At 69.3% G+C, this 57671-nt stretch carries 43 protein-coding genes, 1 tRNA gene, 2 rRNA genes and 2 pseudogenes (1 of these 48 running past the window's edge); 30 read left to right on the forward strand and 18 right to left on the reverse strand.

Features of this window, described 5'->3' with window-relative positions; genetic code table 11:
- From ACIPEK_RS19230 to ACIPEK_RS19240, 3 genes are all read left to right on the forward strand, one after another.
- Positions 1-73, forward strand: a 23S ribosomal RNA gene (locus tag ACIPEK_RS19230); the annotation flags it as partial.
- 79 nt (positions 74-152) lie between these two features.
- Positions 153-269 (forward strand): 5S ribosomal RNA (gene rrf / locus ACIPEK_RS19235).
- A 222-nt stretch (positions 270-491) separates the two neighbouring features.
- Positions 492-564, forward strand: a tRNA-Thr gene (locus ACIPEK_RS19240).
- Between the two features lie 110 nt (positions 565-674).
- On the opposite strand, the pseudogene ACIPEK_RS19245 reads toward ACIPEK_RS19240, so the two are convergent.
- Positions 675-1114: pseudogene (locus ACIPEK_RS19245) on the reverse strand (aldo/keto reductase); the annotation flags it as partial.
- Positions 1115-1169: 55 nt separating this feature from the next.
- Complete coding sequence (locus tag ACIPEK_RS19250) at positions 1170-3785, reverse strand: SpoIIE family protein phosphatase (protein ID WP_401997364.1); 2616 nt, start codon at positions 3783-3785, stop codon at positions 1170-1172.
- 414 nt (positions 3786-4199) lie between these two features.
- Here ACIPEK_RS19250 and ACIPEK_RS19255 point away from each other — a divergent pair, with 414 nt between their 5' ends.
- From ACIPEK_RS19255 to ACIPEK_RS19290, 8 genes are all read left to right on the forward strand, one after another.
- Complete coding sequence (locus ACIPEK_RS19255; protein ID WP_401997367.1) at positions 4200-9629, forward strand: HAMP domain-containing protein; 5430 nt, start codon at positions 4200-4202, stop codon at positions 9627-9629.
- A gap of 244 nt (positions 9630-9873) precedes the next feature.
- Positions 9874-10551: a response regulator gene (locus ACIPEK_RS19260; protein WP_327272561.1), complete on the forward strand. Its 678-nt coding sequence runs from the start codon at positions 9874-9876 to the stop codon at positions 10549-10551.
- A 248-nt stretch (positions 10552-10799) separates the two neighbouring features.
- Positions 10800-13565 carry a DNA translocase FtsK gene (locus ACIPEK_RS19265; protein WP_401997370.1) on the forward strand — a complete coding sequence of 922 codons (2766 nt, stop codon included), beginning with the start codon at positions 10800-10802 and terminating at the stop codon, positions 13563-13565.
- Between the two features lie 204 nt (positions 13566-13769).
- Complete coding sequence (locus ACIPEK_RS19270) at positions 13770-14570, forward strand: helix-turn-helix domain-containing protein (protein WP_383073560.1); 801 nt, start codon at positions 13770-13772, stop codon at positions 14568-14570.
- Positions 14571-14717: 147 nt separating this feature from the next.
- Complete coding sequence (gene rimO / locus ACIPEK_RS19275) at positions 14718-16193, forward strand: 30S ribosomal protein S12 methylthiotransferase RimO (protein ID WP_114247011.1); 1476 nt, start codon at positions 14718-14720, stop codon at positions 16191-16193.
- Positions 16190-16981 carry a CDP-diacylglycerol--glycerol-3-phosphate 3-phosphatidyltransferase gene (gene pgsA / locus ACIPEK_RS19280; RefSeq protein WP_401997375.1) on the forward strand — a complete coding sequence of 264 codons (792 nt, stop codon included), beginning with the start codon at positions 16190-16192 and terminating at the stop codon, positions 16979-16981. The genes rimO and pgsA overlap by 4 nt, the downstream gene beginning before the upstream one ends.
- Complete coding sequence (locus ACIPEK_RS19285; protein WP_401997378.1) at positions 16978-17487, forward strand: CinA family protein; 510 nt, start codon at positions 16978-16980, stop codon at positions 17485-17487. Before pgsA ends, ACIPEK_RS19285 begins: the two co-directional genes overlap by 4 nt.
- A 109-nt stretch (positions 17488-17596) precedes the next feature.
- On the forward strand, positions 17597-17980 hold the full coding sequence (locus tag ACIPEK_RS19290) for a helix-turn-helix transcriptional regulator (RefSeq protein WP_361450755.1): 384 nt from the start codon (positions 17597-17599) through the stop codon (positions 17978-17980).
- A 695-nt stretch (positions 17981-18675) separates the two neighbouring features.
- Here ACIPEK_RS19290 and ACIPEK_RS19295 read toward each other — a convergent pair.
- From ACIPEK_RS19295 to ACIPEK_RS19305, 3 genes are all read right to left on the reverse strand, one after another.
- Positions 18676-19440 (reverse strand): SDR family NAD(P)-dependent oxidoreductase, encoded by a 765-nt coding sequence (locus ACIPEK_RS19295; RefSeq protein WP_401997381.1) that lies wholly within the window; start codon positions 19438-19440, stop codon positions 18676-18678.
- Positions 19441-19476: 36 nt separating this feature from the next.
- Positions 19477-20277, reverse strand: a complete 801-nt coding sequence (locus ACIPEK_RS19300) for a DNA-formamidopyrimidine glycosylase family protein (protein ID WP_401997384.1) — start codon at positions 20275-20277, stop codon at positions 19477-19479.
- 102 nt (positions 20278-20379) lie between these two features.
- Positions 20380-25062, reverse strand: coding sequence for a DEAD/DEAH box helicase (locus ACIPEK_RS19305; RefSeq protein ID WP_401997386.1), 4683 nt, complete (start codon positions 25060-25062; stop codon positions 20380-20382).
- Positions 25063-25143: 81 nt separating this feature from the next.
- Between ACIPEK_RS19305 and ACIPEK_RS19310 the strand changes: the two genes are divergently transcribed.
- Genes ACIPEK_RS19310 through ACIPEK_RS19320 form a run of 3 tightly spaced genes read left to right on the forward strand, consistent with a single transcriptional unit; the run spans position 25144 to position 27132 of the window.
- The gene (locus ACIPEK_RS19310; protein ID WP_401997389.1) at positions 25144-26016 is read left to right on the forward strand and encodes an AraC family transcriptional regulator; all 873 of its coding nucleotides are present in this window, start codon (positions 25144-25146) and stop codon (positions 26014-26016) included.
- A 10-nt stretch (positions 26017-26026) separates the two neighbouring features.
- Positions 26027-26830, forward strand: a complete 804-nt coding sequence (locus ACIPEK_RS19315; protein WP_401997392.1) for an AzlC family ABC transporter permease — start codon at positions 26027-26029, stop codon at positions 26828-26830.
- Complete coding sequence (locus ACIPEK_RS19320; RefSeq protein ID WP_401997394.1) at positions 26827-27132, forward strand: AzlD domain-containing protein; 306 nt, start codon at positions 26827-26829, stop codon at positions 27130-27132. The genes ACIPEK_RS19315 and ACIPEK_RS19320 overlap by 4 nt, the downstream gene beginning before the upstream one ends.
- Before the next feature lie 330 nt (positions 27133-27462).
- Here the strand turns inward: ACIPEK_RS19320 and ACIPEK_RS19325 are convergent, their stop codons facing one another.
- Complete coding sequence (locus tag ACIPEK_RS19325) at positions 27463-28377, reverse strand: hypothetical protein (protein ID WP_401997397.1); 915 nt, start codon at positions 28375-28377, stop codon at positions 27463-27465.
- A gap of 79 nt (positions 28378-28456) precedes the next feature.
- On the opposite strand from ACIPEK_RS19325, the gene ACIPEK_RS19330 reads away from it, so the two are divergent.
- Together ACIPEK_RS19330 and ACIPEK_RS19335 are read left to right on the forward strand one after the other, a co-directional pair.
- The gene (locus ACIPEK_RS19330; protein WP_401997400.1) at positions 28457-28651 is read left to right on the forward strand and encodes a DUF3046 domain-containing protein; all 195 of its coding nucleotides are present in this window, start codon (positions 28457-28459) and stop codon (positions 28649-28651) included.
- 172 nt (positions 28652-28823) lie between these two features.
- A complete protein-coding gene (locus ACIPEK_RS19335; protein ID WP_401997799.1) occupies positions 28824-29990 on the forward strand; it encodes an AI-2E family transporter in 1167 nt (388 codons plus the stop codon).
- A 24-nt stretch (positions 29991-30014) separates the two neighbouring features.
- On the opposite strand, the pseudogene ACIPEK_RS19340 reads toward ACIPEK_RS19335, so the two are convergent.
- Positions 30015-30899 (reverse strand): annotated as a pseudogene (locus ACIPEK_RS19340) (SDR family oxidoreductase).
- A gap of 291 nt (positions 30900-31190) precedes the next feature.
- Between ACIPEK_RS19340 and recA the strand changes: the two are divergent.
- The gene (gene recA, locus ACIPEK_RS19345) at positions 31191-32318 is read left to right on the forward strand and encodes a recombinase RecA (protein WP_383073584.1); all 1128 of its coding nucleotides are present in this window, start codon (positions 31191-31193) and stop codon (positions 32316-32318) included.
- Positions 32319-32321: 3 nt separating this feature from the next.
- Positions 32322-33047 carry a recombination regulator RecX gene (recX, locus tag ACIPEK_RS19350; RefSeq protein WP_401997403.1) on the forward strand — a complete coding sequence of 242 codons (726 nt, stop codon included), beginning with the start codon at positions 32322-32324 and terminating at the stop codon, positions 33045-33047.
- A 32-nt stretch (positions 33048-33079) separates the two neighbouring features.
- On the opposite strand, the gene ACIPEK_RS19355 is transcribed toward recX, so the two are convergent.
- A complete protein-coding gene (locus tag ACIPEK_RS19355; protein ID WP_401997406.1) occupies positions 33080-33718 on the reverse strand; it encodes a hypothetical protein in 639 nt (212 codons plus the stop codon).
- Between the two features lie 204 nt (positions 33719-33922).
- Here ACIPEK_RS19355 and ACIPEK_RS19360 point away from each other — a divergent pair, with 204 nt between their 5' ends.
- Together ACIPEK_RS19360 and ACIPEK_RS19365 are read left to right on the forward strand one after the other, a co-directional pair.
- Entirely contained in the window at positions 33923-34150 is a 228-nt protein-coding gene (locus ACIPEK_RS19360; RefSeq protein ID WP_401997409.1) for a hypothetical protein, read from the forward strand.
- Positions 34147-36699, forward strand: a complete 2553-nt coding sequence (locus tag ACIPEK_RS19365) for an FtsX-like permease family protein (protein WP_401997412.1) — start codon at positions 34147-34149, stop codon at positions 36697-36699. The genes ACIPEK_RS19360 and ACIPEK_RS19365 overlap by 4 nt, the downstream gene beginning before the upstream one ends.
- Positions 36700-36915: 216 nt before the next feature.
- Here ACIPEK_RS19365 and ACIPEK_RS19370 read toward each other — a convergent pair whose 3' ends face one another.
- From ACIPEK_RS19370 to ACIPEK_RS19405, 8 genes are all read right to left on the reverse strand, one after another.
- Positions 36916-37323: a rhodanese-like domain-containing protein gene (locus tag ACIPEK_RS19370; protein ID WP_401997415.1), complete on the reverse strand. Its 408-nt coding sequence runs from the start codon at positions 37321-37323 to the stop codon at positions 36916-36918.
- On the reverse strand, positions 37320-37841 hold the full coding sequence (locus tag ACIPEK_RS19375; protein ID WP_401997417.1) for a cysteine dioxygenase: 522 nt from the start codon (positions 37839-37841) through the stop codon (positions 37320-37322). The genes ACIPEK_RS19370 and ACIPEK_RS19375 overlap by 4 nt, the downstream gene beginning before the upstream one ends.
- A gap of 103 nt (positions 37842-37944) precedes the next feature.
- Positions 37945-37992 (reverse strand): hypothetical protein, encoded by a 48-nt coding sequence (locus ACIPEK_RS19380; RefSeq protein ID WP_359100516.1) that lies wholly within the window; start codon positions 37990-37992, stop codon positions 37945-37947.
- A gap of 71 nt (positions 37993-38063) precedes the next feature.
- Positions 38064-39677, reverse strand: a complete 1614-nt coding sequence (locus tag ACIPEK_RS19385) for an FAD-dependent monooxygenase (protein ID WP_401997420.1) — start codon at positions 39675-39677, stop codon at positions 38064-38066.
- A gap of 227 nt (positions 39678-39904) precedes the next feature.
- Positions 39905-40816, reverse strand: coding sequence for an amino acid ABC transporter permease (locus ACIPEK_RS19390; protein WP_401997423.1), 912 nt, complete (start codon positions 40814-40816; stop codon positions 39905-39907).
- Positions 40813-41478, reverse strand: coding sequence for an amino acid ABC transporter permease (locus ACIPEK_RS19395; protein WP_350981729.1), 666 nt, complete (start codon positions 41476-41478; stop codon positions 40813-40815). The genes ACIPEK_RS19390 and ACIPEK_RS19395 overlap by 4 nt, the downstream gene beginning before the upstream one ends.
- 75 nt (positions 41479-41553) lie before the next feature.
- Positions 41554-42399, reverse strand: coding sequence for a glutamate ABC transporter substrate-binding protein (locus tag ACIPEK_RS19400; RefSeq protein WP_401997426.1), 846 nt, complete (start codon positions 42397-42399; stop codon positions 41554-41556).
- Between the two features lie 69 nt (positions 42400-42468).
- A complete protein-coding gene (locus ACIPEK_RS19405; RefSeq protein WP_384760786.1) occupies positions 42469-43254 on the reverse strand; it encodes an amino acid ABC transporter ATP-binding protein in 786 nt (261 codons plus the stop codon).
- Between the two features lie 353 nt (positions 43255-43607).
- Between ACIPEK_RS19405 and ACIPEK_RS19410 the strand changes: the two genes are divergently transcribed.
- Together ACIPEK_RS19410 and ACIPEK_RS19415 are read left to right on the forward strand one after the other, a co-directional pair.
- Positions 43608-44300 (forward strand): response regulator transcription factor, encoded by a 693-nt coding sequence (locus ACIPEK_RS19410; RefSeq protein ID WP_189279749.1) that lies wholly within the window; start codon positions 43608-43610, stop codon positions 44298-44300.
- A gap of 15 nt (positions 44301-44315) precedes the next feature.
- Positions 44316-45710, forward strand: a complete 1395-nt coding sequence (locus ACIPEK_RS19415) for a sensor histidine kinase (protein ID WP_401997430.1) — start codon at positions 44316-44318, stop codon at positions 45708-45710.
- A 57-nt stretch (positions 45711-45767) separates the two neighbouring features.
- Here the strand turns inward: ACIPEK_RS19415 and ACIPEK_RS19420 are convergent, their stop codons facing one another.
- Positions 45768-46766, reverse strand: coding sequence for a TAXI family TRAP transporter solute-binding subunit (locus ACIPEK_RS19420; RefSeq protein ID WP_401997433.1), 999 nt, complete (start codon positions 46764-46766; stop codon positions 45768-45770).
- Positions 46767-46947: 181 nt separating this feature from the next.
- Here ACIPEK_RS19420 and miaB point away from each other — a divergent pair, with 181 nt between their 5' ends.
- Complete coding sequence (miaB, locus tag ACIPEK_RS19425) at positions 46948-48441, forward strand: tRNA (N6-isopentenyl adenosine(37)-C2)-methylthiotransferase MiaB (protein ID WP_401997803.1); 1494 nt, start codon at positions 46948-46950, stop codon at positions 48439-48441.
- A 68-nt stretch (positions 48442-48509) separates the two neighbouring features.
- A complete protein-coding gene (locus tag ACIPEK_RS19430) occupies positions 48510-49223 on the forward strand; it encodes a class III extradiol dioxygenase subunit B-like domain-containing protein (protein WP_401997436.1) in 714 nt (237 codons plus the stop codon).
- 95 nt (positions 49224-49318) lie between these two features.
- Here ACIPEK_RS19430 and ACIPEK_RS19435 read toward each other — a convergent pair whose 3' ends face one another.
- Complete coding sequence (locus tag ACIPEK_RS19435) at positions 49319-49615, reverse strand: antitoxin (RefSeq protein WP_401997439.1); 297 nt, start codon at positions 49613-49615, stop codon at positions 49319-49321.
- 296 nt (positions 49616-49911) lie between these two features.
- On the opposite strand from ACIPEK_RS19435, the gene miaA reads away from it, so the two are divergent.
- The 6 genes from miaA to hflX form a co-directional block, all read left to right on the forward strand.
- Positions 49912-50850, forward strand: a complete 939-nt coding sequence (miaA, locus tag ACIPEK_RS19440; protein WP_401997441.1) for a tRNA (adenosine(37)-N6)-dimethylallyltransferase MiaA — start codon at positions 49912-49914, stop codon at positions 50848-50850.
- Between the two features lie 107 nt (positions 50851-50957).
- A complete protein-coding gene (locus ACIPEK_RS19445; RefSeq protein WP_401997806.1) occupies positions 50958-51395 on the forward strand; it encodes a hypothetical protein in 438 nt (145 codons plus the stop codon).
- 126 nt (positions 51396-51521) lie between these two features.
- Positions 51522-52394 (forward strand): diaminopimelate epimerase, encoded by an 873-nt coding sequence (dapF, locus tag ACIPEK_RS19450; protein ID WP_401997444.1) that lies wholly within the window; start codon positions 51522-51524, stop codon positions 52392-52394.
- A gap of 140 nt (positions 52395-52534) precedes the next feature.
- Complete coding sequence (locus ACIPEK_RS19455) at positions 52535-54679, forward strand: RelA/SpoT family protein (RefSeq protein ID WP_401997447.1); 2145 nt, start codon at positions 52535-52537, stop codon at positions 54677-54679.
- Positions 54680-54775: 96 nt separating this feature from the next.
- The gene (locus ACIPEK_RS19460) at positions 54776-56230 is read left to right on the forward strand and encodes a M1 family metallopeptidase (RefSeq protein WP_401997450.1); all 1455 of its coding nucleotides are present in this window, start codon (positions 54776-54778) and stop codon (positions 56228-56230) included.
- A gap of 141 nt (positions 56231-56371) precedes the next feature.
- A protein-coding gene (gene hflX, locus ACIPEK_RS19465) for a GTPase HflX (RefSeq protein WP_401997453.1) crosses the window boundary here: on the forward strand, positions 56372-57671 show its 5' portion. The gene runs 221 nt beyond the window's last position; only the first 1300 of its 1521 coding nucleotides appear in the window; its start codon is at positions 56372-56374; its stop codon lies beyond the right edge, outside the window.

Here is a 57671-nt window from a genome sequence, read left to right on the forward strand (position 1 = left end):
GTTGATAGGCCAGATGTGGAAGCCCGGTAACGGGTGGAGCTGACTGGTACTAATAGGCCGAGGGCTTGTCCTCAGTTGCTCGCGTCCACTGTGTTAGTTCTGAAATAACGAACGGCCGTGTTGTGTTCCGGTGTTGGTTAATTTCATAGTGTTTCGGTGGTCATTGCGTTAGGGAAACGCCCGGTTACATTCCGAACCCGGAAGCTAAGCCTTTCAGCGCCGATGGTACTGCAGGGGGGACCCTGTGGGAGAGTAGGACGCCGCCGAACTCCTTTTACGGGAAAGCCCCGTGCCCTTGTGGCACGGGGCTTTTCTGCGTTCACCCGCGCGTTCGGATGGCCGGCTCGGACGAGGCGGGCGTGGCCCACGCCTGCCTCGTGGTGAGAGGGGCGGCAGGGTCCGATGAGGGTCCGTCAGAATCTTGTGTGGTCAGTGGTTCTGAGTACCCCTGAGTTCAGGGTATGCTTTACCTCGTTGCCACAGCGCAGCAGGCCCCAATAGCTCAGTCGGTAGAGCGTCTCCATGGTAAGGAGAAGGTCTGCGGTTCGATTCCGCATTGGGGCTCAGGCAAGATGAAAGGCCCCCGCCAAGTGGCGGGGGCCTTTCGCATGTTCCGATGCTTCCGCGCTCACTGCCCGTCGGCGTGGTGCGAATCGAGTCGGGCGAATTCGTCCGGCCAGTACGTGAGGGCCTGATGCGGCGTTCAGGCCAGCCGGACCTGCGCCACAGTCGCGCCATGTGCCCGGGCGATGGCGAGCAGCTCCTCGTCGGTGGCGTCCGTGGTGTTTGCGCCCTCCTTGCGTCCCTCGCCGACGACGGAGAAGAAGGGGGACGAACGCGGTGCCCTGCTCTCCACGGAGCCGCAGAGCATCGTCCGTGCCCGCGTAGCGGGAGTCGAGGCCGTAGCGGTTCTGTATGCACACCACCGGATGGCCCGGGCGTGGCAGATGAGGCCGGCGTCGCGGAACTCGGACAGGGCACCGAAGTGTTGCGGGGTGAGCGCCTGGTTGATCAGTTCCTCGGCGAACCGCAGCGACGAGAAGTAGAACGCGGCGGTGTCGATGTGGTTCACGCCGAGCTCGATCGCACGCCGGAGCGCGCTGATGGACTGTTCGTCTCCGAAGTCATGGGCCAGAGTGTTTCGGAGCCTTCGGCCCGATGAAGTGCGGTCAGGTGGTGGGCGGTTCAGGGACGCGCATGGCGAGGATGGCCATGTCGTCGGAGGCCGGCTCGGCTGCGAAGCGTTCGACCGCCCGCAGGATGCGTGCTGCCACCGCGCCGGCCGTGAGCCCGGTACAGGTGGCCAGGACGTCCGCCAGGCCGTCGTCGCCGAGCATGCGGGTGCCCTCACGGCGTTCCGTGACGCCGTCGGTCACGCACAGCAGGACATCGCCCGGAGCGAGGGTCACCGTCTGCTCGTACAGTTCGAGGTCCTCGATGACGCCCAGCAGGGGCTGGGGTTCGGCCGCAGACTCCACCGAGCCGTCCTGGCGCAGGCGCAACGGCAGTGGGTGCCCCGCGCAGACCACCTTCAGGAGCGCGCTGCCGTCCTCCTGGGGCCACAGCTCTCCGTACAGGAGGGTCAGGAAGCGGCTGCGGGCGCCTTCGTCCAGAATGGCGGCGTTGAGGCGCTCCAGAACGGCCGGGCCGCCGAAGCCTTCGCGGGCGAGGAGGCGCAGGGCGTGGCGGGCGAGGCCCGTGACGGCCGCGGCCTCCGGGCCCGTACCGCAGACGTCACCGATGGCGAAGCCGTAGGCGCCGTCGCGGATCGGGAAGACGTCGTAGAAGTCGCCGCCGACCTCGTTGCCTTCGCCCGCCGCGCGGTAGATGACCTCGATCTCGACATTGGGTACCTCGGGCAGCCCTGGCGGCAGCAGGCTGCGCTGCAAGGACTGGCTGATCGCCATGCGCTCCGAGTAGAGGCGGGCGTTGTCGAGGGCGAGGGCGGCGCGGCGGGAGAGGTCCTCGGCCAGTTCCAGGATCTCCTGGCGGAAGTGGTCGTCGGAGGGCTTCCCGAGCGTGAGCATGCCGATGACGCGGTTTCGGGCGACGAGTGGCAGGACCACCGTCTCCCCGCCGACCGCGGCCGCGGTGGCGAGCGTCGTACGGATGCCGGAGCCGAGCCCGCCGGGTTCGCCGAGGCCGAGCGTACGCATCGAGGTGCGCAGAGCTGCCTGGTGGGCGGCCTCCGACGGGGCCGCCCAGGCACGCGCACCTGGGGTCGGCACGGGGTCCGGAGGAGCGATCTTGGAGAGCAGGGCCTTGAGGCCGTCGATGAGCTCCTCGTCCTCGTGCAGCACATAGGAGAGATACGGTTCCGAGGACTGGTCCGCGATCGTGTAGACGGCGCACCATGTGGCCAGGGTGGGGACCGTCATCTGGGCCATCAGCGCCAGGGTCTGGTCCCGGTCGAGGGTGCCCGCGAGCAGGTCGGAGGCCTCGACGAGGAAGGAGAGGGAACCGCGGCGCAGGCGTTCCAGCTCGCCCAGACGGGCCGATTCGACGGCCAGCGCAATACGGTCCGCGGCGAATTGGAGGCGTAGAGCCTCCTCGTTGGAGTAGCGGCCCGCTGCTTCCGCGGCGACACCCAGCGAGCCCGTGAGGCGACCCTCGACCTTCAGCGGGACGGTGACGACGGAGCGCATCCCCGTGCCGCCGAGCAGGGGGGCGGCGCCAGGCACGTTGTCGAGGTCTTCGTGGACGGCGGGCATCCGGGCGGAGCCGTAACGTCCGGTACCGGCCTCCACCGGAACCCGGGCGAAACGCTGGCGGGCGGAGGGCAGACCGGTCGTGGCCCGTACCTCCAGTTCCGTTTCGTCGTCCGTCGCCAGCAGCAGGAAGGCCGAATCGGCGTCGAGCATGTCGCGTGCCCGCTCGACCGTGCGCTGGAGCAGGCTGTCGAGGTCGTCGGGGGCGGGGGAGCCGATGAAGATCTCGAACGGGTCCGTCTTGTGGCGCTCGGCGTTCGCGTCGGAGACCGGTGTGCGTACCGGGGACTGGAGCACGGCACGTTCGTAGTCGCGGACCAGCAGACAGACCGTGGACGGTTCGCCGTGGGTGTCGCGGACCCGGAGATGCGAGGCGTAGACGGGGATGGTGCGGCCGTCGGCGCCCCGGATTCCGTAACTGCCCTCCCAGCGCGAGAGCTGCAGCGCGTCCACGATGCCGGTGTTGGTGCCGGGTGTCTGCGGCCAGGCGGTGAAGTCGGTGAGTTGCTTTCCGGTGACCTGGTCCGCGGCGTATCCGAAGAGGAACGCGGCGTCCTCGTTCCAGGCGGCGATGGAACCGGTGCTGTCGATCTGGACGACGGCCACCCGCACGCGCTCGTCGGCGACGGGGAGCAGGCCGACCGGGAGCAGGGGGCCGGCGGAGCGGATTCCCACAGGGCGCTCGGGAAGATCGAGCTGGAACCAGACATGCTTATGGGTGGGCGAATACTCGACGCCCCACCGGGAAGCGAGCGCCGCGCAGAGCAGCAGTCCGCGGCCGTTCTCACGGTCAGGGCTGCCGAAGTCCAGACCTGTGCTCTGGAGGGGGATCTCGCGTTCCGGGTAGTGGTCGGAGACCTCGATCCGGACGCCGTCCTCCGTGCGCAGGCAGAGCACGTCCGCCGCGGTGCCTGCGTGCACCACCGCGTTGGTCACGAGCTCGCTGGTGAGGACGACGGCGTCGTCGACGACATCCGTGTATCCCCACCCCTGGAGGGTGTCACGGACAAAGGCGCGGGCGGTCGCGACGGAGCGCCCGACCGGGTCGAAGGTGGCAGCCGCGCGCGCGGTGATCACAGCACTCCCCATATGGTGTCTCGTCGCTTCCCCGAGTCCTGTGCCCGTTTCTCGCCGCTTCGATTCGCCTGCCAGGCTAGACGCTCGGTCTCGGTGCCGGGTACACGAGGGCCGACTTCGGGCAGGAACGACCAGGAACAGCCATGTGACCGGACAAGTTTGGGCTTCCCAACAGGGTGATGTGGGACAACCGTTGGAGGCTGCACCCCGATTGATTCGGGCCTGGTACGTTTCAACGATTTGACGTCCGCATGGTCACCCGTCGACGGTGGGCTGTGGCGGTGAGCCAATGAGGAACTGGGCAAGCTCCCAGATAAGGCCCGAGCGATACGGTCAACCCCTGCGGGAGGGATCACGGTGGAGTCTGGCGTGGCGGCGCGGGGAACAGGCACGCGCACAAAAGGCGGACAGTCCGTGAAAAAGCAGCGCAATGGAACCATCGACGTCGACGCGGCAGCGCTCAACAGACTGTTGGCAGGCCTGGTGGCGATGCGCGATGGGAACTTCCGCAGGCGCCTGACCGTCTCGGGCGACGGCGTGATGGCGGAGATCGCGGCAGTCTTCAATGAAGTCGCCGACCGGAATCTCCATCTCACCGGCGAGCTGGCCCGGGTGCGGAGGGTGGTCGGACGCGAGGGGAAACTCACCGAGCGGCTGGAAACGGGCGCCTGCGAGGGCTCCTGGGCCGCCGCGATCGACGCCTCCAACGAGCTGGTCGACGATCTGGCACGCCCGGTCTCGGAGGTCGGGCGGGTGCTGTCGGCGGTGGCCGACGGTGATCTCGAGCAGCGGATGGAGCTGCGGTCGCACACGGCCGATGAGACCGTACGGCCGCTGCGCGGCGAGTTCCTGAAGGTCGCCCGTACAGTCAACAACCTTGTCGACCAGCTGTCGGCGTTCACCGAACAGGTGACGCGGGTCGCGGTCGAGGTGGGTACCGAGGGCAAGCTGGGCGGGCAGGCCCAGGTGCGCGGGATGTCCGGGTCGTGGAAGGACCTCACGGACTCCGTGAACACCATGGCGTACCGGCTGACCGCGCAGGTGCGGGACATCGCCCTGGTGACGACGGCGGTTGCCAAGGGCGATCTGTCGCGGAAGGTCACCGTCCATGTGGCCGGCGAGATGCTTCAGCTCAAGAACACCGTCAACACGATGGTCGACCAGCTGTCGTCGTTCTCCTCCGAGGTGACCCGGGTCGCCCGCGAGGTGGGCACGGAGGGCGAGCTGGGCGGGCAGGCGACCGTGCCCGGTGTGGCCGGGGTGTGGAAGGACCTCACCGACTCCGTCAACACGATGGCCGGGAACCTGACCTCCCAGGTGCGGGGGATTGCCGAGGTGACGACCGCGGTCGCCAGTGGTGACCTGTCCCAGAAGGTCACTGTGAGCGCCCGCGGCGAGGTCGCACAGCTCGCCGAGACCATCAACCAGATGACCGAGACACTGCGGACCTTCGCCGACGAAGTGACTCGAGTGGCCAGCGAGGTCGGTGGCGAGGGGCTGCTCGGCGGTCAGGCGCAGGTTCCGGGTGCGGCGGGGACCTGGAAGGACCTCACCGACTCGGTGAACACGGTCTTCCGGAACCTGACGACTCAGGTGCGCGACATCGCGCAGGTGACCACGGCCGTGGCGAGCGGCGACATGACGCAGAAGGTCACCGTCGATGTGGCCGGCGAGATGCTGGAGCTGAAGAACACCGTCAACACGATGGTGGACCAGCTCCAGTCCTTCGGTTCGGAAGTGACCCGGGTGGCCCGGGAGGTCGGTGTCGAGGGCCGGCTGGGCGGTCAGGCCGAGGTTCCGGGGGCGGCGGGGACCTGGAAGGACCTCACGGACTCGGTGAACACGGCGTTCCGGAACCTTACGGGGCAGGTGCGCGACATCGCGCAGGTGACGACCGCGGTCGCCAACGGTGACCTCTCGCAGAAGGTCACCGTCGATGTCGCGGGCGAGATGCTGGAGCTGAAGAACACCGTCAACACGATGGTGGCGCAGCTGTCGTCCTTCGCCGACCAGGTCACGCGGATGGCGCGTGACGTGGGTACGGAGGGCCGCCTCGGTGGCCAGGCGCGGGTCGACGGCGTTTCCGGTACGTGGAAGGAGCTCACCGACTCCGTCAACTTCATGGCGGGGAATCTGACCTCCCAGGTGCGCCAGATCGCGCAGGTGACCACGGCGGTGGCACGGGGCGACCTGTCGCAGAAGATCGATGTTGACGCGCGCGGCGAGATCCTGGAGCTGAAGAACACCATCAACACGATGGTGGACCAGCTCTCCGCCTTCGCCGAGCAGGTGACCCGGGTCGCCCGCGAGGTGGGCACCGACGGACGGCTCGGCGGGCAGGCGCAGGTGCCCGGCGTGGCCGGTGTGTGGCGTGATCTGACCGATTCGGTCAACGGCATGGCGGGAAACCTCACCGCTCAGGTCCGTAACATCGCCCAGGTCGCCACTGCGGTGGCGCGCGGTGACCTGTCGCAGAAGATCGATGTTGACGCGCGCGGCGAGATCCTGGAACTGAAGAACACCCTCAACACGATGGTGGACCAGCTCTCGAACTTCGCCGAGCAGGTGACGCGGGTCGCCCGTGAAGTGGGTACGGAAGGCATCCTCGGCGGCCAGGCCGAGGTACAGGGGGTGTCCGGTACGTGGAAGGACCTCACCCAGTCCGTCAACGGCATGGCCAACAACCTGACCTTGCAGGTCCGTAACATCGCCGAGGTCACCACAGCGGTCGCCAAGGGCGATCTCTCCAAGAAGATCACGGTCGACGCCAAGGGCGAGATCCTCGAACTGGTGACGACCGTCAACACCATGGTCGACCAGCTGCTCAACTTCGCCGACGAGGTGACGCGGGTCGCCCGCGAGGTGGGTACCGAGGGCATCCTGGGCGGTCAGGCCCGGGTGCGTGGTGCGACCGGTATCTGGAAGGACCTCAGCGACAACGTCAACCTGATGGCCAACAACCTGACCAGTCAGGTGCGGAACATCTCCCGGGTCTCGTCCGCGGTCGCCAACGGCGACCTGACCAAGAAGGTCACCGTCGAGGCGCGCGGCGAGGTCGCCGAACTCGCCGACACCGTCAACACGATGGTGACGACGCTGTCCTCGTTCGCCGACGAGGTGACGCGGGTCGCCCGCGAGGTGGGTACCGAGGGCGAGCTGGGCGGTCAGGCGCGGGTGCCGGGCGTCTCCGGTACGTGGAAGGACCTCACCGAGTCGGTGAACTCGATGGCGTCCAACCTGACCGGTCAGGTGCGCCAGATCGCCACGGTCACCACCGCCATCGCCAAGGGCGATCTGACCAAGAAGATCGACATCGACGCGCGCGGTGAGATCCAGGAGCTGAAGAACACCATCAACACGATGGTCGACCAGCTGTCCTCGTTCGCCGAGCAGGTGACCCGGGTCGCCCGCGAGGTGGGCACGGAGGGGCAGCTGGGCGGCCAGGCCCGGGTCCGGGACGTCGACGGCACCTGGCGCGACCTCACCGAGTCCGTGAACGAGATGGCCGGCAACCTCACCCGTCAGGTGCGGGCCATCGCGGCCGTCGCCACCGCGGTGACCCGCGGCGATCTCAACCTCAAGATCGATGTGGATGCGGCCGGCGAGATCCAGGCCCTGCAGGACAACATCAATACGATGATCGCCAACCTGCGTGACACCACGGCCACCAACAAGGAGCAGGACTGGCTGAAGGGCAATCTCGCCCGGATCTCCGGTCTGATGCAGGGGCGGCGCGATCTCGACGACGTGGCCTCGCTGATCATGAGCGAGCTGACCCCGGTCGTCTCCGCGCAGCACGGTGCGTTCTTCCTGGCCATGGCGACCGGTGACACCGACGCGGTGGGATCGGACAGCGACAAGGAGAGCTCGTACGAACTCCGTATGAGGGGCAGCTACGGATACTCGGCGGGATCGATGCCGACATCCTTCCGGCCCGGTGAGACGCTCATCGGCACGGCGGCGGAGGAGAAGCGGACCATCCAGGTGGACAATGTTCCGCCGGGTTATCTGAAGATTTCCTCCGGGCTCGGTGAGGCACCGCCCGCGCATGTGATCGTGCTGCCGGTGCTCTTCGAGGGGAAGGTTCTCGGTGTGATCGAGCTGGCCTCCTTCCAGCCGTTCACCCATATCCAGCGGGACTTCCTCAATCAGCTCGCCGAGATGATCGCGACGAGCGTCAACACCATCAGCGTCAATACGAAGACCGAGAAGCTCCTTGAGCAGTCGCAGGAGCTGACGGAGCAATTGCGGGACCGTTCACAGGAGCTGGAGAACCGGCAGAAGGCACTTCAGGCCTCCAACGCCGAACTGGAGGAGAAGGCCGAGCTGCTGGCCCAGCAGAACCGCGACATCGAGGTCAAGAACACCGAGATCGAGGATGCCCGGCAGGTCCTGGAGGAGCGCGCCGAGCAGCTCGCGGTCTCGATGCGCTACAAGTCCGAATTCCTGGCGAACATGTCGCACGAGCTGCGTACCCCGCTCAACTCCCTGCTCATCCTGGCCAAGTTGCTCGCGGACAACGCCGAGGGCAATCTCTCGCCGAAGCAGGTGGAGTTCGCCGAGACGATCCATGGAGCCGGTTCCGATCTGCTTCAGCTGATCAATGACATCCTCGATCTGACGAAGGTCGAGGCGGGCAAGATGGACGTCAGCCCGACCCGGATCGCACTTGTCCAGCTGGTCGACTATGTGGAGGCGACATTCCGGCCGCTCACCGCGGAGAAGGGGCTCGATTTCTCCGTACGGGTCTCGCCGGAGCTGCCCGCGACACTGCACACGGACGAGCAGCGGCTGCTCCAGGTGCTGCGCAATCTCCTTTCCAACGCGGTGAAGTTCACCGACAGCGGGGCGGTCGAGCTGGTGATCCGGCACGCCAACGAGGATGTGCCGAACGCCATCCGTGAGCAGCTCCTGGAGGCCGGTTCGCTGCGTGACGCCGACGCCGATCTGATCGCCTTCTCGGTCACCGACACCGGTATCGGGATCGCGTCCAGCAAGATGCTGGTGATCTTCGAGGCGTTCAAGCAAGCGGACGGTACGACCAGTCGCAAGTACGGCGGTACGGGGCTCGGCCTGTCCATCAGCCGGGAGATCGCCCGGCTGCTGGGCGGCGAGATCCACGCGGCGAGCGAGCCGGGCCGCGGCTCGACGTTCACGCTCTATCTGCCGCTGCATCCGAGCGAGTTGCCGCCGCAGGGCTATCCGCAGATCGCTCCTGGGCCCATCGAGGCACACGGTGCCGCAGTCGAGGAAGGTCTGCTTCCGGAGGCCGGTCCGGGCGCCGGCTCGATGGCCACCGTGCACGATTCGGCGGGTGCCGCCGGGCTGATGCGGCATCGCCGCAAGACCCTGGGGAGCGCGGAGCGGCGGCCCGCGCTGCCGTCCCGCGCCGCCGCCCCCGCTGCTCCGCAGGAGCCGTGGACGCTTGCCGGGCAGGAGGAACCGGAGGTCCGCAGGATGTTCCGGTTCCACGGCGAGAAGGTGCTGATCGTCGACGACGACATCCGTAACGTCTTCGCGCTCACCAGCGTGCTGGAGCAGCACGGTCTTTCGGTCCTGTACGCGGAGAACGGACGTGTGGGCATCGAAGTCCTGGAACAGCACGACGATGTGACGGTCGTACTGATGGACATCATGATGCCGGAGATGGACGGCTATGCCACGACGGCGGCGATCCGCAGGATGCCGCAGTTCGCCGGGCTGCCGATCGTCGCGCTGACCGCGAAGGCCATGAAGGGTGACCGGGAGAAGGCGATCGAATCCGGCGCTTCCGACTATGTCACCAAGCCTGTCGATCCTGATCATCTTCTTTCCGTTATGGAGCAGTGGATGCGCGGAGAGTGATCATTAATTGAAAGAATCGCGATGAGTTGATGAGCGGCTGTGCTCGCAGGGGTGTGAGGAGGCGCGGTACGGGGAACCTTCTGATCCCCCACCGCGTTTCTGTTGTGTGCACAGTGACATCGCGGTGACAGGGTGTGGTGACGGGCGGGGTGCGGCTACCATGACCGGCACAAGGACGGACGGCGTAAGGGAGTCGTCCCCTGGGGCGGCGCCCGGTGCAATTCCGGGGCGAGGAGGACGGGCCATGGTGCAGAAGGCCAAGATCCTCCTGGTCGATGACCGGCCGGAGAATCTGCTGGCGCTGGAGGCCATCCTCTCTGCGCTCGATCAGACACTGGTACGGGCATCGTCAGGGGAGGAAGCGCTCAAAGCGCTGCTCACGGACGACTTTGCGGTCATTCTGCTGGACGTCCAGATGCCAGGCATGGACGGTTTCGAAACCGCCGCGCACATCAAGCGCCGGGAACGGACCCGGGACATCCCGATCATCTTCCTCACCGCGATCAATCACGGTCCGCATCACACCTTCAGGGGTTACGCGGCGGGCGCGGTGGACTACATCTCGAAGCCGTTCGACCCATGGGTGCTGCGGGCCAAGGTTTCGGTCTTCGTCGAGCTCTACATGAAGAACTGCAAGCTGCGCGAGCAGGCGGCGCTGCTGCGGCTCCAACTGGAGGGCGATGCCAACGGCAGCGCGGGCCACGAGAATGAGCCCGCAGGGCTGCTGGCCGAGCTCTCGGCGCGGCTCGCGGCCGTCGAGGAGCAGGCCGAAGCGCTCTCCAAGCAGCTCGACGACGAGTCGGCGGACGCCGCGGCCGTGGCCACCGCCGCCCATCTGGAACGCAAGCTGACCGGTCTGCGCCGGGCACTCGACGCGCTGGAGCCCGGCACCGGCAGCGGCGCGGCAGTCCTTCCCTCGTAGCGCCGTACTGCCCCGCGACTCCATGGCGGGGAGCAGGGCAGTACGACCTCAGGCCGGGGAACGGGCGGTTGTCGGCACGCTAGACCAACTGCCCTGCCGTCCCGGCTGTTCGACGGATCGGCGACAGGGGCATTCAGCGGCGGGACGGCGTGAGGACGCGTCAGTTTCCTGCCTCTGTACAGCGACACGGTCGGGTGAAGCGGCAGGCACACGTGTTCACGGCCATCGACACCGGTAACCTCGGCACCATGGCCTCACGTACGTCCGGCAAGGGTTCCCAGGGCACGGCGGGCACCGCGAAGCGCGTCGGCCGTACCGCGGGGCCGGCCAAGAAAGCCGCGCCCGCGAAGAAGACCGCGCCCGCGAAGAAGGCCCCCGCCAAGAAGGCGGTGGCCAAGAAGGCGGCCGCGCCCAAACCGGCACCGTCGCCCACCGGCGGGGTGTACCGCATGGCGCGCGCCGTCTGGCTCGGTGCGGCCCACGCCGTCGGCGCGATGTTCCGTGGCATAGGGCGTGGCGCCAAGGGACTCGATCCCGCGCACCGCAAGGACGGCATCGCGCTGCTGCTGCTCGGTCTCGCGCTGGTTGTCGCCGCGGGTACCTGGTCGAATCTGCGCGGGCCCGTCGGAGACCTCGTCGAGATGCTCGTCACCGGAGCCTTCGGCCGGCTCGATCTGCTCGTACCGATACTGCTCGGCGCCATCGGTGTACGGCTGATCCTCTACCCGGAGAAGCCCGAGGCCAACGGCCGCATCGTCATCGGGCTCTCCGCCCTGGTCATCGGGGTGCTCGGACAGGTCCACATCGCGTGCGGATCGCCCGGCCGGGGAGACGGCACCACGGCGATGCAGGACGCGGGCGGACTCATCGGCTGGGCGGCCTCCAAACCGCTGGTCTACACGATGGGCGAGGTCCTCGCCGTACCGCTGCTGCTGCTGCTCACCGTCTTCGGACTGCTGGTCGTCACCGCCACCCCGGTGAACGCCATTCCACAACGGCTCCGGCTGCTCGGCACCAAGCTGGGCATCCTCGACCCGGTGTACGACCCCGGCGCGGAAGAGGAGAGCGACGACGAGCGCTACGACGAGCAGTGGCGCGAGGCGCTGCCCGCCCGCTCCCGCCGCTCCTCCGCACGCCGCTCCGAAGTACCTGCGGAGTACCACCCCGACCAGGCGGAGGCCGACGCGCTCTCCAAGCGCCGCAGGCCGCGCAGGCCTTCCGTGCAGCCCACGACGAACCGCACCATGGACGCGGTGGATGTCGCGGCCGCCGCGGCCGCCGCGCTCGACGGGGCCGTGCTCAACGGCATGCCGCCCTCGCCGATCGTCGCCGACCTCACCCAGGGCGTCTCCGTCGAACGCGAACGCCCAGGCACGCCGGTGCCGGGCGCCAGGGAGGGCGAACCCGCCGACGGGGGAGGGAAACCGGAGAAGGGGGCGGTGCCCTCGGGCGGCGTACCCGATCTGACGAAGCCCGCGCCCGACCGGTCACAGTCCCAGCCGTTGCCCGCCCGCGCCGAACAGCTGCAGCTCTCCGGCGACATCACCTACTCGCTGCCCTCGCTCGACCTGCTGGAACGCGGCGGGCCCGGCAAGACCCGCAGCGCCGCCAACGACGCGATCGTCGCGTCCCTGACGAACGTCTTCACCGAGTTCAAGGTCGACGCCGCCGTCACCGGCTTCACCCGCGGACCGACGGTCACACGGTACGAGGTGGAGCTCGGGCCCGCGGTGAAGGTCGAGCGGATCACCGCGCTCGCCAAGAACATCGCTTACGCGGTCGCGAGTCCCGATGTCCGGATCATCTCCCCGATCCCGGGTAAGTCGGCGGTCGGCATCGAGATCCCCAACACCGACCGGGAGATGGTCAACCTCGGCGATGTGCTGCGCCTCGCGGACGCCGCCGAGGACGACCATCCGATGCTGGTCGCGCTCGGCAAGGACGTCGAGGGCGGATATGTGATGGCCAACCTGGCGAAGATGCCGCACGTGCTGGTGGCCGGTGCGACCGGTTCCGGCAAGTCGTCCTGCATCAACTGTCTGATCACCTCGGTCATGGTGCGGGCGACACCGGACGACGTACGGATGGTGCTGGTCGACCCCAAGCGGGTCGAGCTGACCGCGTACGAGGGCATCCCGCACCTGATCACGCCGATCATCACCAATCCCAAGCGTGCGGCCGAGGCCCTCCAATGGGTCGTACGGGAGATGGACCTCCGGTACGACGACCTCGCCGCGTTCGGGTACCGGCACATCGACGACTTCAACCAGGCCGTGCGCAACGGCAAGGTCAAGCCGCCGGAGGGCAGCGAGCGCGAGCTCTCGCCGTACCCGTATCTGCTGGTGATCGTCGATGAGCTGGCCGACCTGATGATGGTCGCTCCCCGTGATGTGGAGGACGCCATCGTCCGTATCACCCAGCTGGCCCGCGCTGCCGGTATCCACCTGGTGCTTGCGACCCAGCGGCCCTCGGTCGACGTCGTCACCGGTCTGATCAAGGCGAATGTGCCCTCCCGGCTCGCCTTCGCGACGTCTTCGCTGGCCGACAGCCGCGTCATCCTCGACCAGGCCGGCGCCGAGAAGCTCATCGGAAAGGGTGACGGTCTGTTCCTGCCGATGGGGGCCAACAAGCCCACCCGTATGCAGGGTGCCTTTGTCACCGAGGACGAGGTCGCGGCCATCGTCCAGCACTGCAAGGATCAGATGGCGCCGGTCTTCCGCGAGGACGTGGTGGTCGGCACCGCCAAGAAGAAGGAGATCGACGAGGACATCGGCGACGACCTGGATCTGCTCTGCCAGGCCGCCGAACTGGTCGTCTCCACCCAGTTCGGGTCCACCTCGATGCTTCAGCGCAAGCTGCGGGTCGGCTTCGCCAAGGCCGGCCGGCTGATGGACCTGATGGAGTCGAGGAACATCGTCGGGCCGAGCGAGGGATCCAAGGCGCGTGACGTCATGGTGAAACCGGACGAGCTGGACGGGGTGTTGGCACTGATCCGCGGGGAAACCGCTTCGTAGGAGAAGAACGGGCAACCGTTTCGTCGGGTCGTACGTCAAGTTGAAGGGAGGGGCGGCAAGATTGTCCTTCTCGGGGTGGCCCAGAGAATCGGACGGCGTTCGAGTCTGATGGCGTACAAAGTCCTTCCTCCCGGTTGCCCCACCCTTTCGTACCCCCCCTAGACTGAACACCCAGCAGGTGGCTCACGCTCGAAAGGCGCCCCCGTGTCCATCGGCAACTCCCCCGAAGACGACCGGCCTTCGATCGGTCGAGTGCTCCAGCAGGCTCGTATCGCCGCAGGTCTCACGGTCGAAGAGATCAGTTCGTCCACCCGGGTGCGCATCCCCATCGTGCACGCGATCGAAGAGGACGACTTCTCCCGCTGTGGCGGCGACGTGTATGCGCGCGGCCATATCCGTACCTTGGCGCGTGCCGTCGGGACCGATCCGGAATCGCTGGTTTCGCAGTACGATGCCGAGCACGGCGGCCGTCCCGCACCCACGCCCGCGGCGCCGCTGTTCGAGGCCGAGAGAATCCGTTCCGAACCCCGTCGGCCCAACTGGACGGCGGCCATGGTCGTCGCGATCGTCGCCGTCGTCGGATTCGTCGGCTTCACCTTCTTCAAGGGCGGCGACGACGGCTCCACGACCACACAGGTCGCGGAGGGCTCGACGCCCAATACGAAGAGCCCCAAGCCGAAGACCAACAAGTCCGTCGACCCCAAGCCGCAGCCCTCCGACAGTGCCATCGCCGCGGCACCCAGGGACAAGGTGACGGTGAAGCTCAGCGCCAGCCAGGGCAAGAGCTGGATCTCCGCCAAGGACCACAACGGGCGGCTGCTCTTCGACGGGCTGCTGCTGCAGGGCCAGTCCAAGACCTTCCAGGACCAGGAGCGGGTCGACCTCGTCCTCGGTGATGCCGGGTCCATCGAGCTCTTTGTGAACGGCAAGAAGGTCGAGGACAAGTTCCAGCCGGGCCAGGTCGAGCGGCTCTCGTACACGAAGGGCGACCCGGCGGTCGGCTGACCCGTACACACACGGTTTCCCCAAGCGGCATGAGTAACACGGCGAGCGCCCGGCAATCCTGCCGGGCGCTCGCCTGCTTTGTCACTCGGTGTGACGGTGGAACCCTGCACGGCAGGGCGAGCGCCGGGACAAAGTAGTCTTGAGCCCATGCCCGAACGCCGTACCGTCGCCCTTGTCACTCTTGGCTGCGCCCGTAACGAGGTGGACTCGGAGGAGCTCGCAGGCCGCTTGGCAGCGGACGGCTGGGAGCTCGTCGAGGATGCCTCCGACGCGGATGTCGCCGTCGTCAACACCTGTGGATTCGTCGAGGCCGCCAAGAAGGACTCCGTCGATGCCCTGCTCGAAGCCAATGATCTGAAGGACCATGGCAGGACCCAGGCCGTGGTCGCCGTCGGCTGCATGGCCGAGCGCTACGGCAAGGACCTCGCCGAGGCCCTGCCCGAAGCGGATGGCGTCCTCGGATTCGACGACTACGCCGACATCTCCGACCGCCTTCAGACCATCCTCAACGGTGGCATCCACGCCTCGCACACCCCGCGCGACCGCCGCAAGCTCCTGCCGATCAGCCCGGCCGAGCGGCAGGACGCCGCCGTGGCCCTGCCGGGGCACGCACAGGAGGCCGCACCGGCCCCCGCCCCCGAGGACCTTCCCGACGGAGTCGCTCCGGTCTCCGGGCCGCGGGCGCCCCTGCGCCGCCGGCTGGGCACCAGCCCCGTCGCCTCGGTGAAGCTCGCTTCCGGCTGCGACCGCCGCTGCTCCTTCTGCGCCATCCCTTCCTTCCGCGGCTCCTTCATCTCGCGCCGCCCGTCGGACGTGCTGGGGGAGACCCGCTGGCTGGCCGAGCAGGGCGTGAAGGAGGTCATGCTGGTCTCCGAGAACAACACCTCGTACGGCAAGGACCTCGGCGACATCCGGCTGCTCGAGACACTCCTGCCGGAGCTCGCCGACGTCGAGGGGATCGAGCGGATCCGGGTCAGCTATCTGCAGCCGGCGGAGATGCGGCCGGGCCTCATCGACGTACTGACCTCGACCCCGAAGGTCGCCCCGTACTTCGACCTGTCCTTCCAGCACTCGGCCCCCGGCGTGCTGCGGGCGATGCGCCGCTTCGGTGACACCGACCGCTTTCTGGAGCTCCTGGACACCATCCGTAGCAAGGCGCCACAGGCCGGTGCCCGCTCCAACTTCATCGTGGGCTTCCCCGGCGAGACCGAGGCCGACCTGGCGGAACTGGAACGCTTCCTCACCGGCGCCAGGCTCGACGCCATCGGCGTCTTCGGCTACTCCGACGAAGAGGGCACCGAGGCGGTCGGTTACGAGAACAAGCTGGACGCCGACGTCATCGCGGAGCGGCTCGCGCACATCTCGCAACTGGCCGAGGAACTGACCTCGCAGCGCGCCGAGGAGCGTCTGGGGGAGTCCCTGCAGGTGCTGGTCGAATCCGTCGACGAAGAGGACGGCGCGGTGGGGCGCGCGGCCCACCAGGCCCCCGAAACGGACGGCCAGGTGCTCTTCACCGCACGCGAGGGCCTCGTGCCCGGCCGTATGGTCGAGGCAAAGGTTGTGGGCACCGAAGGAGTGGACCTGGTGGCCGAGTGTTCCGAGCTCGTGGAGGCGGCCAGATGACGGGAGTCCCGGCATCCGCGGCAGGCGGCTCCGGCGCGAAGCCGGTCCGCGGCGGCAAGCTGGGTACTGCGGCCGTCAACCAGGCCAGCCTGTGGAACATCGCCAATCTGCTCACCATGCTGCGGCTGGTGCTGGTGCCCGGATTCGTGATGCTGCTCCTGCACAACGGCGGCTACGACCCGGCCTGGCGGTCGTTCGCCTGGGCGGCGTTCGCCATCGCCATGATCACCGACCTGTTCGACGGTCATCTCGCGCGTACATACAACCTGGTCACCGACTTCGGGAAGATCGCCGACCCGATCGCGGACAAGGCGATCATGGGCGCGGCGCTGATCTGTCTGTCGTATCTCGGTGATCTGCCCTGGTGGGTCACGGGCGTGATCCTCTTCCGCGAGATCGGCATCACGCTGATGCGGTTCTGGGTGATACGGCATGCGGTGATCCCGGCCAGTCGCGGCGGGAAGATGAAGACTCTGGCGCAGGGGACGGCCGTCGGGATGTACGTCCTGGCGCTGACCGGTCCACTTGCCACCCTGCGCTTCTGGGTGATGGCGGTGGCTGTCGTGCTGACGGTCGTCACGGGGCTCGACTACGTGCGCCAGGCCGTCGTGCTGCGACGCCAGGGGCTCGCGGTCGAGCGGGCCGCTGCGGCGGAGGCTGCTGGGGGGGCCAGAGCAGCTGCGGTGTCCGGGCTATCTGCGGGGCCTGAGGTGTCCGGGGCCGCTGAGGGGGCAGGGCCGGTCTCCCGGGCCTCGGGTGCCCGTGGTTCGGCGGAGGCCGAGCGGTGACTGCCGCGGCCCGGGTGCTGGAGCTGCTCATGGAGCGCGGTGAGACTCTTGCCGTCGCCGAGTCGCTGACCGGCGGTCTGGTCGCGGCGGAGCTGACTTCCGTACCGGGTGCCTCGAACTCCTTCCGCGGGTCCGTGACGGCGTACGCAACGCCCCTGAAGCGGGAATTGCTGGGTGTCGATGGCGTCCTCCTGGCGGAGCGCGGTGCGGTCGACCCGGAGGTGGCGCGGCAGATGGCAGCAGGTGTGCGCCGCGTTCTCGGGGCAGACTGGGGTATGGCCACCACCGGCGTTGCGGGCCCCGAGCCGCAGGACGGCAAACCCGTCGGCACGGTCTATGTTGCGGTGGCCGGGCCGGACGGCGCGCAGAATGTGACCGCCCTGCGATTGAACGGCGGGCGTGCGGACATCCGGAGAGAGAGTGTACGGAGCGTGCTGGCATTGCTCTCCGCCGAACTCGGCAAGAATGCAAGCGCACAGGATACGGAACAGAACGGGGGGAATTGATGTTTGCAGCCCTGAGTGAACACGACATCGCTCCCCGCACGGCCGCGGCGCAAGGCGGTACGGTGGGGCGTGAAGGATGCGGCTACGCGGTCCGAGGAGGGAGCCACCGATGATTCTGCTCCGTCGCCTGCTTGGTGACGTGCTGCGTCGGCAGCGCCAGCGCCAAGGCCGTACTCTGCGCGAAGTCTCCTCGTCCGCCCGAGTCTCGCTCGGCTATCTCTCCGAGGTGGAGCGGGGGCAGAAGGAGGCATCCTCCGAGCTGCTCTCCGCCATTTGCGACGCGCTTGACGTACGGATGTCCGAGCTCATGCGTGAAGTGAGCGATGAGCTGTCGCTGGCCGAACTGGCCGAGTCGGCAGCAGTCGGCGATCCGGTGCCTGTGCCGGTACGTCCAATGCTCAATTCCGTCTCCGTGACGTCGGTGGCAGGTGTGCCGACGGGACGGGTGACCATCAAGGCGCCCGCGGAAGCGGTGGATGTCGTCGCCGCCTGACCCGCGAGGTCCGGTGTGAAGCGGAGCCCCGGTCGGCCCTCAGGGGGCGGCCGGGGCTTTTGCATGGTCCGGGGTGGTGGGCGTGGTCCGTTCTGGATGCGGCTCGGGAGTGTCTGGGCGAGACTGCGAGTAAGAGGCATCGATCAGGAAGATCACGGGTGACCCGGCACGGTCTGACGTGGCCTGACGTGTCTCGATGCGGCCTGCGCCCGGGTGCCTGAGCGCCTCTGGCCCGGGTGGAGCCGCGATCCGGAGCAAGCCCGGATGTCCCGGGCGGAGAGCGCACAACGGTCTGCGGCAGCGCACTGCGCGCCGGTGGTGCACCGGTGCGCCCTCCCGCCGGGCGAGCGGGCCGGGCTAGGTTCGGCCGGAGGAGGCAGCCATGGTACGGCGATGGGTGCCGGCGCTCGTTCTCGGCGGGGTGTGGTGGTGGGCCGTGCTGCGGCTCGTGCTGGAACCGGCCCATGCGGGGCTTGTCGAGGGTGCGGTGGCGGCGGGCGGATGGGGGCTGAGCCTCCTGCCCGTGCATGTGACCGCGACCGCTGGGCCGGCGGGGGCGAGCGGGGCGGATGCGAGTGCGGGTTGGTGGTCCGACATCGGGGCGCGGTGCCTGGGGCGGCGGTCCGCTCTTGGGATGGGGTGCCTGGGGCGGTGGTCCGCTGTTGGGATACGGTGCGGTGGCCGGGCCTGGCGGACTACCAGGGCATGGCTACGCCGCCGTTCGGGCGGAGGATCTGACCGGTCATGAAGGCCGACGCATCGGATGCCAGATAGACCAGGGTGTGGGCGACGTCCTCGGGCTCGCCGACCCGGCCGAGCGGGGAAATCCGCGCCATCGTGGCCTCCGCCCGGTGTTGTTGTTCCGCGTCGTGGCGGGCGGTCATGGGCGTACGGATCCAGCCCGGGGCGACGGCGTTGACACGGATGGAATGAGGCCCCAGCTCGGTTGCGAGAGTCTTCGTCAGCTGGACGACCGCCGCCTTGGCCGCGCTGTAGCAGAGCAGCCCGGGGCTCGCGGCGTCGACCGCTCCCGAGGCCATGGTGATCAGCGAGCCGGGTGCGCCGCGCGCGATCATGCTGCGGGCAACTTCCTGACAGGCGTACAGAACGCCCTTGAAATTGACTGAGAGGATGCGATCGAGGTCGTCGTCCGCGGTCTCCAGGACGCTGCTCGTATGCATGATTCCGGCAACGGCGGCCAGGATGTCGAGCTTGCCCGCGGCGGCCACCGCGGCCCTGATCCGACTGCGGTCGGTGACATCGAGGGTGTGGATGTGGGGTGTGCCACCGGCTTCGGCGATCAGGTCCCGGGTCTCCAGCAGGCCCTTCTCGTCGCGGTCTGCGCAGTGCACGGTGGCGCCCGCCGCTGCGAGCAGGATGGCGCCTGCGCGGCCGATGCCACCCGCCGCGCCGGTGATGAACGCGGAGCGGCCCGTGAGGTCGTACGCGGTGAGGGACATGACCGGACGGTACGACCGAAGCTGACGGAGCGTCAACTAGCTTGTGGGGCCCGATTGACAACGCTGGCACCAGTAGGTGGGGCGGGCGTCCTGATCGGCTGTGCGGATGGGCGTGCCGCAGCGCAGGCAGGGGCGGTTGGTCCTTCCGTAGACCCAGAGCCGTTCGTTCGCGCCGTATCCACGGGAAGCTGCGCCGGTCGTCGTGCGCATGGGTCGGTCGCGGTTGGCTTCGAGGAGCTGTTTGGCCGTGGTGACAAGCCGGGCGGCGGTGGGGGCGGCCAGGTCGCCGATGGGGAGCCAAGGGGTCGCACGGGCGAGGAAGCAGAGCTCGGCCTTGTAGATGTTGCCGATTCCGGCCAGGTTGCGCTGGTCCAGGAGGGCCTCGCCCAGGGGACGGGCGGGGGCGCTGAGCAGATTGTGCAGAGCGGTTTCGGCGTTCCAGTCGGGGCCCAGCAGGTCGGGGCCGAGATGACCGACCGCCTTCTCCTCGTCCCGGGTGCGGAGGAGTTCGAGGACGGGGAGCCGGTAGCCGACGGCGGTGTGTTCCGCGTTGGCGAGGACGGCGCGGATCTGGTGGGCAGGGCCGCCGCGCCAGCGCTCGCCCGGAGCATAGATCCGCCAGGCGCCGTCCATCCGCAGATGGCTGTGGAGGGTCAGGCCGCCTTCGATACGGGTGAGGAGATGCTTGCCGCGCGAGGTGACGTCCAGAACCGTCCGGCCGGTGAGGTCGGCGGTGGCGAATCGGGGGACGCGCAGGTCGGAGCGGGTGAGGACCTGGCCGACGAGTGCGGTGTGCAGACGTTTGGCGGTCTGCAGGACGGTGTCTCCTTCGGGCATGCCTCCATGATGCGGGGTCGGGTGGGGAGTGTGGCGTGCTGGGTGCGGATGGTGTTGGGGACGGGCGGAGTGGCGTAGGGAGGTGTGAGGTGTGCAGGTGGTTCAGGCGCGCAGGCGGAGTCCCCTCGGGGTGGCCAGGAATCCGGCCGCCTCCAGCGTGCGGCCGAGCGGGGAGGTCAGGGACGAGGCGCCGTTGGTGCGCTCCACCGTGACCGTGCCGAGCGCCCCCGCACGGGCGGCTGCCGCCAGTGCCCCGGCTGCGGCGAGGAGTGCCGGGTCCTCCGGGTCGGTGGGCCAGGCCAGCAGCGTCTTGCCGCCGCGCTCCATGTACATTGCCAGCTCGCCGTCGACGAGCACCACCAGGGCGCCCGCCTTGCGACCAGGCTTGTGCCCGGCGCCGTCCGGCGGTTCGGGCCAGGGCAGGGCCGCGCCATAGGCATTGGCCGGGTCCGCCGCGGCGAGGACCAGGGCGTGGGGTGTGGCTCCCGGCTCCGTACGGTCGCGGGCGGTGGACGTGGCACGCAGCCGGTCGACCGCGCCGTCCATGGCGAACTGGGCCGCTCCCAGGCCCTCGACGACATAGCCGCGCCGGGCCTGCCCGTTGTCCTCGAAGGCGGAGAGGACGCGGTACGTGGCGGAGAAGCCGCCCTCGACGCCTTCGGCCTGGACCGCGCCGCGGGTCACCACCCCGTGGCGGTCGAGGAGTGTGCGGGCCAGCGCGTGCGCACGGTGCGTGGGGTCGGGTTCGGTGGCGGGCAGGAGGGACCAGCGGCCCGAGACGGTGGGCGGGCCGGTGCGGGACACGGTCCGGGCGGCGCCGGTGAGTGAGCCGTAACGCCCGCGCGGGACGCTCCGTTTGGCGCGGTGGGCGGTCGATCCTGCCGTGCGACCGGAGCCGAGGAGTGAACGCAGCGGGGCGAGCGTGTCATTGGTGAGCCGGCCCGACCAGGCCAGGTCCCAGACCGCATCGGCCAGTTGCGGATCGGTGCAGTCCGGGTGGGTGGTGGCTCGGACCTGGTCGGCGATTTGCCGGAAGAACAGTCCGTATCCGCCGGTCAGGGCCGTCAGGACGGATTCGTGCAATGCGCTCAGTTCGAGCGGGTGCGGGGGCGGGAGGAGCAGGGGTGCGCTGTCGGCGAGGTAGAGGGACAGCCAGCCGTCCTTGCCGGGAAGGGCACCCGCACCGGCCCAGACGACCTCGCCGGTGGTGGTCAGCTCGTCCAGCAGCGCCGGGGAGTAGCCGGTGACCCGGCCCGGCAGGATCAGTTTCTCCAGAGCCGACGCCGGGACGGGCGCACCCTGCAACTGCTCGATGGCGCGGGCCAGTCCGTCGATGCCGCGCAGGCTGTTGTTGCCCAGGTGCTGCCACTGCGGAAGGAAGCCGGCGAGGGCGGCGGGCGGGACAGGCTCCAGCTCATGGCGGAGCGCGGCGAGCGAGCGGCGGCGCAGTCGGCGCAGCACGGTGGTGTCGCACCACTCCTGGCCGATGCCGGCGGGGTGGAACTCGCCCTGGACGATCCGGCCGGTCGCGGCGAGCCGCTGCAGCGCGCCGTCCGTGACAGCGGTGCCGAGGCCGAAACGGGTGGCGGCCTCGGTGGAGGTGAACGGGCCGTGCGTACGCGCGTATCGGGCGAGAAGATCGCCGAGTGGGTCCTTCACCGGTTCGGTGAAAGCCTCGGGGACACCCACCGGGAGGGCGGTGCCCAGTGCGTCGCGCAGCCGTCCCGCGTCCTCGATCGCGGCCCAGTGGTCCGCTCCGCCGATTCGGACCCGGATGGCCCGGCGGGCAGCGGACAGCTCCGGAGCCCAGGACGGCTGGGCGCCACGCTCGGCCAACTCCGCATCGGTGAGCGGACCGAGGACCCGAAGAAGATCGGCGACCCCTTCGATGTCCTTGATCCGACGGTCCTCGGTCAGCCACTGGAGTTCTTGCTCCAGCTCGGTCAGGACGTCGGCGTCGAGCAGTTCGCGCAGTTCTGCCTGGCCGAGGAGCTCGGCCAGGAGGTGGGAGTCGAGGGAGAGGGCGGCGGCCCGCCGCTCGGCGAGGGGCGAGTCGCCCTCGTACAGGAACTGGGCGACATAGCCGAACAGGAGCGAGCGGGCGAAGGGCGAGGGCTCCGGGGTGGTCACCTCGACCAGCCGGACACGGCGTGCTTCGAGGTCGCCCATGAGTTCCGTCAGCCCGGGGACGTCGAAGACATCCTGGAGGCATTCGCGGACCGCTTCCAGAACGATCGGGAAGGAGCCGAACTCGGAGGCGACCTGGAGGAGTTGCGCGGCGCGTTGGCGCTGCTGCCAGAGCGGGGTGCGCTTGCCGGGGCTGCGCCGCGGCAGCAGCAGGGCGCGCGCCGCGCATTCGCGGAACCGCGAGGCGAACAGGGCTGATCCGCCCACCTGGTCGGTGACGATCTGGTTGATCTCGCCCTGGTCGAAGGTCACGTCCGCAGCGCCGACAGGCGGTTGTCCGCTGTCGTACGAGGAGGCCGGCAACGGTGCCGGATCCTGGGCCGGGTCCTGCGCCGGATCGAAGTCCAGGAGGTCCAGGCCCATCAGGTCTGCGTCGGGCAGACGCAGCACTATGCCGTCGTCGGCATGCATCACCTGGGCGTCCATGCCGTACCGCTCGGCGAGGCGGGCATTCAGCGCCAGCGCCCATGGGGCATGCACCTGCGCGCCGAACGGGGAGTGGACGACGACCCGCCAGTCACCCAGTTCGTCACGGAAACGCTCGACGAGGATGGTCCGGTCGTCCGGTACGTGACCGCAGGCGCGGCGCTGTTCGTCGATGTACGACAGGGTGTTGTCGGCGGCCCAGGTGTCGAGACCGGCCGCGAGCAGACGCTGCCGGGCATCTTCCTGGGACAGTCCGCCGATCTCGCGGAGGAACGCGCCGAGCGCACGCCCCAGCTCCAGTGGACGGCCCAGCTGATCGCCCTTCCAGAACGGCAGCCGGCCGGGAACCCCGGGGGCGGGCGACACCAGGACCCGGTCACGGGTGATGTCCTCGATTCGCCAGGACGTGGTGCCCAGCGTGAAGACGTCGCCCACCCGGGACTCGTACACCATCTCCTCGTCCAGCTCGCCCACCCGGCCGCCGCCCTTCTTGGGGTCGGCGCCGGCGAGAAAGACCCCGAAGAGCCCGCGGTCGGGGATGGTCCCGCCGGACGTGACGGCGAGTCGCTGGGCGCCGGGGCGGCCCGTGACCGTACCGGCCACCCGGTCCCAGACCACACGCGGGCGCAGCTCGGCAAAGGCATCGGACGGATAGCGCCCGGCGAGCATGTCCAGCACGGCCGTGAACGCCGACTCGGGCAGGGCGGCGAAGGGCGCGGCGCGGCGGGTCATGGCCAGCAGGTCATCCACCTGCCACGTGTCCAGGGCGACCATGGCGACGAGCTGCTGGGCCAGCACATCCAAGGGGTTGGACGGGATCCGGAGCGCCTCGATGGAGCCCTCGCGCATCCGCTCGGTGACCACGGCGGCCTGCACCAGATCGCCCCGGTACTTCGGGAAGACCACTCCGGTGGAAACCGCACCGACCTGGTGCCCGGCCCGGCCGACCCGTTGCAGCCCGGAGGCGACCGACGGCGGCGACTCCACCTGGACGACCAGATCGACCGCCCCCATGTCGATGCCCAGCTCCAGACTGGAGGTGGCGACCACGGCCGGCAGCCGGCCCGCCTTGAGGTCCTCCTCGACCTGGGCGCGCTGTTCCTTGGAGACCGAACCGTGGTGTGCGCGGGCGAGGAGCGCGGGGGCGCCCTTCGACGCGCCCGACTGGGCCATGATCTCGGCCGGGGAGTGCGCTTGCGGCAGCGTCGTGGCGGAGCCGTGCCCCTCGAGCACGGTGCCGGTGGCCCGCTCGTACGCGATCTCGTTGAGCCGGTTGCAGAGCCGCTCCGCGAGGCGGCGGGAATTGGCGAAGACGATGGTGGAGCGATGCTCCTGGACGAGATCGGCGATGCGTTCCTCGACATGGGGCCAGATCGACGGCTTGTCCGTCTGGCCGGCCTGGTCGGTGTCGGTGGCGGGGGAGCCGCCGAGCTCGCCCAGATCCTCGACCGGCACGACCACCGACAGGTCGAACCGCTTGGTGGACGGCGGCTGGACGATCTCCACCTTCCTCTGTGGTGAGAGGAAGCGCGCCACCTCGTCGACCGGACGGACCGTCGCCGACAGGCCGATCCGCCGTGCGGGCCGCGGCAGCAGCTCGTCGAGACGCTCCAGCGACACGGCGAGATGGGCGCCCCGCTTCGTACCCGCCACGGCATGCACTTCGTCGAGGATCACCGTCTCGATGCCGGACAGCGCATCCCGGGCCGATGAGGTCAGCATCAGGAACAGTGATTCGGGCGTGGTGATCAGGATGTCCGGCGGCCGGGTCGCCATCGAGCGGCGCTCGGCGGGCGGGGTGTCGCCGGAGCGGATTCCCACCCGGACCTCGGGCTCGGGCAGCCCCAGACGTACCGATTCCTGGCGGATGCCGGTCAGCGGCGAGCGGAGATTGCGCTCGACATCGACCGCTAGGGCCTTGAGGGGTGACACGTACAGCACACGGCAGCGTTTCTTCGCCTCGGCGGGCGGCGGGACGGACGCAAGACCGTCCAGCGCGGCGAGGAACGCGGCCAGGGTCTTGCCGGAGCCGGTCGGCGCGACGACGAGCACGTCCGAGCCTTCGCCGATCGCGCGCCAGGCGCCTTCCTGCGCGGCGGTGGGCGCGCTGAAGGCGCCCGCGAACCAGCTGCGGGTCGCAGGGGAGAACGAGTCGAGCGCAGAGCCGGCCATGTCCCCCATCGTGCACCCCGGCACTGACAACGGCTGTGACGGCCATCGGCGACCGCACCCGGGAGCTGCGAGGATTCGTCCATGGTGGCAATACCGGAGTCGGGGTCAGGGGAGTGGGCGAGGCACTGGCGGTACGCAGAGCTGCCGGACCTCGATCTGCTGCGTGCCCGGTACGTGCGCCACACCTTCCCGCGCCACAGCCACGAGGGCTATGTCTTCGGCACCATCACTCGAGGGGTGGAAGACGTCGGGCTGCCCGGCGGCACCGTCGTACACGCGGGCCCCGGCGTCGTGGTCATGATCAATCCGGAGGTGCCGCACACCGCCCGCGCGGGTGTTCCGGAGGGCTGGGTGTACGCCACGCTGTACCCGTCCGCACAGGTGATCAACGACATCGCGGCCGATACGACGAGTCTGCGAGGCACGATCGGTTTCACCGAGACCAGCGTCATGGACCCGTACGCGGCCCGGCTGATCGGCGAGGTCCACCGGGCAGCCGAGGAGGGCAACGCACTCGCCGCGGACACCGTGCTGCGGGTGATGGTCGCGCGGCTGCTGAGCCTGCACGGCAGCGCGCAGCCTGCGCGCGTTCCCCGCTCGGCGGGTGCCCGCGACGCGGCGCGGGCCCGCGCGGTGCTGGAGGGCAGGATGGCGGAGCCGCCCACCCTGGAGGCGCTGGCCGCGGAGCTCGGAACCAGCCCGTTCGCGCTGCTGAGGGCCTTCAAGAAGCAGTACGGGATGCCGCCGCACACCTGGCTCACCGATGCCCGGGTGCGGGCCGCGCGCCGGATGCTCGACGCGGGGAGGGCACCTGCGGAGGTGGCCGCCGAGGTCGGCTTCACCGATCAGCCGCATCTCAACCGTCACTTCACCCGGATCGTGGGAGTGCCACCTGGCGCGTACCGGCGCGAACGCGCAAGAACGTACAAGACCGGTCGCGATCTGGCCACGTAGCGTTCCGGTCGTGGCAGAACAGACGACACTTCCAGAAGGCTTCGGCGAGGCAGCCGGCGCACCCCACGGCAGCGCGACCGTTCCCCGGGTGCAGCCGGACGCCGTCGGGGCGAAGTCGGACTCGGCCGTCGTACGCGACGCGCTCGGTGTCGGCATAGCCGTCGGACTTTCCGGCTTCGCCTTCGGCGTGACCTCGGCCGGTTCCGGACTGAGCCTGTTGCAGACCTGCGCGCTCAGCCTCGCCGTCTTCACCGGGGCCTCGCAGTTCGCCCTCGTGGGTGCTCTCGCGGCGGGCGGCAACCCCTACACCGCGGCTGCCGGGGCCTTCTTCCTCGGCGTACGCAACTCGTTCTACGGCCTGCGGTTGTCGCAGCTGCTCGCTCTTCCACGCGCGCTCCGTCCCTTCGCCGCCCAGTGGGTCATCGACGAGACGACCGCCGTGACACTGCCGCAGCCCACCCGGCGAGCCGCACGGATCGGTTTCGCCGTCACCGGACTCACCCTCTACGTGCTGTGGAACCTGACCACGCTGTTGGGGGCCCTCGGCGCCGAGGCACTCGGCGACACCGACGCCTGGGGGCTGGACGCGGCATCGCCCGCCGTCTTCCTCGCCCTGCTCGCGCCGATGCTCAAAAGCACGACGGAACGCATCACCGCCGCACTCGCGGTTCTGCTCGCGCTCGGCCTGCTGCCCGTACTGCCCGCAGGCGTCCCCGTCCTGCTGTCCGCGCTCGCCGCACCCGCCGTCCTCTTCCTGAGCGGACGCCGGAAAGGAACGAGCCGGGGCACGGCCACGGCGGAGGAGAACCGATGAACATCTGGATCGCCATCGCGCTGACCGCCGTCGGCTGCTACCTCGCCAAACTGCTCGGACTGCTGGTACCTGCCGGTGTGCTGGAACGTCCGCTCGCGCAGCGTCTCGCCGCGCTGCTGCCCGTCGCGCTGCTGGCCGCCCTCACCGCGCAGCAGACGTTCGGCGGCGGGCAGCACCTGACGCTGGACGCCAGGGGCGCGGGGCTCGCCGCAGCGGCGCTCGCACTGGTTCTGCGCGCGCCTTTCCTTGTGGTCGTAGGGGCCGCCGTGGTCGTCACGGCAGGGGTGCGTGCCCTCGGATAGGCACCTTGGTGAGACACGTGTGCAAGGGGCTCGGTTCATAGGGACCGAGCCCCTTACACACGTACGTGTCGACCCGTTCAGTGCACTGCGAGGCCCATCGGCGCGGTCCGGGCCACACCATTCCGGCGGCCCGCTTCCGGCCTTCCGGGGAGCGCGTCAGCTCGGTCCCTGCGCGACACCGCTGCCGGGGCGACGGCGTGTCCGCAGCCGGCTGACCGATACGGACGGCACATGCACGGCGACACCACTCGAATGCACGGGGCACGGCACACAGCGCGCAGCACACGGGGCCGGGCTACGAGCCCGCTGCACCGCCTTGCCCGCCCGGTCTCAGTCGAGGCTGCGCCCATGGGCCCGCAGTGTCAGGAGCGCCTTGAGCGTCACGAGGGGCCGTCCCTCCAGAGCCGTCCCAGGTGCCCACTGCCGCCAGTTCACCGGCCAGCCGCCGTCCGTCCGCTGCTCGGCCGCAAGATGGTCGAGCGAGCGGGCCAGCTCCTCGTCGGTGAACCAGCGGCGGGCGAGCGAATCGGGTGTACGGGCATAGTCGTACGGGAAGTGCTGCTCGCCCGGTGCGTATCCGGCCGCCACCGGGTACTCCGCGCTCCTCTCCGGATCCAGTACCGCCAGCCGCTGTTCCCGCACCAGCCGCCCGAGCCGGTCGGCCGCCGCCTCCGCACGGGCCCGGTCCGGAGCGCCGTCCAGAAAGGCGAGCGCCGCCTCGATCTCGTACGGATGCGACCGGTCCAGAGCGTCGACCGCCGCCCAGCAGAAATCGGTGGCCCGGAACAGCCAGGCATGCCACACCGCATTGCGGTGCAGGAGCCCGACGACGGGTCCGGTGGTCAACAGTGCCGCGGGCGGGTCGTCGACGATCGGGATGAACGGTGCCGCCGGATAGCCGCGCTGCGACGGCAGGAGAGCGGGCAGCGCCCCCTCCTTGGTGGACACCTCGGTCAGGAAGCGGCAGATCCGCTCCGCTCGCAGCCCGCTGCAGCGGCCGATGGAGTCGAGGACGTTGAGTGCGTGCGCGGTGTGCAGTGGCTGACTGACAGGGCCACGCAGATCGGGTTCGAGTGCGTGCCCGTATCCGCCGTCCTCATTCAGATAGGCGGCGAGTGCGGTCTCCACGGCCTCCGCACTTCCCTTCAGGAAGTGATGGGCGAACCGCCGCTGTTCTAGGACACGGGCCGTGAGCCAGATGAACTGCTCGGCACGGTTGAGGGGACTTGTTCCGGTTCCAGCCATGGACCGACCGTAGGGCGGTAAGCGCTCTCGGCAAGACGTAGCGGCATGGCTGCACTCTCAGGAGCGGGATACTGAGGTCATGCGGTTGACGATTTTCTGGGAACGGATGGCGGACCACTTCGGCGCGGGATACGCCGATTCCTTCGCGCGCGATCATGTGATGGCCGAGCTCGGCGGGCAGACGGTGCACCAGGCGCTGGCCGCGGGCTGGGAGGCCAAGGATGTCTGGCGCGGTGTCTGTAGCGCGGTCGGCATCCCCGACGACAAGCGCTGATCGTTGGCTCGTCAATGGCCGGACCTGTGATGTTGTCCGGGGCGGGCGGCTGTTTGTCACAGCCGTAGGCGAGACTGGAGCGGTGTCACCGACAGACGAGACAGCCCAGACCCAGACGCCTCTCACCCAGCCCGCCCCGCCGGTCCAGCCGTCAGGCCACGGGCCGACCCGTATGCCCGCGTGGCTGCCGCGTGCCATGGTGCTCGCCCTGGCGCTCTATGCCTGTTTCCAGCTCGGCAGCTGGGCGTTCGACCAGCTCATCGGGCTGCTGATCAATGTGCTGATCGCGTTCTTCCTGGCTCTCGCCATAGAGCCTGCGGTGAGCCGGATGTCGTCGCGCGGCATGCGTCGCGGCCTCGCCACTTTCCTGGTCTTCCTCGTCGTGCTGATAGCGACGGCCGGTTTCGTCGTGCTGCTCGGCTCGATGCTCGCGGGCCAGATCGTCGACATGGTCGAGGAGTTCCCGAAGTATCTGGACTCGGTGATCAACTGGGTCAACCAGAGCTTCCACACCGAGCTCTCCCGGGTCGAGGTCCAGGACAGCGTGCTGCACTCCGACTGGCTGCAGAAGTACGTCCAGAACAGCGCGACCGGAGTGCTCGACATCTCCACCACCGTGCTCGGCGGGCTGTTCCGTCTTCTGACGATCTTCCTGTTCTCGTTCTACTTCGCCGCCGACGGCCCCAGACTGCGGCGCGCCCTGTGCTCCGTCCTGCCACCCGCCAAGCAGGCCGAGGTCCTGCGGGCCTGGGAGATCGCGGTCGACAAGACCGGCGGCTACCTCTACTCGCGCGGCCTGATGGCACTCATCTCCGGGATCGCGCACTACATCCTGCTGGTGATCCTCGGTGTTCCGTACGCGCCCGCGCTCGCCATCTGGGTCGGGCTGGTCTCCCAGTTCATCCCGACGATCGGTACGTATCTGGCGGGCGCCCTGCCCATGCTGATCGCGTTCACCGTCGACCCCTGGTACGCGCTGTGGGTGCTCGGATTCGTCGTCGTCTATCAACAGTTCGAGAACTATGCGCTGCAGCCCAAGCTCACTTCCAGGACCGTCGACATCCATCCGGCGGTCGCCTTCGGATCGGTCATCGTGGGCACGGCGTTGATGGGTGCTGTGGGTGCGTTGATCGCGATCCCGGCCGTCGCCACGCTTCAGGCGTTCCTCGGCGCCTATGTGAAGCGGTACGACGTGACGGACGACCCGCGGGTGCACGGCCGCCACCAGCAACGTGGTGAGCCGGTGCTCACGCGGCTGCGCCGGTCCTGGCGTACTGCCGGGAGCAATGAGGTCCGGGGCGGACAGGACGGGGCCGGGGAGCATCCGGAACGTGCCTGACCGGCTCGGTGGAGGGGGCTCACCTCAGCGATAGCCCGTTACGTCAGCCGGCCGGCCCGGGTACTGGACCTCGGTGACATATCTCCAGGCATCGGGCCGACTGTCGTCGAGGTCGGTGAAGCCGTAGACCTTCGCCAACTGCCCGCTGGACAGCGACATGCCGTTCCAGCGCGACACCCGGGGGTTCTGCGAGAGCGCGGCAACCGCCCGGCCGTTGAACGCCGGGCTCTCGGAGATGGCGAAATGGGGCGAGTGCGCGATCGTGTCACGTCAGTTCGCCTCGGTGACGCCGTGGGCCTCCAGCATGGCTTTGGAGCGCAGCCGGCCGGGCGTGAGGGACACGGCGGTCGCACCGTGGGGCTCCAGCTCGTGCGCCGGCGCGAACGCCGTCCGGTTCACCGACGCCTTGGCCAGGTCGTAGAAGAGGGAGCCCCGGTAGTTGGCGGCGTTGTACTCATCGGTTCCGTCCGTCACTTCGACGACCAGTTCTCCCGGCGTCTCGATGAGGAGCGGGAGCGCGTAATGACTGGTGATGGCATGGGTGTCCACGGCCAGGCGCAGGGTGTGCAGCCCGGTTTCCAGGGAGGATTCCCAGACCGACTTGTTCCACTCGATCTCCGCTCCCCAGATGTAGTTCACGGGAACATGCGGACAGCCCTGTTCTCTCCGGATACGGGCCGCGAGCGCGCCGACTTCCTCGGGCGTCAGATGGTCCACCCGAACCGGGATTCCGTGGCCGCCGGCCTCGTCCACGGGAGCCGCTGTCTCCTCGACGGTCTCGGGGCGGTTCATCTCCGAGCGCTGCGATCCGCTCGTCCGCCCCGTGACGTGGACGGTCGCTCCGGTCGCACCCAGCTGAACAGCGATGCCGTGGCCCGCACCGCGCGTCTCCCCGGCCACCAGAGCCACTCTCCCTGGCGGTTTTGTCCTGATGTGGACGGAATCCGGCATGGCGTCGATCGCTGATCTTGACTCCCCTGAGGGTGGAGTGCTATGGCGCTACGCTAGGGACAGCTCGATCCGCCGCGGTGTGCTTGACACCAAAATCGAACATCCATTCTCATGGGATTCTGGCCGGGTTTTCCCGGGCCCGACCGTGGAGTTGTCCACAGGCCGGGAGGACGTCGAGGCCCATTGTCAGTGGCAGGGGTTAGCGTCTTTGACGTGAAGCGATCGACTCAAGCAAATCGGGTGGAACCCATGGCAGGAACCGACCGCGAGAAGGCGTTGGACGCCGCACTCGCACAGATTGAACGGCAATTCGGCAAGGGCGCGGTGATGCGCCTCGGTGAGCGGCCGAACGAGCCCATCGAGGTGATCCCCACCGGGTCGACCGCCCTCGACGTGGCCCTTGGCGTCGGCGGCCTGCCGCGCGGCCGTGTGGTGGAGGTGTACGGACCGGAGTCCTCCGGCAAGACGACGCTGACGCTGCACGCGGTGGCGAATGCGCAGAAGCTCGGCGGCTCGGTGGCCTTCATCGATGCGGAGCACGCCCTCGATCCCGAGTACGCGAAGAAGCTCGGCGTCGACATCGACAGCCTCATCCTGTCCCAGCCGGACAACGGCGAGCAGGCCCTCGAAATCGTGGACATGCTGGTCCGCTCCGGCGCCCTCGACCTGATCGTCATCGACTCCGTCGCGGCGCTCGTGCCGCGTGCGGAGATCGAGGGCGAGATGGGCGACTCGCACGTGGGTCTGCAGGCCCGCCTGATGAGCCAGGCACTCCGCAAGATCACCAGCGCGCTCAACCAGTCCAAGACCACCGCGATCTTCATCAACCAGCTCCGCGAGAAGATCGGTGTGATGTTCGGCTCGCCGGAGACCACGACCGGTGGCCGGGCGCTCAAGTTCTACGCCTCGGTGCGCCTCGACATCCGCCGGATCGAGACGCTGAAGGACGGGACCGACGCCGTCGGTAACCGCACCCGCGTCAAGGTCGTGAAGAACAAGGTCGCGCCGCCCTTCAAGCAGGCCGAGTTCGACATCCTCTACGGCCAGGGCATCAGCCGCGAGGGCGGTCTGATCGACATGGGCGTGGAGCACGGCTTCGTCCGAAAGGCGGGCGCCTGGTACACGTACGAGGGCGACCAGCTCGGCCAGGGCAAGGAGAACGCCCGTAACTTCCTCAAGGACAACCCCGATCTCGCCAATGAGATCGAGAAGAAGATCCTTGAGAAGCTGGGCGTCGGCGTCAGGCCCGATGCCAACGCCGCTGAGCCCGGTGCGGATGCGGCAGCCGGCGCCGCGGCTTCGGCCGACAGCGCGAAGTCGGTGCCCGCTCCGGCCGGCAAGGCCAAGCCGGCCAAGACTGCGGCGGCCAAGAGCTAGACCGTGACGCGTCGTACGGAGTGGCCGGTCAGCGCCACTGGCCATGGCGCCGGTCCCGGCCCCGAATTCGCCGCCGGACACACGGCCGAGTCCGAGGACGCGTACGAGCCGGAGGCCTGCCACGGCACCGGCTCGGGCGCCGGATTCGGTGAGGGGGCGGGTCGTGGTGCCCGCTCCCGCTCCAGGAGCAGCGGCTCCCCTTCCTCGTCGAGGGCCGAGAAGGGGGAGCCGCGAGACCCGGTCGAGCAGGCGCGCAACATCTGTCTGCGGCTGCTCACCGGGACTCCGCGCACCCGAAAGCAACTTGCGGATGCCCTGCGCAAGCGGGAGATCCCGGACGAGGCGGCCGAAGAAGTGCTGTCGCGCTTCGAGGATGTCGGGTTGATCGACGATGCCGCGTTCGCGGACGCCTGGGTGGAGTCCCGGCACCACGGCCGAGGGCTGGCCCGCCGCGCTCTCGTCCGTGAGCTGCGCACCAAGGGGGTGGATTCCGCCGTGATCGACGAGGCCGTCGGGCAGCTCGACTCCGAGCAGGAGGAGGCGACAGCCCGAGAGCTGGTCGCGCGCAAGCTGCGCTCCACTCGCGGCCTGGACCGCGACAAGCGGCTGCGCCGCCTTGCGGGCATGCTCGCCCGCAAGGGGTACGGGGAAGGTATGGCCCTGCGCGTGGTGCGGCAGGCGCTGGAAGAAGAGGGCGAGGACACGGAAGGCCTGGACGAGCCCTTCTGACCGGGCCGTACTGGGCGGGGCGGTTGTGGTGATTACTGCCCGGCGCGAGAGGCGCGGCTGACGGTGGCGTCGATCAGGGCGAGCGCATCTGCGGCGGTGCGGCCGGGGTGCCGGTTCCAGGGTCCGATCAGCCCGGTCCAGCCCTGGGAGCGGAGCTCGGCGACGAGCCAGGCGCCGGCCCGGTCCACGGTGTCGCGGGAGCCGTAGCCCAGGCGGTGTGCGGTGAGGAGGGCGCCGCAGATGCACCGCGCGCCGCGGGCGTTGCGTAACCGGTACGGGGTGTTCTGCCAGCCCCACTCGGTCAGGATCTGCCGTGCGTAGGCGAGATGGGTGGAGGGACGCACCTCGGGCTGCCCGATGCGCCGCCAGGAGTGGAGCCGGTCGGGGAGGATCGCACCCAGGCGCCCGGGGAGGGGCCGTTCGCGCGGCGTGGTCGCCGGCAGGGCACGGACGGAGTCGGCGATGAGCTGGTCGACCGGTACGGACAGCAGGTCGCGCCAGTCGGCCAGGTGACTGACCGGCACCTGTTCCGTGATGCCGGGGGAGGAGGGGAGTACGGGTTCGGGGGTGGTGAGGTCCCAGCCGGAGACGATCTGTTGCCACGCCTCGGTGTCATGGAGGCGAGCGGCTTGAACGTCGAGCTGGTCGGGGGTGAGGGCGGGGGTCGGCATGGGTGCGAGGTCTCCGTCACGTCGGTCCTTGGCGCTGAGGCGAATGTCTGTCGGGTACGGGGATTGCTCCACCGGAGCGTGGCGTTCGGGTGTGTCGGGGCGGATTCGGGGGACCGGCGAACGGCGTGCGGGGGGTAGCCCCAGCACGAAGACGCAGGCGCGCTCCAGTGCACGGATATCTGGGCACAGAGCACTGTGTGACGCATGGCAGAGAAGCCACCCATGGCAGCCGTGCACGACACACGCGCCGTGCACGACACGGACGCTGCGCACGCCACCAGCTATCACCCGCGTGCACTGACCTTGCGCGCCGGCCTCGCCCTCTTCGAGCAGCTCCAATGCGGAAGCGACCCGGTGCCGGACCCGACCGGGATCCCGGACCCTGCCGTGACCCCGGCGGACAACAACAGAAAAGAGACGGACGCACCATGATGCTGCGCTATGCCCTGCAGACGATCCGGGACCGTAAGGGCGGATTCCTCGGTGCCTTCCTGGCCCTCATGTGTGCCGCCGCCCTCATCACCGCCTGCGGCACACTGTTGGAGACGGGCCTGCGCGGAAGGATCGCCACCGAACGCTACGCCGCCGCGCCGCTCGTGGTCTCCGCCGACCAGAACGTCCACCGCACCACCGTCAAGCACAAGGGCAACGGAAAAACCAAGGTCAAACACAAGTCGAAGCCGGTCGCCGAGCGGGCTTGGCTGTCCGCGGCCGTCGCTGACCGGATCAGCAACCTGGAAGGCGTACGGAAGGTCGTTCCCGAGCTGACTTTCCTGGCCCAGCCTGTGACTCGGTCCGCGCCCCGGTTCGCCGCCCACCCCTCGTACGGCCACTCCTGGGCCTCCGCCCCACTCACCCCCTTCGCCCTCGTCGCAGGCCGCGCCCCCGCCTCCGAGGACGACGTGGTGATCGACCGCGGCCTCGCCGAGCAGAAGGGCCTGAAGCCCGGGGACCGGCTCGTCGTCCAGTCCACCAGCACCCCCCGCCCGTACCGCATCAGTGGCATTGCGGCCCCGGCCGGCCGGGGCGATCTCCGGCAGCAGTCCTCGCTCTTCTTCTCCACCGCCGAGGCCGAGCGACTTGCCGCCCGCCCCGGCCGGATCAGCGCCCTCGGCGTGATGCCCGCGCCCGGCACCGACCTCAACCGGTTGAAGCAGCAGGTCGCACAGGCGCTCAAGGGCACCACCGCGCAGGTCGCCACCGGTGACGACCGCGGGCCCGTCGAGTTCCTGGACGCCGCGGGAGCCCGTATCAAGCTGGTCTCCATGGGCGGTGCCATGGGTGGTACGTCCCTCCTGATCGCGATCCTCGTCGTGGTCGGCACCTTCGCGCTCTCCATCCAGCAGCGCCACCGCGAACTGGCCCTGCTCCGCGCCATCGCTGCCACACCTCGCCAGGTCCGCCGCCTCCTCGGCCGTGAGGCCCTGGCCGTCGGATTCGTTTCCGGTGTCCTGGGCGCGCTCGCCGGACTGCCCCTCGCCGGCTGGCTGCACAGTCGATTCATCGACATGGGTGTGATCCCGGCGACCCTGGAACGCACCGCAGGCATCTTCCCGGCCTGCGCAGCCCTGGGCGTCACTCTCCTCGGCGCCTGGGCGGCGGCGAGGATCTCCGGCCGCCGTATCGCCCGTATCCGTCCCGCCGAGGCCATGGCCGAGTCCACGGTCGAGCGCGGCCCGGCCCGCGGCCGGATCGTCGCGGGTCTCGTGCTGCTCGCGGGCGGTGCCGCTCTCGTCGCCGTACTGAGCGTCCTGCGTACCGAGGCCGCCGCGACCCCTGTCACGTTCCTGGCCGTCGTCGTGTCGGCCACGGCCGTGTCACTGCTGGGCCCGTTCCTCGTGCGACTGGCTTCTGTACTGCTTGCGGGACCACTTCGACTGGCAGGTTCCGGGGGACCGCTCGCGACCGCGAACATCCGCGGGAACTCCACCCGGATGGCCTCCGTCGTCACCCCGCTCACCCTGCTCATCGGGATGACCTGCACGGTTCTCTTCGTTCAGCCGACGCTCGGCGACGCCGCCCGCGCCCAGGCCCACGACGGCGTCCGCGCCGCCTGGGTACTGGCCGCGCAGGGGCCAGGTGTCCCGTCCGCGGCCGCCGAGACCATCCGCAGGACGCCGGGTGTCACGGCCGCCACCGAGGTCGTACGGACCACCGTGCGCGTCGGCCTCGACAAGTACCCGGCCCAGGGCGTCACCCAGGCCGGACTCGCCCGCACCTGGGACCCTGACGTGACGAGCGGATCACTCACCGATTTCACCACCGGCCCCGGCACCGCCGCGATCAGTGAACTCGCTGCCGACCGGCTCGGCCTCCACCCCGGCAGCGAGTTGAAACTCCACCTCGGCGACGGCACCCCCGCCACCCTCACCGTTGCCGCCGTCTACAGCCGGGGCCTGGGCTTCGGCGACCTGACCCTGCCCCATGATCTGCTCGCCCGCCACATGGACAACCCTCTTGCCGCCACGGTCCTGGTCGCCGGGGACAGCGGCCGTGACGAACTCGCCGCCGCACTCAAGCAGTTCCCCGGCGTCTCCGTACTTGCCCCGGCGGCCGCCGACCGGCTCCAGGCGGACCGACAGCAGGAGAACGCGGCGGTCAACCATCTCGCCATGGGCCTGGTCCTGGCGTTCACCGCCATCGCGGTCGTCAACACCCTTGCCATGTCCGTGTCCGAGCGCATCAGGGAGTTCGCCATGCTCAGGCTGGCCGGTGCGACCCGGCGTCAGGTCCTGCGGATGCTCCGCATCGAGGCCCTGTCGGTCCTGCTGATCGCCGCTGCCCTCGGCAGCGGTATCGCACTGGCTGTACTGACCGCCTTCAGTATCGGCATGACCGGCAGTGCGGCGCCCGCGGTTCTGCCGCTGGTGTACGCGACAGTGGTGGGCGCCGCCGCACTGCTGGCACTGACCGCCACGGCGCTGCCCGGCCGACTGGCACTCAGGGTCCGCCCCGTGGAAGTAGCCACGTCCAGGCAGTGAACCTCCGACGGGATCCGGCGTCGGCGTCCTGTGGCTGGGGCGCCCCGCCCGACTCCGCCCCGCCCCGACACCGGCCTCCAGCTGGACGCTCCCGCCCCTGCCCCGTTCCAGCGCCGTCCGTCAGGCCTCGACCGGAAGCCCCGCCCGACTCCGCCCCGCCCCGACACCGGCCTCCGGCTGGACGCTCCCGCCCCTGCCCCGTTCCAGCGCCGTCCGTCAGGCCTCGACCGGAAGCCCCGCAGCACGCCACGCCTGGAACCCGCCGATGAGATCGGTCGCCCGACGCAGCCCCAGCTGCCGCAGGGACGCCACGGCGAGACTCGACGCATAGCCCTCGTTGCAGACCACCACGATGTGGAGATCGTGGCTCACCGCCTCCGGGGCCCGATGGCTTCCCTGCGGGTCGAGCCGCCACTCCAGCTCGTTGCGTTCGACGACCAGCGCCCCCGGAATCAGTCCGTCCCGTTCCCGCAGCTCCGCATAGCGGATGTCCACGAGCAGCGCCCCGCCCGCAGCGGCGGCGACCGCCTCCTGCGGGCCGACCCGGACGAACCCGGCCCGGACCCGTTCCAGCAGTTCGTCGATCCCGACCGGCTCCGTACCACTCCGACGGCTGTCGCTCACTGCCAGTCCTGCGGCCGTTCGACCTGCTCAAGACGGAGCACCGCACCGGTACGGCTGTAGCGCCGGATCTGCGGCAGCGGTGGGTAGTACGCGTGGACGGAGACGGCGTGGTCCGTGTCGGACTCGTTCAGCACCTCATGGACGTGGTGACGGCCGAACGCCCTGCCCTGGCCGGTGGCCAACTGCCGGGAACGGTCGATGCCCTCGGTGAGTTCGAGGGTCTTCCAGCCGTCGGTGGGCAGCCGGGCGGCGAGCGACAGTTCCTTGAGGGTACCGACTGCGGTGGTGAAGGCGCCGATCGAGTCGGCGTGGTCGTGCCAGCCGGTGCCGGTACCCGGCGGCCAGCCGATCAGCCACGCCTCACTGCCGCCCGGTCCTTCCAGCTGGACCCAGGTGCGGCCCTCGGGATCGAGGGGGAGCGAGGCGACGATCTCGGCGTCGGCGGCGACCCCGCGGACGAAATCGAGCAGCTCTGCGGCCGTCGGACCGGTAGCACCGCCGGCGGCGGAGGAGGACATGCGTACAGAGTGTGACGAAGGGGCAGACACAGAGACCGTCCTGAGGGTTCGCGCGGATGCACAGCCGCACGACAGAGCGCACGGCGCGGCAGGAGGAGGCGATTCAGCAGGACGGGCGACACATGCAGCCCGCATAGCGGACGAGGTCCATATGGACCCTCCGCCACAGGCGCACATCGGTGTCGATCACGTTTCGGAGTACACCATGTGCGCCTGCGACGGTCAATTGATGTCCGCTGTCCGGTCGGAGCGTGCTGAGGTGTGTGCCGCGCCGCCGCGCATCGCGTCCGCCGCTGCGAAGAGCTCCGGGGGCCGTACCCCGTCGAACGACGCCACCAGGTGACCGTCCGGCCTGATCAGCAGCACGGTGTGCGCCGACGCCCCTGGATAGCTCTCGGTCACCAGCAGCTCGCCCTTCACCGGCAGCGCGTCGACAGCCGCGACGAGGCGGGGCATGACGCCCGCGGACATCCAGTGGCGCCGGTCCCACACCCCGGTTCCGGGCGCCACCAGGACCACCAGCAGATGACCCTGCCCCAGCCGCTCGCGCAGCCGCACGGTCGTGCCGTCGGGTGCCGTCACCCGTACATCGGTGACCGGCGCACCGGGGGGCGTACCCACAGATGTGTGCGCCTCGGCGCGTGCGGGCGCAAGGGACGAGTGCGAGTACGAGGGGGGCGCACCGAGGGGGCCGCGCCCCAGATGTCCGTCGGTGAGCAGTGAATCGTGCCCCCGTGCGCTCCCCGGTACCAAGGTCCGCAGACCTCCGCCGCCGCGCAGTATCGGCAGCGACTGGTCCGCGGCGCGCAGCCGTGCGGCGACCGCGGCCCGGCGCTCCGCCTGGTAGCTGTCGAGCAGTACGTCGGAGGCGCCGTGGTGCCAGGCCTGGGCCAGCTTCCAGGCCAGGTTCTCGGCGTCCCGCAGCCCCTCGTCGAGCCCCTGGGTGCCCAGCGCGCCCAGTAGATGGGCGGCATCCCCGGCCAGGAAGGCCCGGTCGACCCGCCAGCGCAGGGCGAGCCGGTGGTGCAGCGTGTACACGCCCGTGTCCAGCAGTTCGTACGGCGGTGTCTCGCCGCACCAGCCCGCCAGGGTGTCCCGGACCCGGGTGATCAGGGCGTCCGGGGTGACGAGCTCGCCACGCGGCGGAAGCAGCCAGTCCAGCCGCCAGGCGCCGTCCGGCAGCGGCCGCGCGGTCACCTCGGCGCCGCCGGTGCGCCACGGCGGCAGCCGGTGCAGCACGGCCTGCCCGGGCCAGGGAAGTTCGGTGCGCAGCGCGGCGACGGCATGCCGTTCCACCGCCGTACGCCCGGGGAAACGGATGTCGAGGAGCTTACGGACGGTGGACCTGGCGCCGTCGCAGCCCACCAGGTAACTCCCGCGCCACCCGGTCGCGTTCGGCTCCCTGGTGTGCACCGTGACCCCGGCGGGGTCCTGCTCCAGCGTGTCGATCCGGCCGTGCGGAGCCACTTGCACCAGCTCCTGTGCGGCCACCGCGTCCCGCAGCCCGCGCGTCAGGACGTGCTGCGGCAGATGGATGGGGGCCGGCAACGGATCACCGTCGGGGGAGTCCTCGCCGAGCGGCAGCTCACGCACCAGCTGCCTGCGCCGCATGGACCGCCAGCCGGACCACCGCATGCCCTCGTGCCGGAGCGCTTTGCAGCCGAGCCGTTCCGCCAGGGCGGCGGTGTCCTCGCGCAGCACCACCGTACGGGCCGGACGCGTCTCGTCCTTGGCCGGATCCTCGTCGAGAAGGACGGAAGGGACGCCCTGTGCCGCGAGGGCGAGCGACAGCGCCAAGCCGACGGGCCCGGCGCCGACGACGATCACCGGGTCCACGGGGCGGCTCCTCGAATCCGTACGGACGGCGCCGAGGACGCGGACGGAACGAGCGCGCGGCTCGAAACGGGGATAGGTGGCGGAGGAAGTGTGGCGGCGGGGGCAGGGGGCGCGATCACAGAACGTATGCAACCTACTGCCGCTGCCCGCGTCAAGCGACACCGGAAGGCGGCGAGGGGCGGTGGCGGATGTGCCACCGCCCCTCGGGGACGCGGACCGACGAGCCGTCAGACGGCGCGTCCGTCATCGACGACGAGCGCCGGTTCACCGATGGTCTTCGGTGAGCCCCCGGGCGCGGTGCCGACGGGGGAACCCTTGCTCTTCTTGCTGCGCCGGAGCCACCGCTCCAGCCAGCGCGCGAACGACGTGAGCGCGAAGTTCAGCATGAGGAAGATCAGAGCCACGATGGTGAAGCACGCGATCGTGTTCGCGCCGTAGTTTGCACTCATCGGGCGGATCGAGGCCAGCAGCTCGGGGAAGGTCATCATGGCGCCACCGAGCGCGGTGTCCTTCACGATGACGACGAGCTGGCTGACGATCGCCGGCAGCATGGCCGTCACCGCCTGCGGCAGCAGCACGGACAGCATGATCTGGCTCTTGCGCATGCCGAGCGCCTTGGCCGCCTCAGCCTGGCCCTTCGGCAGGGTCTCGATTCCGGCCCGCACGATCTCGGCGAGGACCGAGAAGTTGTACAGCACCAGTCCGGTCACCACGGCGTACAGCGGACGCACATCGGTATCGATGGTGGTGTACTCCGCGTACACCGCGTTCGCGATGATCATCAGGATCAGTACCGGGATGGCGCGGAAGAGCTCCACGACGAAGCCGGCCGGCATCCGTACCCAGCGGTGGTCCGAGAGCCTGCCGATACCGAACAGAGCGCCCAGCGGCAGCGCGATGAGCAGGGCGAAGAACGCTGCCTTGAGCGTGTTCTGGAGGCCCGGCCAGATGTACGTCTCCCACGGCTGGGAGCTGGTGAAGAAGGGCTTCCACTTGATCCAGTCGAGCTGGTGCTTCTCGGCCAGGCCGTCGTACACCCACCACACCACGGCCGCGGCGCACAGGACGAACAGCACCGTGTAGAGGATGTTGCGCTGCTTGGCGCGAGGGCCCTGGGCGTCGTAGAGGACGGAACTCATCGCTTCACCGCCACCTTCTTGCTCACCCAGCCGAGAATCAGGCCGGTCGGGAGGGTCAGGACGACGAAGCCGAACGCGAAGACCAGTGCGATCAGGATCAGCTGGGCCTCGGCCTCGATCATGTCCTTCATCAGATAGGAGGCCTCGACGACGCCGATCGCGGAGGCGACCGTGGTGTTCTTCGTCAGTGCGATCAGCACGTTGGACAACGGGTTGACCACCGCACGGAACGCCTGAGGAAGGATGATCAGCCGCAGTACCTGCGTGAAGCTCAGCCCGAGTGCGCGCGCCGCCTCGGCCTGGCCGACCGGCACCGTGTTGATGCCGGAGCGCAGCGCCTCGCAGACGAAGGCGGCCGTGTAGGCGGCCAGGGCGAGTACGGCCAGCCGGAAGTTGATGTCGTCCGTGACATCGGCACCGAGCGCGATGCCCAGCGTCTGGTACAGACCCAGCGATGAGAAGACGATGATCACGGTCAGCGGAATGTTCCGGACCACGTTCACGTACGCGGTGGCGAAGCCGCGCATCAGGGGGACCGGGCTGACCTTCATGCCGGCCAGCAGCGTTCCCCATATGAGGGAGCCGAGGGCTGAGTAGACGGTGAGCTGCACCGTCACCCAGAAGGCCCCCAGCAGGTCGTAACCTTCAAGAAAGTCGAACACGATCTCCCGCGCTTCCGCGTGTAGGAGGGCACGGCGCGCCGCCGTTCACGGACGGCGCGCCCGGTCAGCCCTGCTTCACTTGACGATGTTGCCGATCTTCGGGGCGGGCTCGTTCTTGTAGTTCGCCGGGCCGAAGTTGTCCTTCACGGCCTTGTCCCAGGAACCGTCCGAGACCATCTTGGTGAGCGCGTCGTTGATCTTCTTCTTGAGGTCGGCGTCGCCCTTCTTCAGGCCGATGCCGTAGTTCTCGTTGGTCATCTTGAAGCCGGCCAGCTTGAACTTGCCCTGGAAGTTCTGCTGCGAGGCGTAGCCCGCCAGGATGCTGTCATCGGTGGTCAGCGCGTCGATGACCTTGTTCTCCAGGCCGGTCAGGCACTCCGAGTAGCCGCCGTACGTCTGGAGGTCGGCCTTCGGGGCCAGCTTGTCCTTGACGTTCTTCGCCGAGGTCGAGCCGGCGACCGAACACAGCTTCTTGTTGTTCAGGTCGGCCGGGGACTTGATCGAGTCGTCGTCGGCGCGGACCAGGATGTCCTGGTGGGCCAGCAGGTACGGACCCGCGAAGTCGACCTTCTGCAGGCGCTCGTCGTTGATCGAGTAGGAGGCGGCGATGAACTTCACGTCACCGCGCTCGATCGCCGTCTCGCGGTCGGCGCTCTTGGTCTCCTTGAAGACGATGTCCTTGGCGTCGTAGCCGAGTTCCTTGGCGACGTACGTGGCGACATCGACGTCGAAGCCGGTGTACTTGCCGTCGGGCGTCTTCAGGCCGATACCGGGCTGGTCGATCTTGATGCCGATCGTGATCTTCTTGCCGCCGCCCGAGCCGGCCGAGCCGCCGTCCTTGTTGTCGGAACCACAGGCGGTGGCGGTCAGGGCGAGGGCGAGCACGGCGGCCGAGGCGGCGGTGACCTTACGAAGCTGCATGGTGAATTTCCCTAGAGTTGACGCGATGTGAGTGATCAGCCGGTGCGGGAACCGGTGGTGAAGGCTCCATCAGTGGTGAAGGATCTTCGACAGGAAGTCCTTGGCCCGGTCACTGCGCGGGTTGCTGAAGAACTGGTCGGGCGTGGCTTCTTCGACGATCTTTCCGTCCGCCATGAAGACGACGCGGTTCGCCGCCGAGCGTGCGAAGCCCATCTCATGGGTGACGACGACCATCGTCATGCCGTCCCGGGCGAGCTGCTGCATGACCTCCAGCACCTCGTTGATCATCTCCGGGTCGAGCGCGGAGGTCGGCTCGTCGAAGAGGATCACCTTGGGGTCCATCGCCAACGCCCGTGCGATGGCCACGCGTTGCTGCTGACCGCCGGAGAGCTGGGCGGGGTACTTGTCGGCCTGCGTCGCCACGCCCACCCGGTCCAGCAGCGAACGGGCCTTGTCCTCCGCGGCCTTCTTGTCCGTCCTGCGGACCTTGATCTGGCCCAGCATCACGTTCTCGAGCACCGTCTTGTGCGCGAAGAGATTGAACGACTGGAAGACCATGCCGACGTCGGCGCGCAGCCTGGCCAGCTCCCTACCCTCCGCGGGCAGCGGCTTGCCGTCGATCGATATGGCGCCCGAGTCGATCGTCTCCAAGCGGTTGATCGTGCGGCACAGCGTGGACTTCCCGGACCCGGAGGGCCCGATGACGACCACGACTTCGCCACGGGCGATGGTCAGGTCGATGTCCTGGAGCACATGCAGCGCGCCGAAGTGCTTGTTGACGTTGCTCAGTACGACAAGGTCGTTCGCCGCGGGTGCGGCGTCCTCGGCGCCCTTGGTCACTGAAACTCCGCTCATCGGCTTCATGCTCCGTCCTCCTCGGTTGGGAAGGACCCTAGTGACGCAGTGCGACCAGCGTCATTACATCTGAGCGGAAATTGAGCATAACGATCCGGCGGCAACCGGACACTCCGCGTGAAGGGGACGGCGGGCGGGACTCCCGGGGCGTACCGGGTGGATAACAGATGGCTCGATGCAGTGGGCGGGCCCTTGACTGACGTACCGGTCATCGGAGTGGATGCCCTGGTACGCCATGACGTGAAACACCTCGGTACGGGGAAGTGACGAGAGGTGTACGAGAAACCGCACCGACACGCACCGGCGCCGCACCGACGGAAGACCGGCGCGCCACACCTTTGGAAAGGGGGGCCATGAGACTGCTGCTCGTCGAGGACGACAACCACGTCGCCGCCGCCCTCTCCGCGATCCTCGCCCGGCACGGCTTCCAGGTCGTGCACGCACGCAGCGGCGAGGAGGCACTGCAGGCGCTGCTGCCCGCGGACACGGAACCCTTCGGTGTCGTGCTCCTCGACCTCGGCCTGCCCGACCAGGACGGCTACGAGGTGTGCGGGAAGATCCGCAAGCGCACCTCCACCCCGGTGATCATGGTGACTGCGCGCGCCGATGTCCGGTCGCGGATCCACGGCCTCAACCTCGGAGCCGACGACTACGTGGTCAAGCCGTACGACACCGGCGAGCTCCTCGCCCGCATCCACGCCGTCAGCAGGCGGAAATCGGCCGGCGAGGACACCGTGCCCACACCCGTCGCCGCTCTGCGCCTCGGGCACGTCCACATCGAGCTGCCGACCCGTCGGGTCAGCGTCGACGGATCGGAAGTCCAGCTCACCCGCAAGGAGTTCGACCTGCTCGCGCTGCTCGCCCAGCGCCCCGGTGTGGTCTTCCGCCGGGAGCAGATCATCAGTGAGGTGTGGCGCACGAGCTGGGAGGGGACGGGGCGCACGCTCGAAGTGCACGTCGCGTCCCTGCGTTCCAAACTGCGGCTGCCGGCACTGATCGAGACGGTGCGCGGGGTCGGCTACCGCCTCGTCGCCCCGTCCGCGTAGAGGCGTACGTCCCAGGTGCGCACCCGGCTGCTTCCGCTGCTCATCATTCTCATGGCGAGCGTGCTGCTCGCCCTCGGCTTTCCCCTGGCCGTCAGCGTGGCCGGCGCCCAGCAGCAGCGCGTCGTCATCGACCGCATCGACGACACGGCACGCTTCGCCGCGCTCGCCCAGTTCATTGCCGAGCGGACCCCCGGTTACGACGAGCGGCGCCGCACCCTGCGGAGCGAACTCGACACCTACGCATCGGTGTACGGCATCCGCGCCGGTGTCTTCTACCGCGACGACAGTGCCATGGCGAAGGCCCCGGCCACCTGGCAGCTCCCGATCGAGGGGGAGGGGAGAGAGGCCTTCAAGGAAGCGCTCCTGGGGCGTCGCAGCCATGATCCGCCGCAGGTCTGGCCCTGGCAGCGGGGCAGGGTCGTCGTCGCCTCACCCGTCGTACGGGACGGCGATGTCGTCGCCGTCGTGGTCATCGACTCGCCCACCTCCGAAATGCGCGCACGCACGCTGCGCGGCTGGTTGCTCATCGCGGCCGGCGAAGTCGTCGCGATGCTGGTGGCGGTCGGCGCCGCGATCCGGCTCACCGGCTGGGTCCTGCTGCCCGTACGGACCCTGGACGCGGCCACCCACGACATCGCCAGCGGCCGGATGAGATCCCGGGTCGCGGCCTCCGGAGGGCCGCCGGAACTGAGGCGCCTGGCCCGCTCGTTCAACGAGATGGCCGACAACGTCGAGGACGTGCTGGAGCAGCAGCGTGCCTTCGTCGCCGATGCCTCGCACCAGCTGCGCAACCCCCTTGCCGCGCTGCTGCTGCGGATCGAGCTCCTCGCGCTCGAACTCCCCGAGGGCAACGAGGAGATCGCCTCCGTGCGCACGGAGGGCAAGCGCCTCGGGCAGGTTCTCGACGATCTGCTCGACCTGGCGCTGGCCGAACACGCCGATGCCGATCTGCGGCTCACCGACATAGGCGCACTCACCGCGGAACGCGTCGCTTCCTGGCGTCCGGTCGCCGAGGAGAAGGGAGTACGGCTCAGGGCGAACGGCTCATTTGCCGTGACCGCCTGGGCGGACCCCATCGCCCTGTCGAGCGCCCTCGACGCCGTCATCGACAACGCCCTGAAATTCACCCCTGCCGACGAAGAGGTCCTCGTCACGGTTGCCTCCGGTCGCGATGACGTCACGGTCGTCGTCGCCGACCGTGGACCGGGCCTCACCGCACAGGAGATGGAACGCGTCGGCGACCGCTTCTGGCGCAGCGCCCAGCATCAGAACGTGAAGGGTTCCGGCCTCGGGCTCTCCATCGCCCAGGCTCTCCTGGTGGCGGGCGGCGGGGCCATCGGCTACGCCGCCCATGAGCCGCACGGGCTGCGGGTGACGGTGTCGGTGCCACGCCAGGGCCCGCAGGGCTGAGCGCGGACGGGCGAGGGGCCGGCTCGGGGGTCGTGCCCGACGGAGCGGTGCCGGGGATCAGGGCTTGACCGAGCGGTAGTAGCGCTGGGCCCCTTCGTGCAGTGGCAGCGGATCGGTGTAGATCGCCGTACGCAGATCCACCAACTGGGCCGCGTGCACCTCGCGCCCGATCCGGTCCCGACTGTCGATCACGGTCCGGGTGAACGCCTCCGTCATCGCCGGATCCGTACGGTCCGTGGTCACCAGCACATTGGCGACCGCCACCGTCGGTACCGCCTGCCCCTGCTGAGCGTTGCGGTAGGCGTCGGCGGGCATCACAGCCGACCGGTAGTAGCGGGCGGACCCGCCCACCGCCTGGAGCTCCTTGATCAGCGCGGCCTCCAGCGGCACCAGCCGGATCGCGAACCGGTCCGACAGCTCCTGGACGGCGGAGGTGGGCAGTCCGCCGGACCAGAAGAAGGCGTCGAGCAGGCCGTTCTCCAGCTTCTCAGGCATGGTGTCGATACCGTCGGGAAGCGGCGTCACATCGTTCGAGGGATCGAGGCCGGCGGCTGTCATCACCCGGTCGGCGACCAGCCGTACCCCGGAACCCGGCTGCCCCACCCCGACGCGCTTGCCGATCAGGTCCGAGACCTTCCGCACCTTGGAGTCACGCGGTACGACCAGCTGGATGTAGTCGTCGTACAGCCGCACACAGCCCCGCAACCGGTCGGCGCCCGGCTTGCCGCTGCGCAGATAGGTGGCCAGGGCATCGGCGGTGGCGATGGTGAAGTCGGCCTTTCCCGTCGCCACCCGCGCGATGTTCTGCTGCGAGCCCTCACTGGTCTGCAGCCGTATCGACACCTGGGGCAGATCCGTGGCCAGGTCCCCCTTGAGCCGCTCGCCGTAGCGCTGGTAGACCCCGCTGCGCACGCCGGTGCTGAAGGTCAGCGTGCCGCTCGGCGCCGGTTCCCCGAGCGGGAGCAGCCACCACAGCAGCAGCCCGAGCACGACGACGAGGGCGGCGCACGCCTGAAGGGTGCGTCGCCGGCCGATACGGGACAGTGCCAGGAGCATGGCGGCGATCCTGCCAGCCCGCCGGGGCGATGACCAGGGCCGGGCCCCGGCGGCACGGAGCCTCGGTCCCCGCACCCGGACGCAGGGGCCGTGAGCCCGGCCGGAGAGGTATTCATCATTGCGGCCCGACCGGAGCCCTTACCCTGGACGGGTGAGCGGCAACGACGTGGCTGGTGGAGTAGTGGACGGTTTGAAGACGTACGAGGTGCGCACCTACGGGTGCCAGATGAACGTCCATGACTCCGAGCGGCTGTCGGGGCTGCTGGAGGACGCGGGTTACGTACGTGCCGCCCAGGGCTCCGACGGCGACGCCGACGTGGTCGTCTTCAACACCTGCGCGGTGCGGGAGAACGCCGACAACAAGCTCTACGGCAATCTCGGCCGGCTCGCCCCGATGAAGACCAAGCGACCCGGCATGCAGATCGCCGTCGGCGGCTGCCTGGCGCAGAAGGACCGCGACACCATCGTCGAGCGGGCCCCCTGGGTGGATGTGGTTTTCGGTACGCACAACATCGGCAAGCTGCCGGTCCTGCTGGAGCGCGCCCGTATCCGGGACGAGGCGCAGATCGAGATCGCCGAATCCCTGGAGGCGTTCCCCTCCACGCTCCCCACCCGCCGCGAGTCCGCCTACGCGGCGTGGGTCTCCATCTCCGTCGGCTGCAACAACACCTGCACCTTCTGCATCGTCCCGGCGCTGCGCGGCAAGGAGAAGGACCGCCGCACCGGCGACATCCTCGCCGAGATCGAGGCACTGGTCGCCGAGGGCGTTTCGGAGATCACCCTGCTCGGCCAGAACGTGAACGCGTACGGCTCCGACATCGGCGATCGCGAGGCCTTCTCCAAGCTGCTGCGCGCCTGCGGGAAGATCGAGGGCCTGGAGCGGGTCCGTTTCACCTCGCCGCATCCCCGTGACTTCACGGACGACGTGATCGCGGCGATGGCCGAGACGCCCAATGTGATGCCCCAGCTGCACATGCCGATGCAGTCGGGCTCGGACACGATCCTCAAGGCGATGCGGCGCTCGTACCGGCAGGAGCGCTTCCTCGGCATCATCGAGAAGGTGCGCGCCGCGATGCCGGACGCGGCTATCTCCACCGACATCATCGTGGGCTTCCCCGGCGAGACCGAGGAGGACTTCGAGCAGACCATGCACGCGGTCCGCGAGGCGCGCTTCGCCAACGCCTTCACCTTCCAGTACTCCAAGCGCCCCGGAACCCCGGCCGCCGAGATGGAGGGGCAGATCCCCAAGGAGGTCGTCCAGGAGCGGTACATGCGCCTGTCCGCCCTCCAGGAGGAGATCTCCTGGGAGGAGAACAAGAAGCAGGTCGGCCGAACGCTGGAGATCATGGTTGCGGAGGGCGAGGGGCGCAAGGACGGCGCCACCCACCGCCTCTCCGGCCGCGCCCCCGACAACCGCCTGGTCCACTTCACCAAGCCGGACGAGGAGGTGCGTCCGGGCGATGTGGTGACCGTCGAAATCACCTACGCGGCCCCGCACCACCTCCTCGCCGAGGGCGTTCCGGTGGGCGTACGGCGGACCCGGGCCGGGGACGCCTGGGAGAAGCGCACCGCCACCGAGGCCGCCAAGCCTGCCGGAGTGATGCTCGGGCTGCCCGGTATCGGCGCCCCGGCGCCGCTGCCCGCAACCGCGGCCCCCGGCTGCGGCTGCGACTGACACCGGCAGGACGCGGACGGCGACGGTGGCCGACGGGCGCATCGCACCCAAGCAGTACGCTGCCCACCATGCTTGTCGCCGCCGCTGTCTGCCCCTGCCCGCCCCTGCTGGTACCCGAGGTCGCCGCCGGTGCCGCGCCCGAGCTCGACGCCCTGCGGGACGCTTGCGCCGATGCTCTCGGTGTGCTCGCTGCCGCCCGGCCCGATCTGCTGATCGTGATCGGGCCCGCGGACCACGCGGGGCGTGGCCCGTATCCCGAGGGGGCTCCCGGCACCTTCAAGGGCTTCGGCGTCGACCTCGGTGTGCGGCTGGGGCGCGAAAAGGGGCCGGTGACGGACCGCCCGCTTCCGCCGTCCCTCGCCGTCGGTGCCTGGCTGCTCGCCCGCGCGCGATGGGCCGAGGCGCCGGTCGAAGGGCTCGGCGTGGGGGAGCCGCTCGAAACCGTTCGCTGCACGAGCACCGGACGGGACCTGGCCGCCAGGGCGGACCGGGTGGCCCTGCTGGTGATGGGCGACGGCAGTGCCTGCCGCACGCTCAAGGCCCCAGGCTATCTGGACGACCGTGCCGCGGCGTTCGACGCGGCGGCCGCCCATGCGCTGGGCGCGGCGGACCCCGACGCGCTGATCGCGCTGGACGAGTCGCTGGCGTACGAACTGAAAGCGGCGGGCCGGGCGCCCTGGCAGGTGCTCGCGGGCGCTGCCGAGGGGGCGGGCCTGGGCGGCCGGCTGCTGTACGAGGACGCCCCGTACGGCGTGGGCTACCTGGTCGCCACCTGGTCCTGAGCCCCCGTCCGTATACCCCTGCCCGAGCAGATACAGCCGACGGCCGTGCAGCGTCGTCGCTCCACGGCCGTCCGTCGGGCTTGATCAGTTGATGTTCAGGAAGCGGGCGGCGTGCCCGGCGGCGTACCGCCCGGCGTACCCGGCGGCGTACCACCCTCGTCGTGCTTGGTACCACCCTCGTCGTGCTTGTGGGACAGGCGCTCGACCGCTTCCTTGGCCTTCTTCGTGCCGGACTCGATCTTGTCGCTGTACTTGCCCTTGGTCTTTTGGTCGACCGTCCGTGCCGCCTTGTCGAGGCCTTGGTCGATCTTGTGCCCGTGCTGATGCGCGAGATCGCCGACCTTGTCCTTGGCGGGGCTCAGCTTGGCCCTCAAATTGTCCAGGAAGCCCATCGGGCACCTTCCCTGCTGGGGGACTAGGGTCGGGCGTCCTCTCCGACCTCGCTGCCGACGACCTCATCAGGCAGCCCTGAGAGTGAACGGCAAACCGTGAAAAAACGCCCGTATTCACTTACGAATTCTACTGGTCCGGGCGAAGAACCGCGCAGCTCGGAGCGTCACGCCCCGCCACTCGCCTGCCCCTGGGCCAGGGGCGGGGGCTTGTGGCCGGAACGGCAGAGGGCTCCCGTTTCGGAGCGGGGCACCCCACTCGTTCCGGAAGAGCGCCGGAGGTTTGCGAGACTGGGGCGGTGAGAAGTTCAGCTCCCGCACCGCGGGTCATCACCGTCGTCGGTCCCACTGCAGCCGGAAAGTCCGATCTGGGGGTATTCCTTGCTCAGCAGCTCGACGGCGAAGTGGTCAATGCCGACTCCATGCAGCTCTACCGGGGGATGGATATCGGCACTGCGAAGCTGACGCTCTCCGAACGCGGAAACGTTCCGCACCACCTGCTGGACGTCTGGGACGTCACCGAGACTGCCAGCGTCGCCGAGTACCAGCGGCTGGCCCGCGCCGAGATCGACCGGCTGCTCGCCGCGGGCCGTACCCCCGTCCTGGTCGGCGGCTCAGGGCTGTATGTGAAGGGCGCCATCGACGCCATGGAGTTCCCCGGCACGGACCCCGGCGTACGGGCCAGGCTGGAGGAGGAACTGGTCGAGCGCGGCTCCGCGGCACTGCACGCCCGGCTCGCGGCCGCCGATCCCGAAGCGGGTCGGGCCATCCTGCCGAGCAACGGCCGCCGAATCGTCAGGGCCCTCGAAGTCATCGAGATCACCGGCCAGCCCTTCACCGCCAATCTCCCCGGTAACGATGCGGTGTACGACACCGTCCAGATCGGCGTCGACGTGGCCCGCCCCGAACTCGACGAACGCATCGCGCTGAGGGTCGACCGGATGTGGACGGCCGGACTCGTGGACGAGGTGCGCGCCCTGGAGGCGCACGGTCTGCGCGAAGGACGGACCTCGTCCAGGGCGCTCGGCTACCAGCAGGTGCTTGCCGCACTGGCCCAGGAGTGCACCGAGGACGAGGCGCGTGCCGAGACGGTACGCGCCACCAAGCGATTCGCGCGCCGTCAGGACTCATGGTTTCGCCGCGACCCGCGGGTCCACTGGCTGAATGGCGCCGCGGAGCACCGCGGGGAACTCCCGCACCAGGCGCTGGCGTTGGTCGAACGAGCGGTTACAGCCTGATCACGTGATGGCATCGGGAAGCCCTGCCCGTCATTTCGGTGACCGGGAGCGTGCCATCATCGAGCATCGATCGACCAGTGGAGTCCGAGTTGGGAGGGCGCGTGGCGATGGAGGCCGGCCCTCGCGACACAGAACAAGACGCACCGGACACGCTGCACGAGGCAGGACGCTTGAGCCCCGACGGGCCCGATGAGCTCGAGGTGACCCCCGAGGTCGAGGTCGAGCTGCGGCCCGCGCGGCGTCTGCGCATCTGGCAGCTCGCGCCGATCGTCATGCTCGCCGCCGTGGGATCGCTGATGTTCGCGTTCCCGCTGGCCTTCGAGTTCGGCGACGGCGGCGCGGTCGTCGCCATGCTGGGCCTGCTGATCAGCTGCTGCGCCGCGGGCTGGGGCATGATGGCCGCCCGCCGCGTGGGTTACACCTGGCCCGGGCTGCCGCAGCGGGGTTCGGGCGAGCGAGCCGACTGGCGCGTGATCGCGTTGTACGTCGCCGTGTGCGCCGCACTGGTCGCACTCGCCGTCTGGCGCGTGGCACGGCTCCGCTGACGGACGGAGCGGCTGCAGCGGTGCGGCGCGGTGACCCTGCTCCGGCACGATGCCCGGTCGCTGTCCGGTGCACCCCTGCGCGGCCCGGTTTCGTCCGCTGTCGGTGCCGCCTCGTACAGTTGCCCTGTGAGCACCTCGCAGATCGCCTTCCTCAAGGGCCACGGCACCGAGAACGACTTCGTGATCGTTCCCGACCCGGACAACGCCGTCGACCTGCCCGCCTCCGTCGTCGCCCGGATCTGCGACCGCCGGGCCGGTATCGGTGGTGACGGGGTGCTGCACGCCGTACGGTCCGCCGCGCACCCGGAGGCGCGGGCCATGGCGGGCGAGGCCGAGTGGTTCATGGACTATCGCAACGCCGACGGTTCGATCGCCGAGATGTGCGGCAACGGCGTACGGGTCTTCGCCCGCTATCTGCAGCATGCCGGACACGTCGAGGAGGGCGACCTCGCCGTCGCGACCCGGGGTGGCGTGAAGAAGGTGCACATCGCCAAGGGCGGCGACGTCACGGTCTCCATGGGGCGTGCGCTCCTTCCCGAGGACGGCGTCACGGTCAGCCTGGCGGGCCGCAGCTGGGACGCCCGCAATGTGAACATGGGCAATCCGCACGCGGTCGCCTTCGTCGACGATCTGGCGCACGCCGGCGATCTGCTCTCCGTACCGCCGTTCAGCCCCGCGGCCGTCTACCCCGACGGCGTCAACATCGAATTCGTCGTGGACCGCGGACCGCGCCATGTCGCCATGCGGGTCCATGAGCGCGGTTCGGGCGAGACCCGCTCCTGCGGCACGGGCGCCTGCGCCGTCGCCGTCGCTGCGGCCCGCAGGGACGGCGCCGACCCCACGGAGACCGGCACCCCGGTCACGTACACGGTGGATCTGCCCGGCGGCACCCTCGTGATCACCGAGCGGCCGGACGGCGAGATCGAGATGACCGGAGCCGCCGTGATCGTCGCCGAGGGCTTGATCGACTCCGCCTGGCTCGAAACGGCGATCGGCTAGAGCTTCGCTCGAATGGGTGATCCGTTTCACGCTGAGCGAGAGCCGGACTCCGCCACGTGGTGGGGTCGGTAGCATCAAGCACCGGCCCGGAGGCGCGTCCGCACCTCCCCACCGCCGGTCGACGTCGCCGGAGGTGCCCCATGAGTGCAGAGGCCACCAACCCAGGTGCTCCCATCCGCAGGCGGAGCCGTCCCCGGATCGATCTCCGCAGGCTCGGCCGCGTCGCGCTGCTCGGCCCCGTCTCCCGAGACCGGCTGCCCGATGCGATCGGCCATGTCGCCGAGGCCCACCGCGCGCACCACCCGGATGCCGACCTCTCCATCCTGCACAGGGCCTACGTACTCGCGGAGTCCTCGCATCGCGGACAGATGCGCAAGAGCGGCGAGCCGTACATCACGCACCCGCTCGCCGTCACGCTGATCCTCGCCGAGCTCGGCGCCGAGACCACGACACTCACGGCTTCACTGCTCCACGACACCGTCGAGGACACCGAAGTGACCCTCGATCAGGTGCGGGAACAATTCGGCAAAGAGGTCTGCTACCTCGTCGACGGCGTCACCAAACTCGAAAAGGTCGACTACGGAGCGGCGGCCGAACCCGAGACCTTCCGCAAGATGCTGGTCGCCACCGGGGACGACGTCCGGGTGATGTCGATCAAGCTCGCCGACCGGCTGCACAACATGCGAACCCTGGGCGTGATGCGTCCCGAGAAACAGGCCAGGATCGCCAAGGTCACCCGCGACGTGCTGATCCCGCTGGCCGAGCGGCTCGGCGTACAGGCCCTCAAGACCGAGCTGGAGGACCTCGTCTTCGCGATCCTCCGCCCCGAGGAGTACGAACACACCCGCGCACTGATCGCCGCCGCGTCGGCGCAACCGGACGTCTCCGGCGCCGCGGCCACCCAGAACCCGCTCGCCGCCATCGCCGAGAACGTCGCAGCGGTGCTGCGGGAGGCCGGCATCCCCGCAGAAGTCCTCATCAGGCCGCGCCACTACGTCTCCGTACACCGCGTCAGGATCAAACGCGGCGAACTGCGCGGCACCGACTTCGGCCGGCTGCTGGTTCTCGTCGGCGAGGACGCCGACTGCTATGCCGTGCTCGGTGAACTGCACACCTGTTTCGCCCCGGTGATCTCCGAGTTCAAGGACTTCATCGCCGCCCCCAAATTCAACCTGTACCAGTCACTGCACACCGCGGTAGTCGGCCCCGACGGGGCGGTCGCCGAAGTCCTCATCCGTACGCACCGGATGCACAGGGTTGCCGAGGCGGGAGTCATCGCCCTCGGTAATCCGTACGCCGCGGACAGCGGCTCCGCGCCGCAGTCCGCCGAACCCGCGGACGGAGAGCGCGCCGACCCGACCCGGCCCGGCTGGCTCTCCAGGCTCCTGGAATGGCAGCAGTCCGCCCCGGACCCCGACACCTTCTGGACCACGCTCCGCGCCGACCTCGCCCAGGACCGGGAGATCACGGTCTTCCGCACCGACGGCGGCACGCTCGGACTGCCCGCCGGAGCCAGCTGCGTCGACGCCGCCTACGCGCAGTACGGGGACGAGGCGCACAGCTGCATCGGCGCCCGGGTCAACGGCCGGCTGGCCACCCTCGGCACCGTACTGAGCGACGGCGACACCGTGCAGTTGCTGCTCGCCGAGGACGCAGCCTCCGGACCCTCGCCCGACTGGCTCGACCACGCCCGAACCCCAGCCGCCCGAATCGCCATCACCGGCTGGCTGGACGCCCACCCCGAGGATGCCCAGGGCCCGCACAGCAGCAGGCCCGCGGAGCCCAGGCCCGAACCACAGCCCCAGGGAAACACCGACCCCGGGCACGCCGGGCCCGCGAGCGCTGTGGTGGACCGGCCGGATGCCACCGTACGACTCGCGGGCTGCTGCACCCCCGTACCACCCGACGTCGTCACCGGATTCGTCGTGCGCGGCGGCGCCGTCACCGTGCACCGGCTGGAGTGCCCCGCGGTGGCCCGGATGCAGTCCGTCGGCCGGGCGCCGGTCTCGGTGAGCTGGGGCGACGCGGCCGGGTGCCGGGTCACCCTGGTTGCCGAGTCCTTCGGACGGCCCCGGCTGCTCGCCGATCTCACCGAGGCGATCGCGACGGCGGACGCGGCGATCATCTCCGCCACCGTCGAACCGCCCAGCGAACAGCGCGTCCGGCACACCTACACATTGCAGCTCCCCGATGCCGCCGGACTGCCGGCGCTGATGCGCGCGATGCGTGACGTACCCGGGGTGTACGACGTGAGCCGCGCCCAGCACCCCGCCGCCACCGTCTGACCCCGCCGCGCAGCGCCATCTGCCACAGCGATCTCGTTCGAGTGGCGTGGCGCGTGCCGCGCCTGCCCGGGTGGGAGTCGCTGGTAGCGGTAGTCCATGCCGATCATCTCCCGCCGTCTGCGGGCCGCTCTGCTGGCCACCGCATCGGCCGCCCTCGTTGCAGCCGCCCTCCCCTCACCCGTGCCGCTCGGAATCGGTGATCCACTCTTCCCGCGCCTCGGCAATCCCGGGTACGACGTCCTCTCGTACGACATCGGACTGACCTACCACGGCAGCAACAGCAAGCCGCTGGACGCCGTTACCACGATCGAAGCGCGGACCACCGAGCCGCTGGACCGGATCAACCTCGACTTCGCCCAGGGCACTGTCCGTACGGTCGAAATCAACGGTCTGCGCGCCGACTTCGCCATGGCGGACGAGGACCTGGTCATCCAGCCCCCCGGCCGGCTCCCGGCCGGAGCGCCGCTGCACATCACCGTCCGGCACACCAGCGACCCGAACGGCGGCCAGGAAAGCGGCGGCTGGCTGCGCACCGCCGACGGTCTGGCCATGGCCAATCAGGCCGACGCCGCGCACCGGGTCTTCCCGAGCAACGACCACCCCGCCGACAAGGCGTACTTCACTTTCCGGATCACCGCACCCAAGGACCTCACGGTGGTCGCCAACGGCCTGCCCGCTGGCACGGCCCGCAACGGTGCCGAGACCACCTGGACCTACCGGACCGAACACCCCATGGCCACCGAACTGGCCCAGGTCACCATCGGCCGTTCCACCGTCCTGAAACGGACCGGGCCGCACGGACTGCCGGTGCGCGACGTGGTGCCGAGCGCCGACCGCAAGCTGCTGGAACCCTGGCTCAGCAAGACACCCGGTCAGCTGGAATGGATGGAACAGCAGGTCGGCCCCTACCCCTTCGAGACATACGGACTGCTGGTCGCCGCCACCGATACCGGCTTCGAGCTGGAGACCCAGACACTCTCGCTCTTCGAACGGTCCCTGTTCACCCAGACCGCCTACCCCAAGTGGTATGTCGAATCGATCATGGTGCACGAGCTCGCCCACCAATGGTTCGGTGACAGCGTCTCCCCACAGGCATGGTCCGATCTGTGGCTCAACGAGGGACATGCCAGCTGGTACGAGGCCCGCTACGCCGAGGAGCACGCCGACAAGCCACTGGAAAGCCGGATGCACGACGCCTACATCAGGTCCGACGGCTGGCGCGCCGCGGGCGGCCCCCCGGCCCGCCCCGCGGTTCCGGCGCCCGGCCAGAAGCTCAGCCTGTTCCGGCCGGTCGTGTACGACGGCAGCGCACTGATCCTCTACGCGCTGCACCAGGAGATCGGCGAGAACGCATTCGACCGGCTGGAGCGGAGCTGGGTGAAGAAGCACCGGGACTCCAACGCCGCCACCGCGGACTTCGTCCGGCTGGCGTCACAGACTGCGGGCCGCGACCTGACCTCGTTCTTCGACGGCTGGCTGTACGGCGAGAAGACCCCGCCGATGCCGGGGCACCCCAACTGGCACAGTGCCAAGCCCGACGGACAGCGATAAACCCGGGTGACGGGCCCGGCGGACCATGCCACTATCGACGAGTCGCCGCGGCGGCCGGACCCGATTCCCGACAGCGGGAATCATCGGGAGAGGTCACGCGTTGTGACTGATGTAACGGACTTCCATCGACGTAAGGATCCAATGACCTCCTCTTCTTCCCTTCCCCAGGACGCGCAGGACGCGCAGAGCGCTACGGAGAATGTCACCGAGAGCCTCACCGAGAGCCTTCGGGCCGACGCCCTGATGGAAGAGGACGTCGCCTGGAGCCACGAGATCGACGAAGAGCGGGACGGCGAGCAGTTCGACCGCTCCGAGCGCGCCGCACTGCGGCGTGTGGCAGGACTCTCGACCGAGCTCGAGGACGTCACCGAGGTCGAGTACCGACAGCTGCGCCTGGAGCGTGTGGTGCTGGTCGGTGTCTGGACCTCGGGGACCGTGCAGGACGCGGAGAATTCCCTCGCGGAGCTGGCCGCACTTGCGGAGACGGCAGGCGCCATGGTGCTCGACGCCGTCTTCCAGCGCCGCGACAAGCCCGACCCTGCCACCTACATCGGCTCGGGCAAGGCGCTGGAGCTGCGCGACATCGTCCTCGAATCAGGGGCCGACACCGTCGTCTGCGACGGTGAGCTCAGCCCCGGCCAGCTGATCCATCTGGAAGACGTCGTCAAGGTCAAGGTGGTCGACCGGACCGCTCTGATCCTCGACATCTTCGCCCAGCACGCAAAGTCCCGAGAGGGCAAGGCGCAGGTCTCGCTGGCGCAGATGCAGTACATGCTGCCGCGGCTTCGCGGCTGGGGTCAGTCGCTCTCCCGTCAGATGGGCGGCGGCGGTTCCAGCGGCGGTGGCGGCATGGCAACCCGTGGTCCCGGTGAGACCAAGATCGAGACGGACCGACGTCGGATTCGCGAGAAGATGGCGAAGATGCGCCGGGAAATCGCGGAAATGAAGACCGGCCGCGAGATCAAGCGCCAGGAGCGCAAGCGCAACAAGGTGCCGTCGGTCGCCATCGCCGGCTACACCAACGCGGGCAAGTCCTCGTTGCTCAACCGGCTGACCGGTGCGGGCGTCCTGGTGGAGAACGCACTGTTCGCCACCCTGGACCCGACCGTGCGCCGGGCCGAGACGCCGAGCGGCCGGATCTACACCCTGGCCGACACCGTCGGGTTCGTACGGCATCTGCCGCACCACCTCGTCGAGGCGTTCCGCTCCACCATGGAGGAGGTCGGTGAATCCGATCTGATCCTGCATGTGGTGGACGGCTCCCACCCGGTGCCGGAGGAACAGCTCGCCGCGGTGCGCGAGGTGATCCGCGAAGTGGGCGCGGTGGACGTGCCCGAGGTCGTGGTGATCAACAAGGCGGATGCGGCCGATCCACTGGTGCTGCAGAGGCTGCTGCGAATCGAGAAGCATGCGATCGCCGTCTCGGCGCGTACCGGCGCCG

This window comes from Streptomyces sp. NPDC088246 (assembly GCF_044741025.1).
GTDB lineage: Bacteria > Actinomycetota > Actinomycetes > Streptomycetales > Streptomycetaceae > Streptomyces.

Coding starts and splice junctions, on each gene's coding strand:
- ACIPEK_RS19400 (WP_401997426.1), bottom strand. CDS start 42,399: ATGCAGCTTCGTAAGGTCACCGCCGCCTCGGCCGCCGTGCTCGCCCTC.
- ACIPEK_RS19305 (WP_401997386.1), bottom strand. CDS start 25,062: ATGGCCGGCTCTGCGCTCGACTCGTTCTCCCCTGCGACCCGCAGCTGG.
- recA (WP_383073584.1), top strand. CDS start 31,191: ATGGCAGGAACCGACCGCGAGAAGGCGTTGGACGCCGCACTCGCACAG.
- ACIPEK_RS19365 (WP_401997412.1), top strand. CDS start 34,147: ATGATGCTGCGCTATGCCCTGCAGACGATCCGGGACCGTAAGGGCGGA.
- ACIPEK_RS19390 (WP_401997423.1), bottom strand. CDS start 40,816: ATGAGTTCCGTCCTCTACGACGCCCAGGGCCCTCGCGCCAAGCAGCGC.
- ACIPEK_RS19330 (WP_401997400.1), top strand. CDS start 28,457: ATGCGGTTGACGATTTTCTGGGAACGGATGGCGGACCACTTCGGCGCG.
- ACIPEK_RS19310 (WP_401997389.1), top strand. CDS start 25,144: ATGGTGGCAATACCGGAGTCGGGGTCAGGGGAGTGGGCGAGGCACTGG.
- ACIPEK_RS19410 (WP_189279749.1), top strand. CDS start 43,608: ATGAGACTGCTGCTCGTCGAGGACGACAACCACGTCGCCGCCGCCCTC.
- ACIPEK_RS19455 (WP_401997447.1), top strand. CDS start 52,535: ATGAGTGCAGAGGCCACCAACCCAGGTGCTCCCATCCGCAGGCGGAGC.
- ACIPEK_RS19265 (WP_401997370.1), top strand. CDS start 10,800: ATGGCCTCACGTACGTCCGGCAAGGGTTCCCAGGGCACGGCGGGCACC.
- ACIPEK_RS19375 (WP_401997417.1), bottom strand. CDS start 37,841: ATGTCCTCCTCCGCCGCCGGCGGTGCTACCGGTCCGACGGCCGCAGAG.
- ACIPEK_RS19360 (WP_401997409.1), top strand. CDS start 33,923: ATGGCAGAGAAGCCACCCATGGCAGCCGTGCACGACACACGCGCCGTG.
- ACIPEK_RS19260 (WP_327272561.1), top strand. CDS start 9,874: ATGGTGCAGAAGGCCAAGATCCTCCTGGTCGATGACCGGCCGGAGAAT.
- rimO (WP_114247011.1), top strand. CDS start 14,718: ATGCCCGAACGCCGTACCGTCGCCCTTGTCACTCTTGGCTGCGCCCGT.
- ACIPEK_RS19325 (WP_401997397.1), bottom strand. CDS start 28,377: ATGGCTGGAACCGGAACAAGTCCCCTCAACCGTGCCGAGCAGTTCATC.
- ACIPEK_RS19320 (WP_401997394.1), top strand. CDS start 26,827: ATGAACATCTGGATCGCCATCGCGCTGACCGCCGTCGGCTGCTACCTC.
- ACIPEK_RS19300 (WP_401997384.1), bottom strand. CDS start 20,277: ATGCCCGAAGGAGACACCGTCCTGCAGACCGCCAAACGTCTGCACACC.
- pgsA (WP_401997375.1), top strand. CDS start 16,190: ATGACGGGAGTCCCGGCATCCGCGGCAGGCGGCTCCGGCGCGAAGCCG.
- ACIPEK_RS19335 (WP_401997799.1), top strand. CDS start 28,824: ATGCCCGCGTGGCTGCCGCGTGCCATGGTGCTCGCCCTGGCGCTCTAT.
- ACIPEK_RS19290 (WP_361450755.1), top strand. CDS start 17,597: ATGATTCTGCTCCGTCGCCTGCTTGGTGACGTGCTGCGTCGGCAGCGC.
- ACIPEK_RS19405 (WP_384760786.1), bottom strand. CDS start 43,254: ATGAGCGGAGTTTCAGTGACCAAGGGCGCCGAGGACGCCGCACCCGCG.
- ACIPEK_RS19430 (WP_401997436.1), top strand. CDS start 48,510: ATGCTTGTCGCCGCCGCTGTCTGCCCCTGCCCGCCCCTGCTGGTACCC.
- ACIPEK_RS19435 (WP_401997439.1), bottom strand. CDS start 49,615: ATGGGCTTCCTGGACAATTTGAGGGCCAAGCTGAGCCCCGCCAAGGAC.
- ACIPEK_RS19420 (WP_401997433.1), bottom strand. CDS start 46,766: ATGCTCCTGGCACTGTCCCGTATCGGCCGGCGACGCACCCTTCAGGCG.
- ACIPEK_RS19295 (WP_401997381.1), bottom strand. CDS start 19,440: ATGTCCCTCACCGCGTACGACCTCACGGGCCGCTCCGCGTTCATCACC.
- ACIPEK_RS19445 (WP_401997806.1), top strand. CDS start 50,958: ATGGAGGCCGGCCCTCGCGACACAGAACAAGACGCACCGGACACGCTG.
- ACIPEK_RS19355 (WP_401997406.1), bottom strand. CDS start 33,718: ATGCCGACCCCCGCCCTCACCCCCGACCAGCTCGACGTTCAAGCCGCT.
- ACIPEK_RS19460 (WP_401997450.1), top strand. CDS start 54,776: ATGCCGATCATCTCCCGCCGTCTGCGGGCCGCTCTGCTGGCCACCGCA.